This window comes from Pseudomonas sp. SWRI111 (genome assembly GCF_014268555.1).
Lineage (GTDB): Bacteria > Pseudomonadota > Gammaproteobacteria > Pseudomonadales > Pseudomonadaceae > Aquipseudomonas > Aquipseudomonas hamedanensis.
In genome coordinates, this window is sequence record NZ_JABWQQ010000006.1 from 1 (window position 1) to 57,671 (window position 57,671).

Consider the following 57,671-nt stretch of genomic DNA (forward strand, 5'->3'; position numbering starts at 1 on the left):
TCTTTCGTTCATGAAACCTCCAGATTGGCGAAATCATATCGCCCTTAAGAGGTGTCCGGAATTATTAGGCCAGTTCAGGCTCGCTCCCACAGGGTCACGGCGATCAAATGTGGGAGCGAGCCTGCTCGCGAAAGGGCCAGCAGCCTTCACCCAATCAGAGGCTCAACTTTGCGCGTGAGCAGTTCGACAAACGCCTTGGCCATCGGCGATTTCTGATCCTTGCGCTGCACCAGCCATACCGCCGAAATCGCCTCGGGATCGAGCAGCGGGCGATAGACCACGCCGTCGATGCGCATGCGTTGATAAGACGCCGGCAGCACCGACACCCCCAGACCTGCCGCGACCAGACCGATGATGGTCATTGCCTCGCCGGCCTCTTGCGCAAAATGCGGGCTGAAGCCAGCGTCACGGGCCAGGCTCAGCAGTTGCGCGTAAAGACCGCTGCCATAGCTGCGCGGGAAAAACACGAAGGGCTCAAGCGCCAGCGCCGAGAGAAGCAGACCTTCGTCGCTGCCCTGGGCCAACGGATGCTTGGAACTGAGCACCGCCACCAACGGCTCCCGCATCAACTCCACGACGCTTAGCGAATCCGGCAAGCCCAGCGGGCGCATGATGCCGACTTCGATTGACTGATCGACCAAGGCATCGGCAACCATCGTGCTGCTCATCTCGCGCAGGTTCAGATGTACCGCCGGGAAGCGCTGGCGAAAGGAAAAGATCGCCTGAGGAATCGTCGAATTGAACGGCGCCGACGAGGTGAAGCCAATCTTCAACTCCCCCAGTTCGCCCAACTGCGCCCGACGCGCAACATCCGCCGCTTTGTCGACCTGGGCCAGCACTAGCCGCGCCTCTTGCAGAAACAAGCGACCGGCCTCGCTGAGTTCAACCCGACGATTGGTTCTTTCAAACAGACGCGCGCCGACTTCTTGCTCCAGCGCCTGAATCTGCTGGCTCAGCGGTGGCTGGGAAATGCCCAGTACCTGTGCGGCGCGGCCGAAATGCAGTTCTTCGGCCACCGCAATGAAGTAGCGCAAATGACGCAATTCCATGCAAACCTCATTAAGTCGTTAAAGCTATCAAACAGGTCGAACAATATATTGGATAGAAACATTAGCCAGCTATATGATTTTTTCATTGCCTGCCCGGCTGTGCTTTCCGAGGTCTGATGTGAAAACTGCTGTCGCGCCCCTTGCCCACGAAGTCCCACCCGCTGCCGACGACGCAATCGCCGAGCTGCAAGAGATCTACATTGAAAAAGGCACCCCGGCATTTATGCGCACGGTGCTGGCGCTGTTCTGCGGTGGGTTCGCCACCTTCGCGCTGCTCTATTGCGTGCAGCCGATGATGCCGTTGCTGTCCCACGAATACGGGATCAATGCGGCGCAGAGCAGCCTCATTCTGTCAGTGGCAACCGGCATGCTGGCCTTCGGTCTGTTGATCACCGGGCCGATTTCCGATCGCATCGGGCGCAAACCGGTGATGGTGGCGGCACTGTTTGCCGCCGCGCTGTGCACGCTCGCCAGTTCGATGATGCCGAGCTGGCACGGCGTGCTGATCATGCGCGCCCTGATCGGCTTGTCGTTGAGCGGCCTGGCAGCGGTCGCGATGACCTATCTCAGCGAAGAAATTCATCCACAGCACATCGGTCTGGCGATGGGCCTGTACATCGGCGGCAACGCGATTGGCGGGATGAGCGGACGCTTGATCACCGGGGTGCTGATCGATTTCGTCAGCTGGCACACGGCGATGCTGGTGATCGGTGGACTGGCGCTGATCGCTGCGGCGGTGTTCTGGAAGATCCTCCCGGAGTCGCGCAACTTCCGCGCCCGCTCGCTACACCCGCGCAGTCTGCTTGAGGGCTTCACCCTGCACTTTCGCGACGCCGGCCTGCCGTTGCTGTTTCTCGAAGCGTTTGTGTTGATGGGCGCGTTTGTCACGCTGTTCAACTACATCGGCTACCGCTTGCTGACGGCGCCGTACAACCTTGATCAGGTGTATGTCGGCTTGCTCTCGGTGGTGTACCTGTCGGGGATCTACAGCTCGGCGAAAATCGGTTCACTGGCGGATAAACTCGGGCGGCGCAAAGTGCTCTGGGCGACGATTGCGCTGATGTTCGCCGGGCTGGCACTGACGATGTTCACCTCGTTGTTGCTGGTGATCGTCGGCATGCTGGTGTTCACCTTCGGCTTCTTTGCCGCGCACTCGGTGGCGAGCAGCTGGATCGGTCGGCGCGCGCTAACTGCCAAGGGCCAGGCGTCGTCGTTGTACCTGTTCAGTTATTACGCCGGGTCGAGCATTGCCGGGACAGCGGGTGGGGTGTTCTGGCATCTAGGCGGGTGGAACGGGATCGGGCTGTTTATCGGCGCGTTGTTGCTGGTTGCGCTGCTGGTGGCGTTGAGGCTGGCGAAGTTGCCGCCTCTCGGCGGAGTCAAAGCCTGACACGAAACCTTGTGGGAGGGGGCTTGCTCCCGAATGCGATAGGTCAGTCGAGGAAGATGTTGCTGAACCACCGCTTTCGGGAGCAAGCCCCCTCCCACAGGTGATCTATATCCGACGTTGGATCGTGGAAACAAAAACGCCCGGCATTCAGCCGGGCGTTTTTTTATTGGGCTTCGATCACTCGTGATACTGCGCCGACAGCTCATGCACCGCGCGAAGGAATGCGCCGGCGTGTTCCGGATCAACTTCGGGCGTGATGCCATGGCCGAGGTTGAACACATGCCCGCTGCCCTTGCCGTAGCTGGCCAGGATGCGCCCGACTTCGGTGCGGATCGCTTCCGGTTTGGCGTAGAGCACGGTCGGGTCCATGTTGCCTTGCAGCGCGACCTTGTCGCCGACACGGGCGCGGGCGTTGCCGATGTCGCAGGTCCAGTCCAGGCCCAGAGCATCGGCGCCGGCCTCGGCGATGCTTTCCAGCCACAGGCCGCCATTCTTGGTGAAGAGGATCACCGGCACCTTGCGGCCATCGTTCTCGCGGATCAGGCCGCTGACGATTTTCTTCATGTAGGCCAGCGAGAATTCCTGATACGCCGCGGCTGACAGGTTGCCGCCCCAAGTATCGAAAATCTGCACCGCTTGCGCACCGGCCATGATCTGGCCGTTGAGGTACGAGGTCACCGACTGCGCCAGTTTATCCAGCAGCAAATGCATGGCTTGCGGATTGTCGTAGAGCATCGCTTTGGTCTTGCGGAAGTCTTTCGACGAACCGCCTTCGACCATGTACGTAGCCAGAGTCCATGGGCTGCCGGAGAAACCAATCAGCGGCACACGACCGTTGAGTTCGCGACGGATAGTGCTGACTGCGTCCATGACGTAGCCGAGATCCTTGTGCGGATCAGGGATCGGCAGGGCTTCGATGTCGGCCAGGGTGCTGACGACCTTTTTGAAACGCGGACCTTCACCTGTCTCAAAGTACAGACCTTGGCCCATGGCATCGGGAATGGTGAGGATGTCGGAAAACAGGATCGCCGCGTCCAGTTGCGGATAGCGGTCGAGGGGTTGCAGGGTGACTTCGCAGGCGAATTCCGGATTCATGCACAGGCTCATGAAGTCGCCGGCGTGGGCGCGGCTGGCGCGGTATTCCGGCAAGTAGCGACCGGCCTGGCGCATCATCCACACTGGGGTGACGTCAACGGGTTGCTTGAGCAGGGCGCGGAGGAAGCGGTCGTTCTTCAGGGCAGTCATGTCGGCATCCGGAAAAAAAGTGCGGGCATTTTCTCAGAGCGCGAGGCAAAAGGCACGGATGTGGGTCAGCCTTTTGTCTATCGGGTCAATTTGTCGCGCTGTAACACGATTTTCCGCAACGCCCTAAAACAACTGTGGGAGCGAGCCTGCTCGCGAAGAGGTCGGCACACCCAACATCAAAGTTGGCTGACAGACCGCTTTCGCGAGCAGGCTCGCTCCCACAGGGTTATTGCGTTTGCCTCAGGAGCCGGGTTCAGACGCCGAGGTAATCGAGGATCCCTTCAGCCGCATTACGCCCTTCGAAGATCGCCGTCACCACCAGGTCGGAACCGCGCACCATGTCGCCACCGGCGAAGATTTTCGGGTTGCTGGTCTGGTGCTTGTACTGACCTTGCTCAGGCGCAACAACGCGGCCCTGGCTGTCGGTCTGGATCTCGAACTGCTCGAACCACGGCGCCGGGCTCGGGCGGAAACCGAACGCGATGACCACGGCGTCGGCCGGGATGATTTCTTCGGAACCGGGGATCGGCTCGGGGCTGCGACGGCCACGGGCGTCCGGTTCGCCGAGACGGGTCTCGACGACTTTCACGCCTTCGACCTTGTCTTCACCGACGATGGCGATCGGCTGACGGTTGTAGAGGAATTTCACGCCTTCTTCCTTGGCGTTCTTCACCTCTTTGCGCGAACCAGGCATGTTCGCTTCGTCACGACGGTAAGCACAGGTCACCGACTTGGCGCCCTGGCGAATCGAGGTGCGGTTGCAGTCCATCGCCGTGTCGCCGCCACCCAGCACTACAACCTTCTTGCCTTTCATGTCGACGAAATCTTCCGGCGACTTTTCAAAGCCCAGGTTGCGATTGACGTTGGCGATCAGGAAGTCCAGCGCGTCGTAAACGCCCGGCAGATCCTCACCGGCAAAGCCGCCCTTCATGTAGGTGTAAGTCCCCATGCCCATGAACACCGCATCGTACTCGGCGAGCAGTTGTTCCATGGTCACGTCTTTGCCGACTTCGGTGTTGAGACGGAACTCGATGCCCATGCCGGTGAAGACTTCGCGACGATTGCTCAGCACGGTCTTTTCCAGCTTGAACTCGGGGATGCCAAAGGTCAGCAAGCCGCCGATTTCCGGGTTCTTGTCGAACACCACCGGGGTCACGCCGCCGCGCACCAGCACGTCGGCACAACCCAGACCCGCCGGGCCGGCGCCAATGATCGCGACACGCTTGCCGGTCGGTTTGACCTTGGACATGTCCGGACGCCAGCCCATGGCGAACGCGGTGTCGGTGATGTACTTCTCGACCGAACCGATGGTCACCGCGCCGAAGCCGTCGTTGAGGGTGCAGGCACCTTCGCACAGACGATCCTGGGGGCAAACCCTGCCGCAGACTTCCGGCAAGGTGTTGGTCTGGTGCGACAGCTCGGCGGCCTGGAGGATGTTGCCCTCGGCGACCAGTTTCAACCAGTTGGGAATGAAGTTGTGCACCGGGCACTTCCATTCGCAATACGGGTTGCCGCAGCCCAGGCAGCGGTGAGCCTGATCGGCCGACTGCTGGGGTTTGAACGGTTCGTAGATCTCGACGAACTCTTTCTTGCGTTGACGCAACAGTTTCTTCTTCGGATCCTTGCGCCCGACATCGATGAACTGGAAGTCGTTATTCAGACGTTCAGCCATTGTTAAAACCTCATCAAACTCTTCAGGCGCATATCACTGCGGGTTGGCACGAGTGCTGGAAAGCAACGATTTCAAGTTGGCAGCCTTAGGCTTGACCAACCAGAAACGACGCAAGTAATCATCGAGGTTCTCGGCGAGTTCACGACCCCACTCGCTGTCGGTTTCCGCGACGTACTCGTTCAGCACGTTCTGCAGGTGGCTGCGATAGGCTTCCATCGCCTCGCCGCTGATCCGCTGGATTTCCACCAGTTCGTGGTTGACCCGGTCAACGAAGGTGTTGTCCTGATCGAGCACGTAGGCGAAACCACCGGTCATGCCTGAGCCGAAGTTGTAACCGGTCTTGCCCAGCACGCAGACAAAACCACCGGTCATGTATTCGCAGCAGTGATCGCCAGTACCTTCCACGACGGTATGGGCACCGGAGTTACGCACAGCGAAACGCTCGCCAGCGGTGCCAGCGGCGAACAGCTTGCCGCCAGTGGCGCCGTACAGGCAGGTGTTGCCGATGATGGCGCTTTCCTGAGTCTTGTAGACGCTGCCCTTCGGCGGAACGATCACCAGCTTGCCGCCGGTCATGCCCTTGCCGACGTAGTCGTTGGCGTCGCCTTCCAGGTACATGTTCAGACCGCCGGCGTTCCACACGCCGAAGCTCTGCCCGGCGGTGCCTTTGAAGCGGAAAGTGATCGGCGCTTTCGCCATGCCCTGGTTGCCGTGCTTGCGCGCGATTTCGCCGGAGATCCGTGCGCCGACCGAACGGTCGCAGTTGCAGATGTCCAGGTCGAACTCGGCGCCACTCATGTCGTTGATCGCCGACGACGCCATCTCGACCATTTTCTCGGCCAGCAGGCCCTGGTCGAACGGCGGGTTGCGCTCAACACCGCAGAACTGTGGCTTGTCCGCCGGGATGTGATCGCTGCCCAACAGCGGCGTCAGGTCCAGATGGTTTTGCTTGGCGGTCTGGCCCTCGAGGATTTCCAGCAGATCGGTACGACCGATCAGCTCTTCGAGGGAACGCACGCCGAGCTTGGCCAGCCACTCACGGGTTTCTTCGGCGACGTAGGTGAAGAAATTCACCACCATGTCGACGGTGCCGATGTAGTGATCCTTGCGCAGCTTCTCGTTCTGAGTCGCGACGCCGGTGGCGCAGTTGTTCAGGTGGCAGATGCGCAGGTATTTGCAGCCCAGCGCGATCATTGGCGCGGTGCCGAAGCCGAAGCTTTCCGCGCCGAGGATCGCCGCTTTGATCACGTCGAGGCCGGTTTTCAGGCCGCCATCGGTCTGCACCCGGACTTTGCCGCGCAGGTCGTTGCCGCGCAGGGTCTGGTGGGTTTCAGCCAGGCCCAGTTCCCACGGCGCACCGGCGTATTTGATCGAGGTCAGCGGCGACGCACCGGTACCACCGTCATAACCGGAGATGGTGATCAAGTCCGCATAGGCCTTGGCCACACCGGCGGCGATGGTGCCGACGCCCGCCTCCGCAACCAGTTTCACCGAAACCAGTGCCTGCGGGTTGACCTGCTTCAGGTCAAAGATCAGCTGCGACAAGTCTTCGATCGAATAGATGTCGTGGTGCGGTGGTGGCGAAATCAGGGTCACGCCCGGCACTGCATAACGCAGCTTGGCGATCAGACCGTTGACCTTGCCGCCCGGCAGTTGCCCGCCCTCGCCCGGCTTGGCGCCTTGCGCGACCTTGATCTGCAGCACTTCAGCGTTGACCAGGTATTCCGGGGTCACACCAAAACGGCCAGTGGCGACTTGCTTGATTTTCGAGCTCTTGATGGTGCCGTAGCGTGCCGGATCCTCACCACCTTCACCGGAGTTGGAACGCGCACCGAGGCGGTTCATGGCTTCGGCCAGGGCTTCGTGAGCTTCCGGCGACAATGCGCCCAGCGAGATACCGGCGGAGTCAAAGCGCTTGAGCACCGACTCCAGCGGCTCGATCTCGCTCATGTCCAGCGGCGTGTCGAGGGTCTTGACCTTGAACAGGTCGCGAATCATCGACACCGGACGGTTGTCCACCAGCGAGGTGTATTCCTTGAACTTGGCGTAATCGCCCTGCTGCACAGCGGCCTGCAGGGTGTTGACCACGTCCGGGTTGTAGGCGTGATATTCGCCACCGTGGACGAACTTCAGCAGACCGCCCTGCTGGATCGGCTTGCGCGGACTCCAGGCTTCGACGGCCAAGGCTTTCTGCTCGGCTTCGATGTCGACGAAACGTGCGCCCTTGATGCGGCTTGGCACGCCACGGAAGCTCAGGTCGCAGACTTCCTCGGACAGACCAATGGCTTCGAACAACTGCGCACCACGGTACGAGGCGATGGTCGAGATACCCATCTTCGACAGGATCTTGAGCAGGCCTTTGGTGATGCCCTTGCGGTAGTTCTTGAACACCTCATAGAGGTCGCCCAGCACTTCACCGGTACGGATCAGGTCGCCCAGCACTTCGTAGGCCAGGAACGGATAGACCGCCGAGGCGCCGAAACCGATCAATACCGCAAAGTGGTGCGGATCGCGTGCCGTTGCGGTTTCAACGAGGATGTTGGAATCGCAACGCAGGCCTTTTTCGGTCAGGCGGTGGTGCACTGCACCGGTCGCCAGCGAGGCGTGGATCGGCAGCTTGCCCGGGGCGATATGGCGGTCGCTCAGGACGATCTGGGTCCGCCCGGCGCGCACGGCTTCTTCCGCCTGATCGGCGACGTTGCGGATCGCCGCTTCGAGGCCGAGGCTTTCGTCGTAGTTGAGGTCGATGATCGCCCGTTCGAAGCCCGGACGGTCGAGGTTCATCAGCGAGCGCCACTTGGCCGGCGAGATCACTGGCGAGCTGAGAATCACCCGCGAGGCGTGTTCCGGCGACTCCTGGAAAATGTTGCGCTCGGCCCCCAGGCAGATTTCCAGCGACATCACGATCGCTTCACGCAGCGGGTCGATCGGTGGGTTGGTCACCTGCGCGAATTGCTGGCGGAAATAGTCGTACGGTGTGCGCACACGCTGGGACAGCACAGCCATCGGCGTGTCGTCACCCATCGAGCCAACGGCTTCGTAACCTTGCTCGCCGAGCGGACGCAGCACCTGATCGCGTTCCTCGAACGTGACCTGATACATCTTCATGTATTGCTTGAGCTGATCGACGTCGTAGAAAGCCGAACCGTGGTCGTTGTCTTCCATGGTCGCCTGAATGCGCAGGGCATTCTTGCGCAGCCATTGCTTGTACGGATGACGGGACTTCAGACGGTTGTCGATCGCATCGGTGTCGAGGATCTGCCCGGTTTCGGTGTCCACGGCGAAGATCTGGCCAGGGCCGACACGGCCCTTGGCGAGCACGTCTTCCGGCTGGTAGTTCCACACGCCGATTTCCGAGGCCAAGGTGATGAAACCGTTTTTGGTGGTAACCCAGCGCGCCGGGCGCAGACCGTTACGGTCGAGCAGACACACCGCGTAACGACCATCGGTCATCACCACGCCGGCCGGGCCGTCCCACGGCTCCATGTGCATCGAGTTGTACTCGTAGAACGCACGCAGGTCCGGGTCCATGGTTTCGACGTTCTGCCACGCAGGCGGAATGATCATCCGCACACCACGGAACAGGTCGATGCCACCGGTGACCATCAGTTCAAGCATGTTGTCCATGCTGGATGAGTCGGAACCGACACGGTTGACCAGCGGGCCGAGTTCTTCCAGATCCATCAGATCGTTGGTGAACTTGGTCCGACGGGCCTGCGCCCAGTTGCGGTTACCGGTAATGGTGTTGATCTCGCCGTTGTGGGCGAGGAAGCGGAACGGCTGCGCCAGCGGCCATTTCGGCAGGGTGTTGGTGGAGAAGCGCTGGTGGAACACGCAAATTGCGGTTTGCAGGCGCTCATCGCTCAGGTCCGGATAAAACGCGGCCAGGTCGGCCGGCATCATCAGGCCTTTATAAATGATGGTCTTGTGCGAAAAGCTGCAGATGTAGTGGTCGGTGTCAGCGGCATTGGCCACCGACGAACGGCGACGCGCGCTGAACAGCTTGACGGCCATGTCCTGATCGCTCAGGCCTTCACCGCCGATGTAGACCTGCTCGATCTGCGGCAGACGCTCAAGGGCCAGGCGGCCGAGGACGCTGGTGTCGATCGGCACTTTGCGCCAGCCGATCAGTTGCAGGCCTTCGGCGAGGATTTCGCGGTTCATGTTCTCGCGAGCGGCTTCGGCCTTGACCGGATCCTGGTTGAAAAAGACCATGCCCACGGCATATTGCCGGGGCAGCTCGACACTGAAGGTTTCCTGGGCAATGGCTCGCAGGAACGCGTCAGGCTTTTGAATCAGCAGACCGCAACCGTCACCGGTCTTGCCGTCGGCATTAATCCCACCGCGGTGGGTCATGCAGGTCAGGGCCTCAATGGCCGTCGTCAAAAGGGTATGACTGGGTTCGCCCTGCATATGCGCTATCAGGCCGAAACCGCAGTTATCCTTGAATTCATCTGGTTGGTACAGACCTGCTTTCATAGACACTTTCTCACCAGGCTGCCTCTATTCGAGGCAAATTTCTTTTCAATTCAACCACTTGCGATCCGCGCCGAACGTACGCCGGCTTAGCGGGGGCAAAAGGGTGGTCATTGTACACAGCGACACAGAGGCTCACAAATTTGACGACGAACTGTCGCAAATTCATGTCGCATTTGTGAAAGGTTTAAAGCGATATGCTGTGCTAGTCAAAACTTTTTTAAATTCTGACCGCAACGACTCAAAAACTACTGTGACGCAGACACCACAAGGCACGCGGCCTTTTCAGGCGGCGCGCACTCGTGGAGATTTTGAGGTGCCGGGAGAGGCGGCCTGGGTAAGGCCGCCGAATCTTCAGCGAGTTGTTGCCAGTTCCTGTTGGACGCTGGCGACAGTGCGAGGCCAAGGTTTACCAGCCTGAACCTTCGCTGGCAAGGCCTTGATGGCAGAAACGGCCGCATCACGATTGGCAAAGTTGCCGTAGGTGATCACGTAGAGCGGCTTGCCGTTGAGGACTTTCTTGAAATAACGGTATTCGCCGCCCTGCTCTTTGACGAAGTTCTGCGCGGCGGTTTCCGAGCTGGTGCCGAGGATCTGCACCACGTAGTTGCTGGTCGGCTGACCGGCGTACCAGCTGCCACCGGCCGCTTTGGCGACGGTGACCGGTTTCTCGGCAGGCTTGGCAGCGGCAACCGGTTTGGCCGGCGCTGGCGCTGGTTTGGCGGCAGGTGCTGGCGCTACTGGAGCTGGCTTGGCCGTGGCGACTTGCGTCGGAGCCGGCGTCGGGGCCGGTTTTGCCGCAGGTACCGGAACCGGGGTCGGCGCAGGACCGGCCGGAACACCGGCAGGCGGTGCGGAAGTGGTCACGGTCGGCGGCGTATCACTGGAGCCTTCCAGCGGAACACCGTCATCGCCTTCGGTGATGCCACCGGCCTCTTCGGCCAGCGGACCGCGCATGACCGGTTGCGAGTTACCGACCAATGGCAACGGCATTGGCTGGGTATTGCCGGCAAATTCGACGGCTGGCGCGCCACCGATGGCGGCGCCCTGGCCCAGCGGCAGTTGTGCCTGTTCATTGGCCGGAGCACCGGTGGTCGGTGCCTTGCTGCGACCCGGCATCAGCCAGGCGGCGGCGACCGCGACCACAACGACGGCGGAAATCGCCAATACGTGTTTCTTCGGCATGTTGAACCCCATACTTGGACGCTTCACCGCGGAGCGGCTGGCAATCATGACTTCGATCAGAGCATCGCGAGCGACCTGGTTGATATTGCCCGGCCAGCCCTCGGAGCTTTCGTGAATATCAGAGATCTGATCGGCGGTGAAAAGTTCGACACCCCGGCCCGCGCCTTCCAGCCGCTGGTCGAGATATTCGCGGGTCTCTTCTTCGGTGTACGGCTGCAATTCGATGACGTGAAAACGCTCTTCTTCGAGCTGCAAAGCCTCGAGCTGAGCGATCAGCGACGACTCACCGAACAGGAATACATGCGGACGACCTTCCGGCGTGCCCGCGCCCAGCGCCATCAGCGCTTCAAGCGCGGACTCGTCGAGCTGCTCGGCATCATCCACCAGCAGATAGACTTCCTGCCCGGTGAGGGCCAGTTGCACCACCTGCTCCAGAATCGCGCCGACTTCGGCCTGGGCGACATCCAGCGCCTGCGCCACCTGGCGCAGCACGCCCGCCGCATCACCGGCACCACGGGCGGACACCACCACGCTCTGCACTGACTGTTTATTGGTGCTGGCAACCAGCGCCTGACGCAACAGCGTCTTGCCGCTGCCCTGCGGGCCGGTAACCACCAGCAGCAACTGGCTGTAACGCGCCAGATGATGCAGTTGCCCCAGCACCGGTTTGCGCTGGGCCGGGAAAAACTTGAAGCCCGGCACCCGTGGCGCGAAAGGGTCGTGGCTTAACTGGAAATGGCCGAGAAACGCCTCGTCGGCATGCAAACTAGTCATCGGAATCTTATTAACCTTTAAGCTGAGCCAGGGCGCGGTAATCCGCTCCCAGCGTGGCCTGTAGAACCTCTTTCGGATAATCGTCGGTCACTACCGCTTCGCCCATCCGGCGCAGCAGCACCAGCCGCAGACGACCGTCGATCACTTTTTTGTCGATTGCCATGTGTTGCAGAAAATCGGCTTCGCTCATTTCAGTCGGCGGAACCACCGGCAGACCGGCACGCTGGAACAGACGAATGCCGCGGTCGCGCTCTGCATCGCTGATCCAGCCCAGCCGCGCGGACATTTCCAGCGCCATCACGGTACCCGCCGCGACCGCCTCGCCATGCAGCCAGACACCATAGCCCATGTGGGTTTCGATGGCGTGGCCGAAGGTATGGCCAAGGTTGAGCGTGGCGCGCACGCCGGTTTCCTTTTCATCGGCACCGACCACGGCAGCCTTGGCGGCGCAGGAACGCTCGATCGCATAGGTCAGCGCGGTTTGGTCCAGCGCACGCAGGGCGTCGACGTTTTCTTCCAGCCAGGTCAGGAACGGCTCGTCGCAGATCAGGCCGTACTTGATGACTTCTGCCAGCCCCGCCGACAGCTCGCGTTCCGGCAGGGTTTTCAGCGACGCGGTATCGATCAGCACCACGTTCGGCTGATAGAAGGCGCCGACCATGTTCTTGCCCAGCGGATGGTTGATGCCGGTCTTGCCGCCGACCGACGAATCGACCTGGGACAACAAGGTGGTGGGAATCTGGATGAAGTCGACGCCGCGCTGGTAGCAGGCAGCGGCAAAGCCGGCCATGTCGCCAATCACCCCGCCGCCGAGGGCGATCACCGTGGTGCGGCGATCATGCCGGGCGGTCAGCAGACCGTCGAAGATCAATTGCAGGGTTTCCCAGTTCTTGTAGGCCTCGCCGTCCGGCAACACCACCGAGATCACCGAGAACTGCGCCAGGCTGCGGGTCAGACGTTCAAGGTAGAGCGGCGCCACGGTCTCGTTGGAGATGATTGCCACCTGACGCCCGTGGATGTGCGGCGCCAGCAACTCGGGCTGATCCAACAAACCTTCGCCAATATGAATCGGGTAGCTGCGCTCGCCCAGGTCGACCTTGAGTGTCTGCATGTGTCCCCACAGTGAAGATGAAAGCAGGCGTCCTGCCCTGAATTATTGGTGTCCTGCGGCCTGTAGCGGGTATGACGCCGCTCGCCCGCCATCCGCCACACCCTTGGCGGGCTGTGGCAGGACGCCGAGGATAGCGCATTTCGAGCGCTGCTTTAACGGGGAGGAAGCTGCGCCAGACGATCGAGAATGTCCAGCACCACCATGCGCGGCGGCCGTTCGTCGGTTTCCACCACCAGATCGGCAATTTCCCGGTACAGCGGGTCGCGGATGGCGAGCAGATCACGCAGGGTTTTCGCCGGATCGGCGGTGCGCAGCAACGGCCGATTGCGGTCGCGGGCTGTGCGGCCGACCTGCTGTTCGACGGACGCGTGCAGATACACCACGCGCCCGCCCTCATGCAGGGCCTTGCGATTGGCGTCACGCATTACCGCGCCACCGCCGGTCGCCAGCACCACGCCATCGAACGCGCACAGCTCGGCGATCATCGCCTGCTCGCGATCACGAAAGCCGGGCTCGCCTTCCTTGTCGAAGATCCATGGGATATTGGCACCCGTGCGCAGCTCAATTTCCTTGTCGGAATCTTTGAACGGCAGGCGCAGCTCTTTGGCCAGCAATCGGCCGATGGTGCTTTTGCCAGCACCCATCGGTCCTACAAGTATCAAATTTCGCACAGAATCAACGACTCACAGCAATCGCCTGGTTATTCATGATACGCGGAGTGAGAAATACCAGCAGCTCGGATTTTTTCTCCGAAACCACATCACGCCGGAAAAGGCGGCCAAGATACGGCACATCGCCAAGAAATGGCACCTTATCTACAACCTTGCTCTGAGTATTTGAAAAAACACCGCCGATTACGATGGTTTCACCGTCATTGACCAGCACCTTGGCGTTGACCTCGTTTTTCTTGATCGGCGGCACATCCTGCACTTTGTTCAGGTAGTCCGGTTCGTCCTTGGTGACCTTGACCTCCATGATGATGCGGTTATCCGGAGTGATCTGCGGGGTCACTTCCAGCGACAGCGAAGCCTCCTTGAACGATACCGAGGTCGCGCCACTGGAACTGGCTTCCTGATAGGGAATTTCAGTGCCCTTGAGGATTTTTGCGGTCTCCTTGTCGGAAGTCACCACTTTGGGCTGTGACACGATCTCACCGTTGCCGGTCTTCTCCATGGCCGTCAACTCGAGGTCGAGCAGAACGTTGTCGGTAATGAAGGCGATGCCGATACCGGAGGTGTTGTTGACGGTGCCCATGTCGACGAACGGCGAGTTGGTGCTGGTGCTCCCCGGCGTACCGATGGTGGTCGACGAACCGTTGACCCCTGAGGCGTTCCAGTTGCCCTTGTTTTGAATCGAGCCGCCCCAGCGCACGCCGAGGCTTTTGTCGTAATCGACGTTGGCTTCGACGATCCGCGCCTCGATCATCACCTGACGCACCGGAATATCCAGTTGCGCCACGATCCGCCGCAGTTCGTCGAGGCGATCCTGAGTCTGGTAGGCGATGATGTTGTTGGTTCGCTCATCGACGGTGATGGAACCGCGCTCATCGATTTTCGCCTCGGCACTGGTCACAGACTGGAACAGCTTGGCGATGTCCGCCGCCTTGGCGTAGTTCACCTGCAGCAATTCGCGGCGCAGCGGTGCCAGCTCGGCGATCTGCTTCTGCGATTCCAGCTCCTGACGCTCGCGAGCCGCGATTTCATCGGCCGGCGCCACCAGCAACACGTTGCCGATCTTGCGTTTATCCAGGCCTTTGGTTTTCAGCACCAGATCCAGCGCCTGATCCCACGGTACGTTCTGCAGACGCAAGGTGATGCCGCCCTGCACCGTGTCGCTGGCGACCAGATTGAGGTTGGTGAAATCGGCGATCAGTTGCAGCACCGAACGCACGTCGATGTCCTGGAAGTTCAGCGACAGCTTTTCGCCCACATAGCTGTTGCGGTCAGCGTTGCGTTTTTGCAGGTCGTCCACCGTCATCGGACGAATGCTGACCGTGAGTTTGTTGTCGGTCTGGAAAGTGGAATAGTCGAACGTGCCGCTGGGCTCGACGCTGATCACCGTGCGGTCCCCGGTCACCGCGGCGTTGACGAACTGCACGGGGGTGGCGAAGTCCTTGACGTCGAGGCGCACGCGCAGTTTTTCCGGCAATTGCGTGCGGGCGAAGCTGAGAGTGATCTTGCCGTCATGCTCCTGGATGTCCGGGGCGATGGTCGGGTCGGACAGGTCGATCACCACATTGCCCTCGCCCTCCGTCCCCCGCTGGAAGTCGACGCCCCGTATGGCGCGATTACGCGGCACCGACGGTTTGGCAGGCGCTGTCGCCGCCGGGGTGGCACGGGGCGCAACCGCCGCAGTGCGCGGGGCAGCAGCAGGCGCGCCCTGCCCGACCACCACGAACAGATTATTTCCCTCGACTCGAGTACTGTAAGGCGCCAGTTGGGTCAGGCTGACAATCAGGCGCGTGCGGTCTTTGGCTTCCGCCACCGTAGCGGTGCGCGCATTGCCGCTGCCCAGATCAAGCGTCTTGTTCGCCAGCCGACTGGTGACGCCGGGCAGATCAAGGGCGATCCGCGCTGGCGATTCAGTGGTGTAACCCTTGGGCTGCGGTGGCGGGCCGTCGAACGCCAGCTTCAGTTCGACACGGTCCCCTGGCAACGCCGCTACGTCCAGCGTCTTCAGGTTGGCCGCGAGTACCATCGGTGACATCAGCGCTATCCATAGCGAAAAACCGAGGGTGGAGAAAATCCTGTTCATTATTCGACTTCCACTATGAGTGCTCTTTCAAAGGAATGGTGCGCGGGCGCTCCAGCCAGGCGCCCTGGCCGTCGGGGACAATTTCGATGACATCGACCTGGGTGGCACTGATGGCGACGATGCGGCCATCGTTGCGCCCCAGGTAATCGCCGACTTTCAATCGATGCACCCCGCCCGCTCCGCGCAACAGCGCAAAGGAACCGGAGGCATTGGCGATCGTGCCGACCATCTCGAACTGCTCGATATTGAAGCCTTCAAGGTATTGCTTGACCCGGTTGGGGTCGGGTTTGACGTTGCGTGAACCGTGCCGCTGCCCGGCCAGATCGACGCGCACCTGCCGCGAAAACGGGCTGCGCAGATTCGCCGCGCTGTAAGTGAATGTCGGGTAAGACCGGAATGTCGGCGTTGGTTCAATCCGGCCGGCCGGGCGCAGACGCACTTCATTGAGATAAGCATCGAGATCACTGAAGTCATCGCTGCCACCGCAGCCCTGCAAAACCAGCAGAGCCATCGACAAGCCGAAAAAACGCAGCGGGGTCATTTCTGCAGCCCCTTGTCGTTATAACGGTAGGTCTTGGCGAGGATACTCATGCGCAGCTTAGGCCCGCCCTCGGGGTTGGCCGGTGCCAGTTCGAAATCATGCAGGGTGACAATACGCGGCAACCCGGCCACGCCGCTGACGAAGGTCGCGAGATCGTGATAGGCGCCGGTGACGGTGATCCGGATCGGCAGTTCGATGTAGAACGGCTGGGTGACTTCCGGCAGCAGCTTGATCTCCTCGAACTCCAGGCCGCTGCCCAGACCGGTTCGCGTGATGTCTTCCAGCAACCCTGGCACTTCGGTGTCGCTAGGCAATTGCCGCAGTAACACGCCGAAGGTGTTTTCCATCTCCTTCATCTGCTGGGTGTACAGCTCGAGATTGGCCGACAGACGCGCCTTGCTGGCGAACTGCTCCTTGAGGGTGAGCTCTTCTTCACGCTTGAGGTCGAGCTGATTCTCCATGTCGCTGATGAAAAAGTGATAGCCAAGCCCGAGCACCAACACCATCAAAAGCCCTGCGGCAATGACTTTTACCGCGGGCGGCCAGGAGCCGATGTTGCTGGTATCCAGATCGTTGAAGTCGACGCTGCGCAGGCTTTCGAGCCATCCGTTGGGTTTCATCGGTCGTCCTCCCCGGCCTTTGGCTGGGTTTGACGAACGGTCAGCTCGAAGGTGTTGGACTGTTCCAACTGATCGGCCGATGTCGCTTTCACCTCGTTCAGGCTCGGGGCGTCGAACCAGTCGGAGGCGTCGAGGTTGCGCATCAGCTCGGAAACCCGGTTGTTGGATTCCGCCGCGCCACTGATCGACAGGGTCTTGCCGACCATCTTCACGTCGGTGAAGTACACCCCGTCCGGGAGCGTGCGCGCCAATTGATCGAAGATCCGTCCGCTGAGCTGCCGGTTGCCCTGCAAGTCCTGGATGATGCGCATGCGTTCGACCAGTTGCTGGCGGCGCGCCTTGAGTTCGCTGATCTGCTTGATGCGCTCATCGACCTGGGCGATCTGCTTGCCGATGTAGTCGTTGCGCGCCGTTTGCCTTTCAATGGCAGCGCTGATGATCTGATCGGCGATCAGCACCGCGCCGACCGAGCCGACCAGCACGCCGATCAAGGCCAGCAGGAAGCGCTTGCGCCGTTCTTCGCGGCGCTCCTCGCGCCAGGGTAAAAGGTTGATCCGCGCCATCAGTCGAAACTCCTGAGCGCGAGCCCGCAAGCAATCATCAGCGCCGGCGCGTCGCTGGCCAGCGCCCCGGCATTGACCTTACTGCTCAGGGCCATGTCGGCAAACGGATTGGCGACCTGGGTCGGGGTGTTCAGGCGCTGTTCGATCAGGCGATCCAGGCCGGGCACCGAGGCTGTGCCGCCGGCCAGCAGAATATGGTCGACCGCGTTGTACTGGCCGGAAGCGAAGAAGAACTGCAACGAACGAGAGACTTGCTGTACCAGCGCCTCGCGAAACGGTTGCAAGACCTCGCTGATGTAATCGTCGGGCAGCCCGCCCTGCTTTTTCGCCAGCCCCGCCTGCTCGACAGTCAGGCCGTAGCGGCGCTGGATCTCTTCGGTGAGCTGGCGGCCGCCGAACAATTGCTCGCGGGTATAAATGATCTTGCCGTTGTGCAGGACACTGAGCGTGGTCATGGTCGCACCGATGTCCACCACCGCGACCGTGAGGCGTTCCTGGGAGGCGGCCAGTTGGGTCGCCAGCAGGCCGAACGAGCGCTCCAGCGCATAGGCTTCGACGTCCACCACGCGCGCGGTCAGCCCGGCAAGCGCCAGCGCTGCTTCACGCACCTCGACGTTTTCCTTGCGGCAGGCGGCCAACAGCACGCTGACCCGTTCCGGGTTGCGCGGCGACACGCCCTGGACTTCGAAGTCGATCGCGACTTCATCGAGCGGATAGGGAATGTATTGGTCGGCTTCGATCTTCAGCTGGTTTTCCAGCTCGTCGTCGGACAGCCCGGCGTCCATCTCGATGACCTTGGTGATGACCGCCGAACCGGCCACCGCCACCGCCACGCTTTTGAGACCCGTACGCGCCTTGACCAGCACCCGGCTCAGGGCCTGGCCCACGCCCTCGAGTTCGGCGATGTTCTTTTCGACCACGGCGCTGGCCGGCAACGGCTCCACCGCATAGGCCTCGACCCGGTAGCGATTGCCGTGGCGGCTCAGTTCCAGCAGCTTCACCGAGGTGGAACTGATGTCGATGCCCAGTAACGCGTTGGTCTTTTTCTTGAAGAGTCCCAGCACTACCAATTCCCTATGACTTTCCGTGAGTTACGGACTCTGTAATACGCATTGCGTTCCTTCACCCCCGCCTTGACAGAAGCGCCAATGACGCCCCCGGCGGAAAAGTGCTTATAATGCCCAGCGATTTTTTCCGCTTTTTACTGCCAGCGCCGGTCGTTTTGTGTGTAGCGCAACCCCGTCGCCAAATTCATTCTTTGCCCTGGATGTCCAAAAGCCTTGATTCGTCTGCTGAAATTTTTCGGTTGGTCCATCGTCGCCGTTTTCTGCGGACTGCTATTGAGTCTCAGCGGCGCGTTTCTTTACCTTAGTCCGGGTTTGCCGTCTGTGGAGGCGCTGAGAAGCATTCAGTTGCAGATTCCCCTGCGGGTCTACAGCAGCGACGACAAGTTGATCGCAGAGTTTGGCGAAATGCGCCGCACGCCGATCCGTTTCGCCGACATTCCGCCCAATTTCATTAATGCGTTACTAAGTGCTGAAGACGACAATTTCGCCAACCATTACGGCGTCGATCCAAGCAGCCTGATGCGCGCGGCGACCCAGTTGATCAAGAGCGGGCACATTCAGTCCGGCGGCAGCACCATCACCATGCAGGTGGCGAAAAACTTCTTCCTCACCAGCGAGCGCAGCTTCTCGCGCAAAACCACCGAAATTCTTCTGGCCCTGCAGATCGAGCGACAGCTGACCAAGGACGAGATCCTTGAGCTGTACGTCAACAAGATCTATCTGGGCAACCGCGCCTACGGCATCGAAGCGGCGGCGCAGGTGTATTACGGCAAGTCGATCCGTGACGTCAGCCTGGCGCAGATGGCAATGATTGCCGGCCTGCCGAAGGCACCGTCGCGCTTCAACCCCCTGGCCAACCCGGCACGCAGCAAAGAGCGCCGCGACTGGATCCTCGGGCGCATGTACAAACTGGGGAAAATCAGCGAAGCCGACTACACCGCCGCGATCAACGAGCCGCTGAACGCCAGCTACCACGTGCCGACTCCGGAAGTGAACGCGCCGTATATCGCTGAGATGGCCCGCGCCGAAATGGTCGGGCGCTATGGCAGCGACGCTTACACCGAAGGCTTCCGCGTCACCACCACGGTGCCGAGCAACCTGCAGGAAATGGCCAACACCGCGCTGCACGAAGGCTTGATGACTTACGACCAGCGTCACGGCTACCGTGGCCCCGAGTCGCGCCTGCCGGGCAAGACCCGCGAGGCCTGGGCCAGCGAATTGACCAAACAGCGCACCATCAGCAGCCTGGAACCGGCCATTGTCACTCAGGTCGACAAGGCCGGCCTGCAAGTGCTGACGCGTACCGGTGAAGAACACGTGGCTTGGGACACCATGAAATGGGCGCGACCCTTCCTCAACACCAACAGCATGGGTCCCAACCCGCGCCAGCCAGCCGATGTCGCGCAGGTCGGTGACCTGATTCGGGTGCAGCGCCAGAAGGACAACTCGCTCAAATTCAGCCAGATTCCGCAGGCCCAGGGAGCGCTGGTGTCGCTGGATCCGCAGAACGGCGCGATCCGCTCGCTGGTCGGCGGTTTCGCGTTCGAGCAGAGCAACTACAACCGCGCCATGCAGGCCAAGCGTCAGCCGGGCTCGAGCTTCAAGCCGTTCGTCTACAGCGCCGCGCTGGACAACGGCTACACCGCTGCCAGCCTGGTGAACGATGCGCCGATCGTGTTCGTCGACGAGTATCTGGACAAGGTCTGGCGGCCGAAGAACGACACCAACACCTTCCTCGGCCCGATCCGTCTGCGCGAGGCGCTGTACAAGTCGCGCAACCTGGTGTCGATCCGCTTGCTGCAAGCGATGGGCGTGGGCAAGACCATCGACTACATCACCCGCTTCGGCTTCAACAAGCAGGACTTGCCGCCGAACCTGTCGCTGGCACTGGGCACCGCGACGCTGACACCGATGGAAATCGCCACTGGCTGGAGTACGTTTGCCAACGGCGGCTACAAGATCACCCCGTACATCATCGACAAGATCGAAAGCCGCAACGGCGACACGCTGTTTGTCGCCAACCCGCCGACCGTACCGCAGGGCGGCTCGGCGACCGACGGCATCGCCGCACCGAACACCGAATCGTTCACGGTCAACGCCGCTCCGGTTGCGGGTGAAGCCGCGGACAGTCCAGCGGTGCCGCAAGCGCCAGCAGTGGCTGAACGCATCGTCGATGCGCGCACTACCTACATTCTCAACAGCATGTTGCAGGACGTGATCAAGCTCGGCACCGGCCGGCGCGCGCTGGCCATGGGCCGTAGCGATATCGCCGGCAAAACCGGTACGACCAACGAGTCGAAAGACGCCTGGTTCTCCGGTTACAACGCCGATTACGTGACCACGGTCTGGACCGGTTTCGACCAGCCGGAAAGCCTCGGTCGTCGTGAGTTCGGCGGCACCGTGGCGCTGCCGATCTGGATGAATTACATGTCCGCCGCGCTGAAAGACAAGCCGCCGCATGTGCAGCCTGAGCCGGAAGGTTTGCTCAGCCTGCGGGTGGATCCGGTCAGTGGCCGTGCAGCATCGCCGAGCACACCGGGCGCGTACTTCGAGCTGTTCAAGGCTGAAGACACGCCGCCATCGGTGAACGAGCTGGGCAATGGCGTAGTGCCGGGCAGTCCGTTGCCGGCGGATGAACAGGCGCCGATCGATTTGTTCTGATCCTGAACGACTGAAAAGCCCCGCCTTCGTGAGAAGTGCGGGGCTTTTTTATACCTGCCAGTTCATGTGCTGACTGATCTGGCGCCTTCGCGAGCAGGCTCGCTCCCACAGTGGAATGCGTTTCAAGGGGGGAGCGAGCCTGCTCGCGAAGAGGCCCTGAGGAGCACCACAAAACCCTCAGGCATAAAAAAGCCCCGACTCTCACAAGCCGGGGCTTTCGCTTGAAGCGTTACAACGGCTTAGCCGTTGAACACGTCATCCACGCTTTTCAGCGGGTAGTTCTTCGGATACGGCAGAGTAGCCACACCAGTCTCGATCGCGGCTTTGGCCACGGCGTCGGAGATCAGGGTGATCAGGCGCTTGTCCATTGGCTTCGGAATGATGTACTCACGGCCGAATTCCAGCGGTGCACCACCGTAGGCGTCGCACACGTCCTGTGGCACTGGCAGTTTGGCCAGTTCGCGCAGGGCGTTGGCCGCCGCCACTTTCATTTCTTCATTGATGCGCTTGGCGCGAACGTCCAGGGCACCGCGGAAAATGAACGGGAAGCCGAGCACGTTGTTGACCTGGTTCGGGTAGTCCGAACGGCCGGTGGCCATGATCACGTCGCTACGGGTTGCGTGCGCCAGTTCCGGGGAGATTTCAGGATCCGGGTTGGAGCAGGCGAACACGATCGGGTTCGCTGCCATCGACAGCAGGCCTTCGGCGCTCAGCAGGTTAGGGCCGGACAGACCGACGAACACGTCAGCGCCTGCCAGTGCGTCAGCCAGGGTGCGCTTTTCGGTAGCGTGGGCGAACACGGCTTTGTACTGGTTCAGGTCGTCACGGCCGGAGTGGATCACGCCGGTACGGTCAACCATGAAGATGTTTTCGATGCGAGCGCCCATGCTCACCAGCAACTTCATGCAGGAGATGGCGGCAGCACCGGCACCCAGGCAGACGATTTTCGCGTCTTGCAGGGTTTTGCCAGCGATTTCCAGGGCGTTGATCATGCCGGCAGCGGTCACGATCGCGGTGCCGTGCTGGTCGTCGTGGAATACCGGAATGTCGCACTGCTCGATCAGAGCACGTTCGATTTCAAAGCACTCAGGTGCCTTGATGTCTTCCAGGTTGATGCCGCCAAAGGTGATGGAGATGCGCTTGACGGTGTCGATGAAGGCTTGCGGGCTCTCCGAGTCGACTTCGATGTCGAACACGTCGATGCCAGCGAAGCGCTTGAACAGCACGCCTTTACCTTCCATCACAGGCTTGGAGGCCAATGGGCCGAGGTTGCCCAGGCCGAGAATCGCGGTGCCATCGGAAATGACTGCCACCAGGTTGCCCTTGCCGGTGTACTTGTAGGCCAGTTCAGGATCGCGGGCGATCTCACGCACTGGTTCAGCTACGCCGGGGCTGTAGGCCAGCGACAGGTCGCGGGCGGTAGCAGTGGCCTTGGTGAGCTCGACACTCAGCTTCCCCGGACGAGGATGGGCGTGATATTCGAGAGCGGCAGTTTTCAGATCAGACATTTTGGCATTCCGCTTTTTACTGTTGGACAGACTGGTCAGCGAGGATACGCGCCTCGCAAAGTCCCCACAAGACTGAGCGGTCACCCCTGTCAAGCGCCCGGCCCTACGACTTTGGGCCAAGAGCCACGGCGCACAAGGGCTTGACTGTTCACAATCGACTTAAAAAATGTCTACAATTTTTTCGTCAGCGCAAAACCTGCAACATTGCCGGATCGGTCAGCGGAAGCAGCCAGCGCGGCTGTCCCGTTTGTAATCCACCGCGCCGCGAACGATCGACCACCCAGCCGCGCGCCTCGATCTGCTTGCCTTTGAGGGCCTGAAGCCGGGCATTGTTGAATTGTCCGACCAGATTGGGTGCAACGCGCAATACAAGCGCATCGTGCATTTCGATCCAGATTCCGCCGCGATTGCGCTGGACCTTGCTCACACGACCACTGACCACGGCAAAACCCGAGCGCTGAATCTGCTGCGCTTTCAGTACAGGCGACTGGCGCCAGAGACCCAGACCGGCTTGCCGCGCACTGCGCTCAGCGGTCTGCTGGCAGGCAACCAGATCGACATTCGGCGCCACCGCGACCTGAAACCCAAGGCCATCGGCGAGCATTTGCGCCTCGAGGTTGGCGCCTTGCGCACTGTAAACATGCGCCAGGGTACGCCCGTAGTGATCTTTCGCCTGCTTGCCGGGCAGTAAACCGACGCGGCCGCCGCTGTCATCCACCAAGGCTTGCAGACGTTTGCGCGCCGCCATCGCGAATGGCTCGTCACTGCGGCCCTGCTTGCCCAGTTCCGGCGTGTTGAGGCCGATCATCCGCACGCTGCGACCATCGCTCAGGCGCAGCGTGTCGCCATCAACCACGCGCTGCACGCTGACACTGGTCAGCCCTGAGGGCGCTGGACAGAAGGCGTGCGCGCCGGACAGCCAAATCGCAGACACAAAAAAGGCGCCCGCAAGGGACGCCTTTTTCATCAGTCCGGAGAAGTCGAGACGACTTTCCAAAATGATCAGCCTCAGGCTTTTTTGCCGACGCCGAAAGTAGCGAAACGGTCTGCGAACTTCTGCACACGACCGCCGGTGTCCAGAGTCTTCTGCTTACCGGTGTAGAACGGGTGGCATTCGTTGCAAACGTCGATCGACAGGGCTTTGCCGAAGGTCGAACGAGTTTCGAACTTGTTACCGCAGCTGCAGGTAACAGCAATTTCCGGGTAGTTCGGATGGATATCGGCTTTCATGGTGTCTTCCTCAGGCTAGCGTGCCGCCACCCAACACTATTGTTGAATACCGCACGTAATTAGGCCGCGGATTCTACCAGACCTTTTCAATCACGCAAGCTGTCACCGAGACCGACCGTCTGCTAGGCTCCCGGCCTTGAACGTTCCCTTGTGGAAGCGGGCTTGCTCGCGAATGCAGTGTGTCAGACGCTGAAATGCTGACTGATACACCGCATTCGCGAGCAAGCCCGCTCCCACAGGAGATCTGCGCTCAGCCTTCCTTTTTATGTGTGTGAATGAGATCCCCCCGCGTGCCCGACGCCATTTTGCGCCTCGCCCTGCCTTCGCCCCTGCGCCGCCTGTTCGATTACCGGGCGCCGGCCGGCGTGCGGCGCGAGCAATTGCAGCCAGGCATGCGCCTGCGGGTGCCGTTCGGGCGGCGCGAGATGATCGGGATTCTGGTCGAGGTCACCGACACCAGCGAAGTGCCGGTGGAAAAACTCAAGCCGGCCCTGGCCCTGCTCGACGCGACGTCACCGCTGCCGTCGGCGCTGTTCAAGCTGTGCCTGTGGACCTCGCAGTATTACCAGCACAGCCTCGGCGACACCTTGAACTGGGCGCTGCCGGTGCTGCTGCGTCAGGGCGAGCTGGCCGAGGCCCGGCAGGAACGTTTCTGGTCGATTGCCCCCGGCGCCAGCGTCGACGACCCGCGAGTCGCCCGTGCGCCGCGCCAGCGTGAAGCCCTGACCACGCTGGCCCAGCACCCTCACGGTGTGGCTCATCAATTGCTGAGCAAACTGATGTTGAGCAAGGACAGCCTCGATCTGCTGCTGGACAAGGGGCTGGTGCAGGTAGAAATTCGCCGTCACGCCCCCGGCACGCGCCATGAACATTGGCTGGCGCAACCGGAACTGCCGCTCAACAGTGAACAACGTGCGGCGTATGAAGCTATTCGCGCCGGCTTCGACAGCTATCACGCGTTTCTGCTGGCTGGGGTCACCGGCAGCGGCAAGACCGAAGTCTATTTGCAGCTGATCCGCGAAACCCTCGAGGCCGGCAAGCAGGCGCTGGTGCTGATCCCGGAGATCAACCTCGGCCCGCAGACCCTGGCGCGCTTCGAGCAGCGTTTCAATGCGCGCATCGCCCTGCTGCACTCGGCGGTCAATGATCGCGAACGCCTTGAAGCCTGGCTTGCCGCCCGCGATGGCGAGGCCGACATTATTATCGGCACCCGCTCGGCACTGTTCACGCCGATGAAAAATCCCGGGCTGATCATCATCGACGAAGAGCACGATGGCTCCTATAAACAGCAGGAAGGTTTGCGCTACCACGCCCGCGATCTGGCGTTGGTGCGCGCACGCCAGGAAAACATCCCGATCGTGCTCGGTTCGGCGACGCCGTCGCTGGAAAGCCTGCACAACGCCTACACCGGTCGCTACGGCCTGCTGCGCCTGAACGAGCGCGCTGGCGGCGCCAAGCAACCGCGCTTCCTGCGTCTGGATGTGAAAAGCCGGCCGCTGGACAGCGGCATTTCCGGGCCGATGCAGCAAGCCATCGGCCAGACCCTCGCCAATGGCCAGCAAGTGCTGGTGTTTCTCAACCGACGCGGATTTGCCCCGACGTTGCTCTGCCACGATTGCGGCTGGATGTCCGAGTGCTCGCGTTGCGATGCGCGCATGACCGTGCATCAGCGCTACGGCGAACTGCGCTGCCACCACTGCGGCTATGTCGAGCGCACGCCGCGCCAGTGTCCGAAGTGCAACAAGGTCGATCTGCGGCCGGTGGGCGCCGGCACTGAACGCGCCGAGGAACGCCTGGCGATTCTGTTTCCCGATTACCCGGTGCTGCGCGTCGATCGCGACAGCACCTCGCGCAAAGACGCGATGAATCAGCTGTTCGCGACCATCCAGAAAGGCCAGCCATGCATTCTGGTCGGCACGCAGATGCTGGCCAAGGGGCACCACTTTCCACGGGTGACGCTGGTATCGATTCTGGATGCTGACGGCGGCCTGTTTTCCGGCGACTTCCGCGCCAGCGAGCGCATGGCGCAGTTGATCGTGCAGGTCGCCGGGCGCGCCGGACGGGCGGAAGAGCCGGGCAAAGTCATCATCCAGACGCATCTGGCCGATCACCCTTTATTGGTGCAACTGACCGAGCAGGGCTATTTCGCCTTTGCCGAGCAAGCGCTGAGCGAGCGCCGTGCCGCCGGGCTGCCGCCGTTTGCGCATCTGGCGCTGCTGCGCGCCGAAGCACACAAGCCGGGGCAGGCGGAGGGCTTTCTCGATGAAGCGTGCAGCGCGGCCGAGCGTTTGCTGGCCGAGCTGAATCTGAGCGCGATCGAGTTGCTCGGACCGGTGCCGGCGCCGATGGAGCGCCGCGCCGGGCGCTATCGTGCGCAGCTATTGTTGCAGGCGTCGGCGCGAGCACCGCTGCACCGGTTGCTGGCGAGTTGGTTGCTGCTACTCGAACAAATGCCGAGCGGGCGGGCGGTGCGCTGGTCGCTGGATGTCGATCCGGTGGATTTGTATTGAGCTGAAGATCGCCTTCGCGAGCAGGCTCGCTCCCACAATGGATCAACGCTGTACATCAGTTGTGTGTCGGGCACAAAACCCTGTGGGAGCGAGCCTGCTCGCGAAAGCGGACTTTTTGTCACCACATATCCACATCGTGCCTGCTAAGGTTGGCAAGCCCGTCTTCGCAACGGATAATGCCCAGTTTTTCCACCCGCGCACCGATGCGCCCGCCGCGCTTGCGGTCGAAAGAGAAGACCATGAAAGACACCATTCGCCAGCTGATCCAGCAAGCCCTCACCCAACTCGTCAACGAAGGTGTGTTGCCTGAAGGCCTGTCGCCGGCGATTCAGGTGGAGAACGCCCGCGACAAGACCCACGGCGACTTCGCCAGCAACATCGCAATGATGCTGGCCAAACCTGCGGGCATGAAGCCACGTGATCTGGCGGAAAAAATCATCGCCGCGCTGCCGGCTGACGAAAACGTCACCAAGGCCGAGATCGCCGGCCCGGGCTTCATCAACTTCTTCCAGAATACCCAGGCCCTGGCCGCGCGCCTCGACGCCGCCCTCGCCGATGCCCATGTCGGCGTGCGCAAGGCCGGCCCGGCGCAGCGCACCGTGGTCGACCTGTCGGCACCGAACCTGGCGAAAGAGATGCACGTTGGCCACTTGCGCTCGACCATCATCGGCGACGGTGTGGCGCGCGTACTCGAATTTCTCGGCGACGACGTGATCCGCCAGAACCACGTTGGCGACTGGGGCACCCAGTTCGGCATGTTGATGGCGTACCTGCAGGAAAACCCGATCACCAGCGACGAGCTGTCCGATCTGGAAAACTTTTACCGCGCCGCCAAGCAGCGTTTCGACGAGTCCGCAGAATTCGCCGACCGCGCCCGTGGCCTGGTGGTCAAGCTGCAGGCTGGCGATGCCGAATGCCTGGCGCTGTGGACCCGGTTCAAGGACATCTCGCTGTCGCACTGCCAGAAGATCTACGAACTGCTCAACGTCAAACTGACCATGGCCGACGTCATGGGCGAAAGCGCCTACAACGACGACCTGATCAACGTGGTCAACGACCTCAAGGCCGCGGGCATGCTGGTTGAAAGCAACGGTGCCCAGTGCGTGTTCCTCGACGAGTTCAAGAATGCCGATGGCGACCCGCTGCCAGTGATCATCGTCAAGGCCGATGGCGGTTACCTGTACGCCACCACAGACCTCGCGGCGGTGCGCTACCGCAGCGGCAAGCTGAAGGCCGATCGTGCGCTGTATTTCGTCGACCAGCGTCAGGCCCTGCACTTCCAGCAAGTGTTCGCCGTGGCGCGCAAGGCCGGTTTCGTCACCCATCCGATGGAAATGGAACACATGGGTTTCGGCACCATGAACGGCGCCGATGGCCGTCCGTTCAAGACGCGTGACGGCGGCACCGTGAAGCTGATCGACCTGCTGACCGAAGCGCAGGAGCGCGCCTACAGCCTGGTGAAAGAGAAAAACCCGACCCTGGCCGAAGACGAATTGCGCAACATCGCTAAGGTCGTCGGCATCGGCGCGGTGAAATACGCCGACCTGTCCAAGCATCGCACCAGCGACTACAGCTTCAACTTCGACCTGATGCTCAACTTCGAAGGCAACACCGCACCGTATCTGCTCTACGCCTACACCCGGGTGGCCGGCGTGTTCCGCAAACTGGGCAAGGATTTCAGCGAAGTCGAGGGACAGATCGTCCTCGAAGCAGAACACGAACACGAACTGGCGGCGAAACTGGCGCAGTTCGGCGAAGTGCTCAACAGCGTTGCCGAAAAAGGCACGCCGCACATTCTCTGCACCTACCTGTACGACGTTGCCGGCCTGTTCTCCAGCTTCTACGAGAACTGCCCGATCCTCGCCGCCGAGACCCCGGCGCAAATGCAGAGCCGCCTGCGCCTGGCCGCACTGACCGGTCGCACCCTCAAGCAAGGCCTGGAGCTGTTGGGTCTGGAAACTCTGGAGCGTATGTAAGTTGGCCGCCAAGAAAAAACCTGCACCCAAACGCGGCGCCAGCCGCTATCAGGCACCTGCGAAACAACCGATTCCGGGCTGGCTGTGGATGGCCATCGGCCTGACGGTCGGCGCGTTCATCGTGTTTCTGATGAAACTGGAACCGGGCAAGGGCAGCGATACCGTCAAGCGCGAGAAGGTCGAGCAGCAGCAGAAAGCGTCGAAGATCGCCGAGGCCAACAAGACCCCGCCGAGCCCGACGCAACCGGTCAAGCCGAAGTATGACTTCTACACCTTGCTGCCGGAGTCGGAAGTGATCGTGCCGCCGGACGCCGTGCCGGAGAAAACCCTGCCGACGCCTCAAGTGCCGGCGATCCCGACCACGCCAGTGACCCCGGCCGAAGCAGCGAAGATCGATACTGCACGGGCTCAGGCAGCCCTGGCCGGGATTACCCCGCCACCCGCGCCGCCGGTGAGCAAAGCGGCGCCGGTGACCAAGTTCTTCCTTCAGGCCGGTTCGTTCCGCAAGGAGACGGATGCTGACAAGGTCCGTGCGCAGATCATTCTGCTCGGCCAAACGGTGGCGGTAGAGTCCGGCACCGTCAAGGACGAGACCTGGTATCGCGTTCTGGTCGGGCCTTTCAGCAACCGTGAACAACTGACCACGGCGCAGAAACAACTGGCCGGTGCTGGCTTCAGCAACCTGTTGTTACAACAACGCCAGAGCCGCTGACTGTGGCGAGGGAGCTTGCTCCCGCTGGGGTGCGAAGCGCCCCTAAACCCTGTGAATTCGGGCATCAGACAGACCGCATCCGCTGAATTTGCGACTGCTGCGCAGCCGAGCGGGAGCAAGCTCCCTCGCCACAGGGACTTGCATCCCCTCACCACACCGCTCGTCCCCTCTGCCGCGCCATGGTTGAAATCCCTGTCACCACCCCCATATGAATGGGCATAAGGCACTTTCGCCCAGCTGTGTGGAGACTCTTCCCTTGACCACCATCGTTTCAGTCCGCCGCCACGGCAAAGTCGTCATGGGCGGCGACGGCCAGGTTTCTCTCGGCAACACCGTGATGAAAGGCAACGCGAAAAAAGTCCGTCGCCTGTACCACGGCCAGGTCATCGCCGGTTTCGCCGGGGCCACTGCCGACGCCTTCACCCTGTTCGAGCGTTTCGAAGGCCAGCTTGAAAAACATCAGGGCCACCTGGTCCGCGCCGCTGTCGAACTCGCCAAAGAATGGCGCACCGACCGCTCCCTGAGCCGCCTCGAAGCCATGCTCGCGGTCGCCAATAAAGACGCCTCGCTGATCATCACCGGCAACGGTGACGTGGTCGAACCCGAAGATGGCCTGATCGCCATGGGCTCCGGCGGCGCCTACGCACAGGCGGCGGCCAGCGCGCTGTTGAAAAAGACCGACCTGTCGGCTCGCGAAATCGTCGAAACCGCCCTCGGCATCGCCGGCGACATCTGCGTATTCACCAACCACACCCAGACCATTGAGGAGCAGGATCTCGCTGAATAAGCCTGTTGCGACCAATGTGCCACGGCTTGTTTCTGCTTGAGGACCGCCAATTATTATGTCCATGACTCCCCGCGAAATCGTCCACGAACTCAACCGCCACATCATCGGCCAGGACGATGCCAAGCGCGCCGTCGCGATTGCCCTGCGCAACCGCTGGCGCCGCATGCAACTGCCTGAAGAGCTGCGCGTTGAGGTGACCCCGAAAAACATCCTGATGATCGGCCCGACCGGTGTCGGTAAAACCGAGATCGCCCGGCGCCTGGCGAAACTGGCCAACGCACCGTTCATCAAGGTCGAAGCGACCAAGTTCACCGAAGTCGGTTACGTCGGCCGCGACGTCGAATCGATCATTCGTGATTTGGCTGACGCTGCGATCAAGATGCTTCGCGAGCAGGAAATGACCCGCGTGCGCCACCGCGCCGAAGACGCCGCCGAAGACCGCATCCTCGACGCGCTGCTGCCGCCGGCACGCATGGGCTTCAGTAATGAAGAAGCGCCGAGTTCCGATTCCAACACCCGTCAGCTGTTCCGCAAGCGCCTGCGCGAAGGTCAGCTGGATGACAAGGAAATCGAAATCGAAGTCGCTGAAGTGTCCGGCATCGAAATCGCCACGCCGCCGGGCATGGAAGAAATGACCAACCAGCTGCAGTCGCTGTTTGCCAACATGGGCAAGGGCAAGAAGAAGTCGCGCAAGCTCAAGGTCAAGGAAGCGCTGAAGCTGGTCCGCGACGAAGAGGCCGGGCGCCTGGTCAACGAAGAAGAGCTCAAAGCCAAGGCGCTGGAAGCCGTCGAGCAGCACGGCATCGTGTTCATCGACGAGATCGACAAGGTCGCCAAGCGCGGCAACGTCGGCGGTGCCGATGTCTCCCGTGAGGGCGTACAGCGCGATTTGCTGCCGCTGATCGAAGGCTGCACCGTCAATACCAAACTGGGCATGGTCAAGACCGACCACATCCTGTTCATCGCCTCCGGTGCGTTCCACCTGAGCAAGCCGAGCGATCTGGTGCCGGAGCTGCAAGGTCGTCTGCCGATTCGCGTCGAACTCAAGGCGCTGAGCCCGGAAGACTTCGAACGCATCCTCAGCGAACCGCACGCCTCGCTCACCGAGCAATACTGTGCGCTGTTGAAAACCGAGGGCCTGAACATCCAGTTCCAGCCCGAGGGCATCAAGCGTCTGGCGGAGATCGCCTGGCAGGTCAACGAGAAGACCGAGAACATCGGTGCCCGTCGCTTGCACACATTGCTTGAGCGTCTGCTCGAAGAGGTGTCGTTCAGTGCCGGCGATCTGGCCAGCGCCCATGACGACACGCCGATCCTGATCGACGCCGAGTACGTCAACAGCCACCTCGGCGAATTGGCGCAGAACGAAGACCTGTCCCGTTATATCCTGTAAGCCATACTTACAGCGGTAGCGGACCCTGTGGGAGCGAGCCTGCTCGCGAAGAGGTCGTGTCAGGCGGTATCAATGCCGTCTGACCCACCGTTTTCGCGAGCAGGCTCGCTCCCACATTTGAATCAGGGTCGCCCACACATCGGACGCCAGCCCATGAATCGAATCCCCACCGACATCAAACTGCACAAAGCCTCGAAAACCCTGACGCTCACCTACGCGTCCGGCGAGGAATTCACCCTGCCCGCCGAATTTCTGCGCGTGCATTCTCCCTCCGCCGAGGTCCAGGGCCACGGCAAACCGATCCTGCAATTCGGCAAGCTCAACGTGGGTTTGAGCAAGCTGGAACCGGCCGGCAACTACGCACTGAAACTGACCTTCGATGACGGGCATGACAGTGGCCTGTTCACTTGGGAATACCTCTACGAACTCGGCAAACGCCAGAACGAACTCTGGGACGATTATCTGGCCGAGCTGCGCGCCGCCGGAAAGTCCCGCGACCCGAACGAGTCATTCGTCAAGCTGATGCTCTAGGCCGTGGCTCTTGCTCTTTAGAGGGCATTTTCTAATTTCATCTGTTTGAATGCTGCGCTCATACGGCCCAGGATGGGCCGCTTGCGAAAAAAATTAAACTCGGGTAACCAATGGAGCTGGCAAGTTCCCTGCAGTGCTCTAAGCCTGTAAAGCAGCTATGCAGAATCAACGGTCACCCGAGCAGCAGTACCCGGCATTGGCTGTGGAACCGACAGCGCACACCGGGTACTCGTCTCAGGACAATGGAGCGTCGTAGATGAGTAACAAGAATAACGATGACCTGAAGTACCAAGCCTCGGAAAACACCCTGGGGCTTAATCCCGTCGTCGGGCTGCGCGGAAAGGATCTGCTGGCCTCTGCTCGCATGGTGCTCAAACAGGCCATCAGACAACCGATCCATAGCGTCAGGCACGTGACCCATTTCGGCCTCGAGCTGAAGAATGTGCTGCTCGGCAAATCCGCTCTGCAACCGGCCAGTGATGACCGCCGCTTTGCCGATCCGGCATGGAGCCAGAACCCGCTCTATAAACGTTATCTGCAAACCTATCTGGCCTGGCGCAAGGAACTCCACGCCTGGATCGATGACAGCAGCCTGTCACCGAAAGACATTGCTCGCGGGCACTTTGTCATCAACCTGATGACCGAAGCCATGGCCCCGACCAACACCGCCGCCAACCCGGCAGCCGTGAAACGCTTCTTCGAAACCGGCGGCAAGAGCCTGCTCGACGGCCTCTCGCATCTGGCCAAGGATCTGGTGCATAACGGCGGCATGCCGAGCCAGGTCAACATGGGCGCGTTCGAGGTCGGCAAGAGCCTGGGCGTGACCGAAGGCGCGGTGGTGTTTCGCAACGACGTGCTGGAACTGATCCAGTACCGACCGATCACCGAGCAGGTCCACGAGCGACCGCTGCTCGTGGTGCCGCCGCAGATCAACAAGTTCTACGTTTTCGACTTGAGCCCGGACAAGAGCCTGGCGCGCTTCTGCTTGCGCAACAACGTGCCGACGTTCATCGTCAGTTGGCGCAATCCGACCAAGGCCCAGCGCGAGTGGGGCCTGTCGACCTATATCGAGGCACTGAAAGAAGCCGTCGACGTGGTCAGCGCAATTACCGGCAGCAAAGACGTGAACATGCTCGGTGCCTGCTCCGGCGGCATTACCTGCACCGCCCTGCTCGGCCACTACGCGGCGCTGGGCGAGAACAAGGTCAATGCCCTTACGTTGCTGGTCAGTGTGCTCGACACGACGCTGGACAGCGACGTCGCGCTGTTTGTCGATGAGCAAACCCTGGAGACCGCCAAGCGCCACTCCTATCAGGCCGGCGTGCTCGAAGGCAAGGACATGGCCAAGGTCTTCGCCTGGATGCGCCCCAACGACCTGATCTGGAATTACTGGGTCAACAACTACCTGCTCGGCAACGAGCCGCCGGTCTTCGACATTCTGTTCTGGAACAACGACACCACGCGCCTGCCGGCGGCATTCCACGGCGACCTGATCGAGATGTTCAAAAACAACCCACTGATTCGCCCCAACGCACTGGAAGTGTGCGGCACGCCGATCGACCTCAAGCAGGTCACTGCCGACATCTTCTCGCTGGCCGGCACCAACGATCACATCACACCGTGGAAGTCCTGCTACAAGTCGGCGCAGCTGTTTGGCGGAAAAGTTGAATTTGTGCTGTCGAGCAGCGGCCATATCCAGAGCATTCTCAACCCGCCGGGCAATCCGAAATCGCGCTACATGACCGGCGAAGAAATGGCCGCGACGGCCGATGACTGGCAGGAGAACTCGACCAAACACACCGACTCCTGGTGGCTGCACTGGCAAGCCTGGCTGGCCGAACGCTCGGGCAACCTGAAAAAGGCCCCGACGAAACTGGGCAACAAGGCGTACCCGGCGGGCGAGGCTGCGCCGGGCACTTATGTACATGAGCGGTAACTGACACACCGCGTCCCCCCTTGTGGGAGCGGGCTTGCTCGCGAATACGGTGCATCAGTCGCCTTTGACAGCGACTGACACAACGCCTTCGCGAGCAAGCCCGCTCCCACAGGGGCCTGCGGTGAATTGAGATTGATACAGGGCCTGACGCATGCCGCAACCGTTCATATTCCGCACCGTCGATCTGGATGGCCAGACCCTCCGCACGGCGGTACGCCCGGGCAAGCCGCACTTGACGCCCTTGCTGATTTTCAACGGCATCGGCGCCAACCTGGAGCTGGTGTTTCCGTTTGTCGCGGCGCTGGACCCGGATCTGGAAGTGATCGCCTTCGACGTGCCCGGTGTCGGCGGATCGTCGACACCGAATCGGCCGTATCGTTTTCCCGGGCTGGCCAAGCTGACGGCACGCATGCTCGACTACCTCGATTATGGCCAGGTCAACGTGATCGGTGTGTCGTGGGGCGGCGCGCTGGCGCAGCAGTTTGCCTACGACTACCCCGAGCGCTGCAAGAAACTGGTGTTGGCCGCGACTGCCGCCGGTGCGGTGATGGTGCCGGGCAAGCCGAAGGTGCTGTGGATGATGGCCAGTCCGCGGCGCTATATCCAACCGTCCCACGTGATCCGCATCGCGCCGTTGATCTACGGCGGTTCGTTCCGCCGCGATCCGACCCTGGCGGCCAGCCACGCGGCAAAAGTGCGCTCGGCGGGCAAGCTCGGTTACTACTGGCAACTGTTCGCAGGCCTGGGCTGGACCAGCATCCACTGGCTGCACAAGATCCATCAGCCGACGCTGGTGCTGGCCGGCGATGACGATCCGCTGATTCCGCTGATCAACATGCGCTTGCTTGCCTGGCGCATTCCCAATGCGCAATTGCACGTCATCGACGACGGTCACTTGTTCCTGATCACCCGCGCCGAAGCCGTGGCGCCGATCATCATGAAATTTCTCCAGGAGGAGCGGCAGCGCGCCGTGATGCACCCGCATCCGACATCGCTGGGCGGGTAACCGCTGCGGCAGGCTTTATGCAGGACGTTTTACACGCCAGCGCGGCAGGACGCCGCGCAGGCAGCAACCCGCAACAGCGTCTATGGTGTTCTGGTTCGGCGCGTTTGTTTTTGGCCTGAAGACGAAGGAGTGTTGAGTCATGCGTGACAAACCAGCGACGGGCGTGGTGCCCAGCCCCGCCGTGTTCATCAACGCCCAAAGTGCGATCGCCGGCCTGCGCGGTCGGGATCTGCTCTCGACTTTGCGCAGTGTTGCTGCCCATGGCCTGCGCAACCCGGTCCACAGCGCCAGGCATGCGCTGAAACTTGGCGGCCAGCTGGGCCGCGTGCTGCTCGGCGAAACCCTGCACCCGACCAACCCGAACGACAGCCGCTTTGCCGATCCGGCCTGGAGCCTGAACCCGTTTTACCGGCGCAGCCTGCAAGCGTATCTGGCCTGGCAGAAGCAAGTGAAAAGCTGGATCGACGACAGCGACATGAACCCTGACGACCGTGCCCGCGCGCACTTCGCCTTCACTCTGCTCAACGATGCCGTCGCGCCGTCCAACACACTGCTCAACCCATTGGCGGTCAAGGAGCTGTTCAATTCAGGCGGCCACAGCCTGGTCCGTGGCCTCAGCCATCTGTTCGATGACTTGCTGCACAATGATGGTCTGCCGAGGCAGGTGACGCGACAGGCTTTCGAGGTCGGCAAAACGGTCGCGACCACCCCCGGGGCCGTGGTGTTTCGCAACGAACTGCTCGAGCTGATCCAGTACCGGCCGATGAGCGAAAAGCAGTACGCCAAGCCGCTGCTGGTGGTGCCGCCGCAAATCAACAAGTACTACATTTTTGACCTGAGCCCGCACAACAGCTTCGTCCAGTACGCCCTGAAAAACGGTCTGCAGACATTCATGATCAGTTGGCGCAATCCCGATGTGCGACACCGTGAGTGGGGCCTGTCGAGCTACGTCGAAGCGGTGGAAGAAGCGATGAACATCTGCCGGGCGATTACCGGCGCGCGCGAGGTCAACCTGATGGGCGCCTGTGCCGGAGGCCTGACCATCGCCGCCCTGCAAGGGCATCTGCAGGCCAAGCGGCAACTGCGTCGCGTCGCCAGTGCCACTTATCTGGTCAGCCTGCTCGACAGCCAGATCGAAACGCCGGCCACGCTGTTTGCCGACGAGCAAACCCTCGAAGCCGCCAAGCGTCGCTCTTACCAGAAGGGCGTGCTCGACGGTCGCGACATGGCCAAGGTCTTTGCCTGGATGCGCCCCAACGACCTGATCTGGAGCTATTTCGTCAACAACTACCTGCTGGGCAAAGAGCCGCCGGCCTTCGACATTCTCTACTGGAACAATGACAACACCCGCCTGCCCGCGGCGTTTCATGGCGATCTGCTGGACTTCTTCAAGCACAACCCACTGACCCATCCGGGCGGCCTGGAGGTCTGCGGCACCCCGATCGATCTGCAGAAGGTCACTGTCGACAGCTTCAGCGTCGCCGGCATGAACGACCACATCACGCCGTGGGACGCGGTGTACCGCTCGACCCTGCTGCTCGGCGGCGACCGCCGCTTTGTGCTGTCCAACAGCGGCCACGTGCAGAGCATCCTCAATCCGCCGAGCAATGCAAAAGCCGCGTACGTCGAGAACGGCAAGCTGAGCAGCGATCCGCGGGCCTGGTACTACGATGCCCGACACGTCGACGGCAGCTGGTGGCCGCAGTGGCTGGAATGGGTGCAGCAACGCGCAGGCAGCCAGCACGAAACCCGGACGACCCTCGGCAACCCGAACTATCCACCGATGGAGGCTGCGCCCGGCACTTACGTGCATGTGCGTTGATGCTCAAGCGAACTTTTCTAAGAAGACTGGATGAAAACCCGCGACCGGATTCTCGAATGTGCTTTGCAATTGTTCAACGAAAAGGGCGAGCCGAACGTTTCCACCATGGAAGTGGCCAACGAAATGGGCATCAGCCCGGGCAACCTCTACTACCACTTCCACGGCAAGGAGCCGCTGATTCTCGGTCTGTTCGAACGCTTTCAGCTGGAACTGACGCCGTTGCTCGACCCGCCGCCGGAGGTCGAACTGGCGCCGGAGGATTACTGGCTGTTTCTGCATTTGATCGTCGAGCGGCTGGCGCAGTACCGCTTCCTGTTTCAGGACCTGTCAAACCTCGCCGGACGCTTGCCTAAACTGGCCAAGGGCATCCGCCATTTGCTCAATGCGTTGAAGAGGACGCTGGCGTCGTTGCTGGCAAGGTTGAAGGCTTCCGGGCAGTTGGTCAGCGATACTCAGGCATTGGGGCAACTGGTGGAGCAGATCACGTTGACGCTGCTGTTCTCCCTGGACTACCAGCGAATTCTCGACCGTGCGGGGGAAGTCAGGCTGGTGGTGTACCAGATCATGATGCTGGTGGCGCCGCATCTATTGCCGCCGGTCAAGGTAGCGACTGAGCGGATGGCGCTGCAATACCTTGAGGATCACGACTGAACGGTACTACGTTGCGATGATTATCCAATGTGGGAGCGAGCTTGCTCGCGAATGCGGTATGTCATCCGGCAACTCAATTGCCTGAACGGACGCCTTCGCGAGCAAGCTCGCTCCCACAGGGATTTGCGGTGATAGTGAGATGCACGAAAAACGCCCGACCTTCACAGGCCGGGCGTTTTGTTTTGCTCTGAAGCGTCAGGACTGACTGGTTGGCGTCGACGGTGTCGAAGTTGCAGTCGGGGTAGCCGCCGGGGTCGGAGCCGAAACGGAGTTCGACGCGCTGGCCGCCGCTGTCGGAGCAGCCGATGGCGTGGCGGTCGGTTTCGGCGCAGCGGTTTTCGGCGCGGCCGGTTTTTTCACAGCAGGTTTTTTCGCCGCAGCCGGTTTCGCTGCAGGCTTCGCAGCAGGCTTGGCGGCCGCGGTTTTCACTGCTGGCTTGGCCGCTGGTTTCGCTGCAGTTTTAGCCGCAGTTTTAGCCGCAGGTTTAGCGGCCGGTTTCGCAGCGGTTTTGGCCGCGGCCGGTTTGGCTGCTGCCTTGACCGCAGGCTTGGCAGCGGCAGTTTTGGACGCCGGCTTGGCCGCCACTTTCACAGCAGGTTTAGCCACCGCTTTGGCCAACGGCTTGACTGCGGTTTTCACCGCAGGTTTGACCGCTGCCGTTTTAGTGGCCGGTTTTGCCGCAGCGGTTTTCGCCGCCACAGGCTGCGCTTTCAGACCGGTGAGTTTTTCGATCTGTCTGGTCAGCGTGTCGACCTTGGCATTGAGTGCCTTGACCTCGTTGCGGCTCGGTACGCCAAGGCGCGAGATCGCGCTGTTCAGGCGCTTGTCGAAAGCCCCCTCCAGCTCGTCCCACTTGCCCAGGGCGCGGTCTTTCACGCCGCTGATGCGCGACTTGGCCGACGTCGTCGAGTCCTCGACTTTCTTGCCGACGGCGGACTTGGTGAGCTTCTCGGCTTTCTCGCCGTCTTTGACCAATGCATCGAAGAGCTTGGTGCCGTCAGAGTCGATCTTCGAGTACACGCCTAAACCCGCCAGCCAGATTTTTCGGGAGTAGTCTTCGACCTTCCCGATCCACGAGCTGCCTTCTTTATCGGTGTTCTTTTTACCAGCCATCCCGTTCTCCTTAAGATTTACGCGCGACGCGTTCGAGCAATGCCGTCAGCTCATCGAGCTTAGCAGAGAGTGTCTCAACGTCATGTTTAGACGGAATGCCGATACGATTCAAGGCGCTTGCCACACGGTTGTCGAAGGCCTTCTCGACCTTGTCCAGTTGCACCTCGACGCGACCTTTGAACGAACTGACCTGAGTGGCGGCTTCATCGATCTCGGCATTGGCTGCGACGAGTTTTTCGGTAACGGCTTTTTTGCCTTTCTTTTCAACCGCTTGACCGGCCTTGATCAGCTCCTGGAAGTACTCGCTGCCCTCTTGCCCGACCTTGGCGTAGGCCCCCAGGCCTGCCAGCCAGATCTTGCGGGCATAGGATTTGACGTCGCTTACAGTGGAGGTCGGAGCGTCGATTTTTTTCTTCAGAATAACTTTGGCCATGGTGCACCTCACGCGCAGAAGGATTGAGGAACTGCCCGCGAACGTGTCGGGCTGAGGCACAAAGTAGGTCGAAAAATTAGAAAGGGCACCCTAACCAGCGGGATGACCCTAAAACCAATAATGTAGGAGTGAGCCTGCTCGCGATGGCGGTGTGTCAGTCGACATCATTCTTGACTGATACATCGCCATCGCGAGCAGGCTCACTCCTACAGGGGATCGCGTTTCACAAGAGGATCAGGCCAGGGCTTTATCCAGCGCTTTCTCGATCTCGGCTTTGATCATGCCGCTCATGGCCGACATCATCAGGCCCAGCTCGACGTCGACCTTGATCGAATCGTCCGCCACGTGCACTTCACCTTTCACGCCCGAACGTTTGAGGTTGAGGGTGTCGCCCGACCACTGCGGCTCCAGGCCGTACTGATCTTTCAGCTTTGCGGCGAGTTTTTCGGCTTTCTCGCGGGCGGCTTCCTTGCCCAGGCTGTGCGCACGCTCAACACTGATTTTGGCCATTGGATGACTCCTGATTGATGAGTATCTGTCGGTAAATCTTGACCGCGGCTGCGGCAAATCGTCCCGAAGGTCGACCATCTTACCTTTAGCCACTCCAAGACAAAGCATGGCTTGGGGATTAGAATGTCGCGCATTCTCTTTTGGTGACAGCGATATGACTGATCAGCGCAAAGGCAGCGATGCCGAACCCACCACGCACTTCGGTTTCAAAAACGTTCCGGAAAGCCAGAAAGCGGAAAAAGTCGCTGAGGTTTTCCATTCGGTAGCCGCCAAATACGACCTGATGAACGACCTTCTGTCGGGCGGCATGCACCGTTTGTGGAAGCGTTTCGCGATCGAACTGTCGGGCGTGCGCAGCGGTAACCGCGTGCTCGACATCGCCGGCGGCACCGGCGACCTGACTCGCAAGTTCTCCCACCTCGTTGGCCCGACCGGCCAGGTGGTACTCGCCGACATCAACGAATCGATGCTCAAGGTCGGCCGTGATCGCCTGCTCGATCTGGGTGTCGCCGGCAATGTCGAATTCGTCCAGGCCGACGCGGAAAAACTGCCATTCCCGGACAACCATTTCGATTGCGTGACCATCGCCTTCGGCCTGCGCAACGTGACGCACAAGGAAGACGCCCTGCGTTCGATGCTGCGCGTACTCAAACCCGGCGGACGTCTGCTGGTGCTGGAATTCTCCAAGCCGACCAACGCGCTGATGTCGAAGGCCTACGACGCCTACTCGTTTGCCTTCATGCCGCTGATGGGCAAGCTGATCACCAATGACTCGGAAAGCTATCGCTACCTGGCCGAATCGATCCGCATGCACCCCAATCAGGAAACCCTGAAGTCGATGATGGTCGACGCTGGTTTCGACCGCGTGACCTATCACAACATGACCGCAGGCATTGTCGCCCTGCACCGCGGCATCAAGCCCTGATGTGGCTTACCGGGCTGCTCGCCAGCGTTGAACTCGGCCTCAACCGGGTGCTGCGTCTCGACAGCACGGCGCTGCCGCGGCTGGCGCACTTGACTGGCAAAGTGATTGCCGTCGATTGCCGCAGCCCGGCGCTGCAACTGTATATTTTGCCGAGTGACGAAGGTCTGATGCTCGCTTCACAGTGGGCAGCGGACGTCGATTGCACCCTGCGGGCGCCCGCCTCCAGCCTGCTGAAACTGGCCTTGAGCAAAGACAAGACCGCGGTGCTGCATGCCCCGGAAGTCGAGCTCGATGGCGACAGCGGCGTGTTGCTGGAGCTGGCCGGCGTACTGCAGGACCTTGAGCTGGACTGGGAGTACGAACTCTCGCGCTGGCTCGGCCCGGTCGCCACGCCATTGCTCGGCGGTCATCTGCGCAGCCGCGCACGCTGGTATCGACAAGGATTTGCCAGCCTCAACCAGAACCTCGCCGAATACCTCGCCGAAGAGTCGCGCACCCTGGTCGGGCAGCGCGAAGCCGAAGCGCGGTTCAGCGAACTGGACCGGATCAAACTCGATCTGGAACGTCTCGAGGCGCGTTTCGAGCGCCTTTCCCGAACCCTCGACCCAAGCGATAACGCATGAAGCTGCTCGCCGTCCGCCGTCTGTTGCGCATCCAGCGCGTCGTGATCCGCTACCGCCTCGATGACTTGCTGTTCGATCTGCCGCTGCCCTGGTTCCTGCTGGCCGTGCGCTTTTTGCTGCCGTGGCGCTGGCTGCCGCGCAAGCCGCTGGAGCTCAACCGTGGCGCGCGCTTGCGTCTGGCGTTGCAGGATCTGGGGCCGATCTTCATCAAGTTCGGGCAGATTCTCTCGACCCGCCGCGACCTGCTGCCGGAAGACATCGCCGATGAGCTGATGCTGCTGCAGGACCGCGTGCCGCCCTTCGACTCTCAGCTGTCGATCAAACTGATCGAAGAGCAACTGGGCAAAAAAATCAGCGAAGTGTTCAGCCGTTTCGACGTTGAACCGTTGGCCTCGGCCTCGGTGGCGCAAGTGCACGCGGCGCAGCTGAAAAGCGGCGAAGAAGTCGTAGTGAAAGTAATTCGTCCGGGACTGAAGCCGATCATCGCCCAGGATCTGGCGTGGCTGTTCATCCTCGCCCGCGCCGCCGAAAAATTTTCCGCCGACGCACGTCTGCTGCACCCGGTCGATGTGGTGCAGGACTATGAAAAAACCATCTACGACGAACTCGATCTGCTGCGCGAGGCGGCCAACGCCAGCCAGTTGCGCCGCAACTTCGAAGGTTCGCAGCTGCTGTACGTGCCGCAAGTCTATTGGGACTGGTGCCGGCCGAAAGTGCTGGTGATGGAGCGCATCTACGGGATCCAGGTCACTGATCTGGCGACCCTCGCCGACCAGCGCACCGACATGAAAATGCTCGCCGAGCGCGGCGTCGAAATCTTCTTCACCCAAGTCTTTCGCGACAGTTTCTTCCACGCCGACATGCACCCGGGCAACATCTTCGTCAGCACCGTCAATCCGTGGAGCCCGCAATACATTGCGATCGACTGCGGCATCGTCGGCAGCCTGACGCCAGAGGATCAGGACTATCTGGCGCGCAACCTGTTTGCCTTCTTCAAGCGTGACTACCGCCGTGTGGCGCAGTTGCACATCGATTCGGGCTGGGTGCCGGCGGAAACCAAGCTCAACGAATTCGAAGCGGCAATCCGGACTGTCTGCGAACCGATCTTCGAAAAACCGTTAAAAGATATTTCATTTGGCCAGGTGCTGATGCGCCTGTTCCAGACCGCCCGGCGCTTCAATATGGAAGTGCAGCCGCAGTTGGTGCTGCTGCAAAAGACCCTGCTGAACATCGAAGGCCTCGGCCGCCAGTTGTATCCGGATCTGGATCTGTGGAACACCGCACAGCCGTTTCTGGAGCGCTGGATGCGCGAGCGCGTCAGCCCGAAAGCCTTGATCGGCAACGTGCAGAGCCAGTTCGAACAATTGCCGCACCTGGCCAACATGGCCCGCGACCTGCTCGAACGCATGTCGCAACCCCACGCCAAAGACCCGCCGCCACCGTGGCACAAACGCAAGGACGACTGGTTCTTGCGCTTGCTCGGCTGCGCCCATCTGGCCGGGGGCGCGATCCTCGCCGCGGGTGGTCCGTTGACCGATTGGGCGCATTGGCCTGCGGGTATCATGGTGGCGGTCGGCTTGTATCTGGTCGTTCGCCGATAGCACGATCGAGCTGCAAGTTATAAGCTGCGAGCTTCAAGCTTGACGCTACAGGCACACCGCAACCTGCTTTTACTTGCAGCTTGAAGCTCAGGGCTTGCTGCTGCTTTTCGAGATTTGAAGATGAAAAACTGGCTGGACGAGATCAAGTGGGATGCTGACGGCCTGGTGCCGGCGATTGCCCAGGATCACAAGACCGGGCGCGTGTTGATGATGGCCTGGATGAACCGCGAAGCGCTGGAACTGACAGCCGCAGAGGATCGTGCAATCTACTGGTCACGTTCGCGTGGCAAGCTGTGGCGCAAGGGCGAAGAGTCCGGTCATGTGCAGACCCTGCATGAGATGCGTCTGGACTGTGATGCCGACGTGATCATCCTGATGGTTGAACAGATCGGCGACATCGCTTGCCATACCGGCCGTCAAAGCTGCTTTTACCGTGTCTTCGAAAACGGCGACTGGAAAACGGTCGACCCGGTACTGAAAGACCCGCACGCCATCTATAGCGCAGGACACAAGCATGAGTGACACGCTCACCCGTCTGGCCGAAGTGCTCGAGGAGCGCAAAGGCGCAGCCGCCGACAGTTCGTATGTCGCCAGCCTGTACCACAAGGGGCTGAACAAGATTCTGGAGAAAGTTGGCGAAGAGTCGGTCGAAACCATCATTGCCGCCAAGGACGCCGCCATCAGCGGCGACTGCAGCGACGTGATCTACGAGACCGCTGACCTGTGGTTCCACAGCATGGTCATGCTCGCCCAACTGGGGCAGCATCCGCAGGCCGTGCTGGATGAACTGGACCGTCGCTTCGGCCTGTCCGGACACGTCGAGAAAGCCTCGCGTCCGTCCGCCTGAACAACTATTTGAGAGGAACCGCCACATGGGCATTTTTGACTGGAAACACTGGGTCGTCATTCTGGTAGTCGTGGTGCTGGTGTTCGGCACCAAGAAACTGAAAAACCTCGGCACCGACGTGGGCGAGTCGATCAAGGGCTTTCGCAAAGCCATGAACGATGACGAAAAACCGGCCGAGCCGAGCGTGACCCCTCCGGCGCAACCTGTGCCACCGGTGCAGCCGCAAACCACCGCTCAGGCCAACCCGCCGCACACCATCGACGTGCAGGCGCAGAAAGTCGAAGAGCCGATCCGCAAAGACGTGTGAGCACTGACTAATGTTTGGTATCAGCTTCTCTGAACTGCTGCTCGTCGGCCTCGTCGCCCTGCTGGTGCTGGGCCCCGAGCGTCTGCCGGGCGCTGCGCGCACCGCCGGGCTGTGGGTCGGCCGGTTGAAGCGCAGCTTCAACGCGATCAAACAGGAAGTTGAGCGTGAAATCGGTGCCGACGAAATTCGTCGGCAACTGCACAACGAGCACATTCTGTCGCTGGAACAGGAGGCACGGAAGATTTTCACCCCGGTTCACCAGGAGCCAACGCCTGTGCAGCCAGTGGCAGAGCCGACGATTCATGCGCCGACGACGCCTGCCGCAGCGGCTCCCGTTGTTGCGGCGACCGACGCAACTCCCGCAGAAACCTCGGCTGAACATGTAGCCCAAACCGCCGCGCCGACTACACCAGCGCCTCAAGACCCTACACTGCCGCCGCGAGCCCCATGAGCGATCTCCCCGAAAACGACCAGCACATGCCGCTGGTTTCGCACCTCACCGAGTTGCGCACCCGCCTGCTGCGTTGCGTGGCGGCGATCTTCATCATTTTTGCCGGGTTGTTCGCCTTCACCCAGCAGATCTACACCTTCGTCTCGACGCCGCTGCGCCAGTACCTGCCGGTCGGCGCGACGATGATCGCCACCGATGTGTCGTCGCCGTTCCTGACGCCGCTGAAGCTGACGATGATGGTTTCGCTGTTTCTCGCGATCCCGGTGATCCTGCATCAGATCTGGGGCTTCATCGCGCCGGGCCTGTACAAGCATGAAAAGCGCATCGCGGTGCCGCTGCTGGTGTCCAGCATCCTGCTGTTCTACACCGGCATGGCGTTCGCCTATTACTTCGTATTCCCGCTGATCTTCAAGTTCTTCGCCGCCGCCACCCCGGCCGGCGTGGAAATGATGACCGACATCGCCAGCTACCTCGATTTCGTCATGACGCTGTTCTTCGCCTTCGGCGTGGCGTTTGAAATCCCGGTGGCCGTGGTACTGCTGGTGTGGATCGGCGTGGTCGATGTCGCCTACCTGAAGAAGATCCGTCCGTACGTGATCATCGGCTGCTTCGTGGTCGGCATGATCCTCACCCCGCCGGACATCTTCTCGCAGACCCTGCTGGCGGTACCGATGTGGATGCTGTTTGAAATCGGCATTTTGTTCGGCGGCTTGATCAGCAAACGCGAACGCCCGGACGAAGACCCGGCCGACGATCACAACGACCAGCCACCAGCGACCCAGGCATGAACCTGCTGTTGCTCGAAGAGGCCGACTTCATTGCGGCCGACCGGGTGGTGCTGCGTGATCGCCGCCTGACCCATATGCAAGAGGTTCACCGTTCGCAGGTCGGTGACAGCCTGCGCGTCGGGCGCATCAACGGCCTGATGGGCTCGGCTGAATTATTGCGCCTTGATGCCGGCGAAGCCGAGCTGCGCGTCAGCCTCGATCAACCGCCTCCGGCCAAGCTGCCGCTGACCCTGGTGCTGGCCCTGCCGCGGCCGAAAATGCTCCGCCGGGTATTCCAGACCGTGGCGACCATGGGCGTGGCAAAGGTGATTCTGGTCAACAGCTATCGCGTCGAGAAAAGCTTTTGGCAGACGCCGTTCCTGGAGCCGGAAGCGATTCGTGAGCAGTTGATCCTCGGTCTCGAACAGGCTCGCGACACCGTGCTGCCGCAGATCATCATCGAGAAGCGCTTCAAGCCGTTCGTTGAGGATCGCTTGCCGGCCATCACTGAGGGCACACTCGGCCTGGTCGGCCATCCCGGCAACTTCCCGGCCTGTCCGCGCGCGCTGAGCGAACCGGTGACCCTGGCCATCGGCCCCGAAGGTGGCTGGATTCCCTACGAGATCGATTTGCTGGCCAAATCCGGCCTGCAACCGGTGCAACTGGGCGAACGCATCCTGCGCGTCGAAACCGCCGTCACCGCCCTGCTCGCTCGACTCTTCTAACCCACCAACCTTTTGTGGCGAGGGAGCTTGCTCCCGCTTGGGCGCGAAGCGGCCATCGTTTTTTCTCCAACAAGCAACGCAACTGTTGGTGTTACGACGGCTGCGCCGCCGAGCGGGAGCAAGCTCCCTCGCCACAGGATCACGAGCGATGGCGGAAAAGAGGCGTTACAGATTGCCATTATTCAGCCGATACAGTCCCCATAAGTCCAATTAGTGGTCCGAAGGGAGTGGTCGCATGTACCGATGGTTAGCCGAAAGTCTTGGAAACGTCAGCGTCAAACTTAAGCTGGGCATCGGTTTTGGCCTGGTGCTGTTGCTGACGCTGTTGATCACCTTCACCGGCTGGACCGGCATGAGCGGCATCATCAGCCGCGGCGACAAGCTCGGCTTCATCTCCAGCCTCAACGAGCTGACCCGAGACCTGCGCCTGGCGCGCATGGACTACGACATGCGCCGTGGCGAACAAGGCCCGGGCGCGGTTAATGAGTTCCTCAACAAACTCGAAAGCGGCCTGCAATCGGCACGCGGCATGATCGAGCAGCCGTCCGATGTGGCGATGGTCGATCAGCAACTGGCCGCCGTGGCGCAATACAAACGCGCCTTCGGCGAAATGACCCAGGCCACCGTGCAGCGCGAAGACGCGCGCAGCAAGCTCGGCGCCAATGCCGATAATGCCGTGGCCAAGGTCGGCGACGTCGAGAGCGCGCTGCTGCAAGGCGACAGCGTCGCGCAATACAACGCGGTGATCGAGCTGAGCAAATTGCTGCAGCAGGCGCGCTATCAGGTACGTGGTTATACCTACAGCGGCAAGGCTGAAGCCGAACAACCGGCGCTGACCGCCATCGACAATGCCCTGAAAAATCTCGAGAGCCTGCCGTCCCGCGTGCCGGAACAGCACATCGCTAACCTGCAGCAAGCCACCGACTCGCTCAAGGCCTACCGCGCCGCCGTTGCCCAATTCCGTGATTCGCAGATTAAGAACACCGCTGCACTGGCGAACATGTCCGCGCAGGGTGACATCCTGATGGCGCTCAGCAAGAAGCTCACCGAATCGCAAACCGTCGTGCGCGATACCGACGCGGCGCGTGCCAAGAACCTGCTGCTGATCGCCACCGCGCTGGCATTGGCCTTCGGCTTGATTGCCGCCTGGGCGATCACCCGCCAGATCATCATTCCGCTGACCCAGACCCTGAAAGTCGCCGAACGCGTCGCGGCGGGCGATCTGACTCACAACCTGGTGTCCCTGCGCCGCGACGAACTGGGCCAGCTGCAGCGCTCGATGCAAACCATGACCCAGGGCCTGCGCGAATTGATCGGCGGCATCAGCGACGGCGTGACACAGATCGCCAGCGCGGCCGAAGAACTGTCCGCGGTGACCGAGCAGACCAGCGCCGGGGTCAACAATCAGAAAATCGAGACCGATCAGGTTGCCACCGCCATGAACGAAATGGCCGCCACCGTGCAGGAAGTCGCGCGCAACGCCGAGGAAGCCTCCGAAGCCGCTGTCGCCGCTGACCAACAGGCCCGCGAAGGCGACAAGGTTGTCGGCGAAGCCATCGCCCAGATCGAGCGTCTGGCCGTTGAGGTCGGGCATTCCACCGAAGCCATGAGCGAGCTCAAGCGCGAAAGCGACAAGATCGGCAGCGTCCTCGACGTGATCAAGTCGGTGGCTCAGCAAACCAACCTGCTGGCGCTCAACGCCGCCATCGAAGCGGCCCGTGCCGGTGAGGCCGGGCGTGGTTTCGCCGTGGTCGCCGATGAGGTGCGCAGCCTCGCGCAACGCACGCAGAAGTCCACCGAAGAGATCGAAGAACTGATCGTCGGCCTGCAAAACGGCACCCAGCAAGTGGCAACGATCATGGACAACAGCCGCAGCCTCACCGACAGCAGCGTCGAGCTGACCCGTCGTGCCGGCGGCTCGCTGGAAAGCATCACCCGCACCGTGTCGGCGATTCAGGCGATGAACCAGCAAATCGCCGCTGCTGCCGAGCAGCAAAGCGCGGTAGCCGAAGAGATCAACCGTAGCGTGCTGAATGTGCGGGATGTCTCGGACCAGACTTCGGCGGCGAGTGAAGAGACCGCGGCTTCCAGCGTGGAGCTGGCGCGGCTGGGGACGCATCTGCAGATGCTGGTGGGGCGCTTCAAGGTTTAAGTGAGACCGAGGTGAGGCCATTCGCGAGCAGGCTCGCTCCCACAGGAAAAATGCATTCCAAGTGTGGGAGCGAGCCTGCTCGCGAAGGCGGTAGATCCGGCGCTGAAATTACAGCACTTGGCGCAAAAAGGCCTGCGCTCGCGGATCCTTCGGCGCCGCGAAGAACTCCGCCGGCGCGGCATCTTCCAGCAGTTTGCCGTGATCGAAAAACAACACCCGATCCGCCACTTCCCGGGCAAAACCCATCTCGTGGGTGACGCAGACCATAGTCATGCCTTCCACGGCCAGGTTCTTCATCACATCCAGCACTTCGCCGACCATTTCCGGGTCCAGCGCCGAGGTCGGCTCGTCGAACAGCATGACTTTCGGCTCCATCGCCAGCGCCCGGGCAATCGCCACGCGCTGCTGCTGGCCGCCGGACAAGCGTGAGGGAAACTCGTTGGCCTTCTGTGCAATGCCAACCTTTTCCAGCAGCGCCATGGCCTTGGCCTCGCGCTCTTTCTTGCCGCGCTTGCGCACGACTTTCTGCGCCAGGCAAAGGTTCTCCAGCACGGTCATATGCGGGAACAGGTTGAAATGCTGGAAGACCATGCCGACTTCGCGGCGGTAGGCGTTGACGTCGGTTTTCGCGTCGGCCAGTTGCAGACCGTCGATGCTCACCGAGCCGGAATCGAATTCTTCCAATCCATTGAGGCAGCGCAGAAAGGTCGACTTGCCGGAACCGGACGGGCCGATCACCACCAGCACTTCGCCCTTGGCGACCATGGTGCTGACGTTATCCACGGCACGCACCACCTGGCCCCGGGTGTCGAAGACTTTTACCAGATCGCGGACTTCAATCACTTTGCGCGAGCCTCCGCTCAAGCCGGCTGGCGATTTTCGACAGCGGCAGGTTGATCAACAGGTACAGGCCGGCCACGCAGAACAGGATTTCAAACGGCGAGAACGACGTGGTGATGACTTCCCGGCCGCTTTTCAGCAGTTCGGTGATAGCGATGACCGACACCAGTGAGGTGTCCTTGACCAGACTGATGAACTGACCGGCCAGTGGCGGCAGCACGCGCTTGAATGCTTGAGGCAAAACCACGTGACGCATCGACTGGCCGGCACTCAGACCGAGCGAACGCGCCGCCTCGTTCTGCCCGCGGGCAATCGACTGCACACCGGAACGGATGATTTCCGCCACATAGGCACCGGTGAACAGCGACAACGCGGCGATCCCGGCGAATTCGCGGGACAGGTTCATTACTGTGCCAATGAAGAAGTAGAAAATGAAGATCTGCACCAACAGCGGCGTGCCACGCACCAGTTCAACGTAAATCGTTGAAAGGTCACGCAGGGTCGGGTTGCTGGAGAGGCGGCACAGACCGGTGACCAGGCCGATCAGCAACCCGAGCACGCCGGAGACCACCGACAACCAAAGCGTGGTCCAAAGGCCCCACAACAGCGGTCCTGCTGCCCAGTGTCGGGTTACACCCACGACGTCGCCTTCAGCGACATCGTCGCCCTGAGCGAATTGCAGGCTGTTCTCGTCGACGGTCAGGTGCTGTTCGTCACCCGCGTCGTTGCGCAGCGTGACCTGAGCGCTGCTGCCCTTGCGCACCAGTTCCGTGACGGTGGAAATGTCCGCAGCGCGCTGGGTCTCTTCGGCCTGATAGGCGAAGTACTGCGGCACGCGGTTCCAGCGCCATTCGTAGGACATCAGCGACGTCGCGTAATACAACGCGCCCGCCAGGCCGACCAGCACCAGCACGGTGAGGACGTGCCAGGGCCATTGGGCTTTTTTCTGTTTCATTGCAGGTTCCGGGATTTGTGTTGCTCTGGAGGGCCTCTTCGCGAGCAGGCTCGCTCCCACAGGGAAATGCATTCCAAAGTGGGAGCGAGCCTGCTCGCGAAGGCGGCGGCGCGGTCTGTGAGACCTGCGTTATTCCATGTCCTTGAGCCACTCGGTGCTCTTGAACCACTTGTCATGGATGCGATCGTAGGTGCCGTCTTCGTGGATCTGGTGCAGGAAGTTGTTGATGAAGTTGAGGCTGTCGAAATCGCCCTTCTTCAGGCCGAAGGCCAGCGGCTCGTAGGTGAACGGCTTGTCGAGGAACACCAGTTTGCCGGCGCCAACCTTGTTCACCGCGACGACGTTGTACGGCGCGTCGTAAATGAATGCATCGGCCTTGCCATTGACCACGTCGAGCACCGCTTCCTGCTCGTTGTCGTAGCCGTGGTATTTGGCTTTCGAGATCAGTTTTTTCGCGACCATTTCGCCGGTGGTGCCGAGCTTGGAGGTGATGCGATAGTCGGCGGTGTTCAGGTCTTTGTAGGACTTGACGGTGCCTTCCAGCTCCTTGCGGATCAGCAGGGTCTGGCCGACGACGATGAACGGATCGCTGAAGTTCAGGCGCAGGTTGCGTTCCTGGGTCAGGGTCATGCCGCTGCCGATCATGTCGAACTTGTCGGTCATCAGCGCCGGAATGATGCCGTCGTAACCGGTGGAAACCAGCTCCAGCTTGACGCCCATAGCCTTGGTCATGGCCTTGAGGATGTCGACTTCGAAACCGATGATTTCGCCACGCTTGTTGGTCATCTCGAACGGCATGTAGGTCGGATCCATGCCGACTTTCAAGGTGCCGCGCTTGACCGCCTCATCGATCGCGCCGGCCTGCGCCGCATTGACTGCAACCAGTGCCGTGACGCCGACCAGCAGCATCGACAGATACTTCTTCATCTTCAAGTCCCCAAAACCATTGCGTGTGCGGCGCGAAAACCGAGAGAGGCAGGCAAAAAAGCCCAGGCGCGCCAATTCGGGGACGGATGCTAACGCACTCGTTCGTTTGCACAAGGTTTTTTGCCGGGAATTGTTGTTACTGGTCAGGCCGTAAAAGCTTTAAAAAAAAGCCCCGCGTGTGCGGGGCTTCTCTATTTACGCCGGCTGAGCCTGCAGGCTCACCGGTCGCAACGGCAGCAACGGTGCATGCGGATCGGCTTTCACCGAAGCGCGCCAGGCGTCCAGCCACTCGGCGTGACCTTCGGCCCAGACTTGCTCGTGCAGACGCGCCAACGCCACCGGGTCGCTGAGCAATTGCAGGCGATCGTGGTTGTTCAGCCCGGCCGGGCCGACCTTGATCGCGTGCCGCACACGCTCCTGACGCAGCCACTCGATCGGCTCGGCCTGACCGTGACGGGAGGTCGCCAGCGAGCACGCCAAGGCGTTCTGCTGCGGATCGACCACTGCGCGGACGAAGCCGTCGTTCAGTGCGTGCCAACGGTTTTCGTGGGTGTACTGATCGGTTGCCAGCAAGGCTTGCGGCGGATTGTATTCCTCGGGAATGAGGAACAGGCTCTCGTCGCGGGTCTTGAGGCCCAGGCCGACACGGCTGGAAATCACCGACACCGGGATCGACAGCATCAGCGAACCGACAATCGGCACCAGCCACCACAGGAAGCTCGGGTTCAGCCAGATCACCAGCAGCGCCCAGAAGAAGCCCAGCAGGGTCTGCGGGCCGTGACGCTTGACCGCTTCGCTCCACGGCGTCGAGTCGTCGTCACGCTGCGGCGAATTCCAGGTTGCCGCCCAGCCGAGGAACGCGGCCAGAACGAAACGGGTATGGAAAATCATCCGCACCGGCGCCAGCAGCATGGAGAACAGCATCTCCAGCAGCATCGACAGGGTCACCTTGAACTTGCCACCGAACTCTTTCGCGCCCTTGGCCCAGATCAGGATGATGCTCATCAGCTTCGGCAGAAACAGCAGCACGATGGTCGTCGAAAACAGCGCGATCGCCTTGTCCGGATGCCATTGTGGCCACAACGGATAGAGCTGACGCGGTTCGAGGAAGTACTGCGGTTCCATCAGCGTGTTCACCGCCAGCAGCGCCGTCGACAACACCAGGAAGAAGAACCACAACGGCGCCGACAGGTAGGACATCACGCCGGTCAGGAACACCGCGCGGTGCACCGGGTGCATGCCCTTGACCAGGAACAGGCGAAAGTTCATCAGGTTGCCGTGGCACCAGCGACGGTCACGCTTGAGTTCGTCGAGCAGGTTCGGCGGCAGCTCTTCGTAACTGCCCGGCAGGTCGTAGGCAATCCACACGCCCCAGCCGGCACGGCGCATCAGCGCCGCTTCAACGAAGTCGTGGGAGAGGATTGCACCGGAGAACGCACCTTTGCCCGGCAACGGCGCCAGGGCGCAGTGGTCGATGAACGGCTTCATGCGGATGATCGCGTTGTGACCCCAGTAGTGGGATTCACCCAACTGCCAGAAGTGCAGACCGGCGGTGAACAGCGGGCCGTACACACGGGTCGCAAACTGCTGCATGCGCGCATACAGAGTGTCCATGCCCGACGCCCGCGGCGCGGTCTGGATGATCCCGGCGTCCGGGGTGGCCTCCATCAGGCGCACCAGGCTGGTCAGGCATTCGCCGCTCATCACCGAGTCGGCGTCGAGTACGACCATGTACTTGTAGTCACCGCCCCAACGACGGCAGAAGTCGTCAAGGTTGCCGCTCTTGCGTTTGACCCGGCGACGGCGACGGCGATAGAAGATCTTGCCGAAGCCCTTGGCTTCGCGGCAGACGTCCAGCCACGCCTGTTGCTCGGCGACGCAGATGTCGGTGTCGTTACTGTCGCTGAGGACGAAAAAGTCGAAGCGATCCAGGTCACCGGTGGCCGCAACCGATTCGAACGTCGCACGCAGACCGGCGAACACACGCGGCACGTCTTCGTTGCAGATCGGCATTACCAGCGCGGTGCGTGCGTCTTTCGGGATCGGCTCGTTGCCGGCGCTTTTGCCGGAGATACGATATTTATCGTGACCGGTGAGCAACTCGAGGAAGCCCATCAACGCGGTCCAGAAACCGGCCGAGACCCAGCAGAACAGAATCCCGAAGAGAATCAGGATGCTGGTTTGCAGCGCATACGGCAGCACTTGCGTGGCGGTTTGCAGCAGCGGTTGATGCAGGACTTCTTCCAGATCGACGAACGACCAGCCCTGGTACGGCATGATGCCTTTCATGTACCAGCCGGCGACGATGGTCTGGCCGAGCATCAGCAGCAACAGAATGTAGCGACGGATCGAGCCGACCGTGCGCCAGCGCGCGGCCGGCAACACGTTGGCGTCTTTCGGCGGCTGCGGCGGATTGGTCCGGCCGGTCAGGCGGCGCCAGCCGCGCACCAGAATATTGGTGCGCCATGGCTCCGGCACAACCTTGGTCCGACGGATCGGCGGCGTAGCCTTCATGCTGACCCGGCCGCTGGCGTCGAGCACCAACATTTCTGCGTCGGCAAGTTCTTCGGCGGTGCTCAGGGTCAGGCGCTTGCCCACCGAAGCCTGGGCGGCTTCGGCAGGATCGTCGAACGTCGAGGATGACAGGCGTTCATGCAACTCGCTGAACGACTGGCAGCCGGCGAGTTCCGCGCGCTGCTCGTCGGTCATCGGCAGATGCGCCAGATACTCGGACAGAGTCTCTGGCTGTACTTGAGAGTTACTCATCGGCAGGCAACTGATAGCTCCAGGTCTCGGTCAGGACTTCTTCAGTCGGTGCCGATTCCGGTGTGGCTGGGGCCGCGTCGGCAGCGACTGGCTGCTTGGCGTCTTTGTTGGCCTTTTCCTTGGCATCTGCGGCTGGCTTGGCTTCGGCCTGTTTGGCTTCGGCGGCCTTGGCTTCCTTGTCGAGTTTTTCCTGTTGCTTGGCGGCGACCTTGTCAGCCTTGGCGACCGACGAGTTGGAGGCCGGCAGCGACGATTTGGTCAGATCAGCGGTGACGATCGGCTGAACCAGCGCGGCGCGCATCTCGGTCGCCTTGCTCGCGTCCTTGATCTTCATCCGCAGGGTCAGGCGCCAGCCCTTGGTTTCCGGGTTGTAGCGCACGCTGTTTTCGACCAGTTCGGCGTTGTCGCCGACGCTGACTTGACTGCGCACGTCGGCATCCGGTGCCAGCGCGGCCAGCGATGGACCTTCGAAGTCGACCAGGTAGGCCACGCTGCCATCGGGTTGACGGATCAGGTTCGACTGTTTGACGTCTCCGGTCGAACGCAGGGTCTGTGCCACCCAGGCGCTGTCCGGTGCGTGCAGCGCGGCTTCGTCCATGGTCCAGTGCATGCGGTAGGCGAAGTCCAGCGGCTGGCCCGGCTCCGGCATTTTTTCCGGGCTCCAGAACGCAACGATGTTGTCGTTGGTTTCGTCAGCGGTCGGAATTTCTACCAGATCGACGGTGCCCTTGCCCCAATCGCCTTTCGGCTCGATCCAGGCGCTTGGGCGCTTGTCGTAGCGGTCGTCGAGGTCTTCGTAGTGGCTGAAGTCGCGGCCACGTTGCAGCAGACCGAAACCACGCGGGTTTTCGACGCTGAAGTTGCTCACGGCCAAGTGTTTCGGGTTGTTCAGTGGACGCCAGATCCACTCGCCGTTGCCGGCATGGATCGACAGACCGCTGGAGTCGTGCAGCTCACGGCGGTAGTTAAGGACTTTCGACGGCTGGTTGGCGCCGAACAGGAACATGCTGGTCAGCGGCGCGATGCCCAGTTTGCCGACCTTGTCACGCAGGAACATTTGCGCCTTGACGTCGACAATGGTGTCGCTGCCCGGACGCAGAGTCAGTCGGTAGGCACCCGTGGCGCGCGGCGAATCGAGCAGGGCGAAGATCACCAGGTGCTTGTCGCCCGGCCTCGGCTGCTGGATCCAGAACTCGCGGAAACGCGGGAATTCCTCGCCCGACGGCAGCGCGGTATCGATTGCCAGACCACGGGCCGACAGCCCGTAGGTGTGGCCCTTGCCGACAACGCGGAAATAACTCGCGCCGAGCATGGTCATGATTTCGTCTTGCTTGTCGGCCTTGTTGATCGGGTACAGCACACGGAAACCGGCATAACCCAGTTGCTCGGTGGCTTTCGGATCGAATTTCAGGTCGCCGAAATCAAAGCGGGTCGGATCGTATTTAATCTCTTCGACGGTGTTCGTCGTGATTTCATTGATTTTCACCGGTGTATCGAAGTGCATACCCTGGTGATAGAAAGACAGTTTGAACGGCGTCTTCTTGTCCGCCCACTCGGCTTTCTCGGTGAGGAAGCGAATTTTCTGATAGTCCGCAAACTTCATTTCGCGGAATTCGTTCGGCAGGTTGCTGCGCGGGGCTTCGAACTTCTGCCCGGCCAGCTCTTTAGCCTTGGCCGATACGTCGTCAAGATTGAACGCCCAAAGCTGACCGGCGCTGAGCAGGCACAGGAGCGCCGAACCCGCTACCAGAGCACTTCGCATGCGTTTGGCAGACATTTTTGCTGCATTACAGGGACTAACAATCACGAGCAACCCTCGCCGAAAACAGATCAATAAACCAACGGCCAGATGAAGTGCCTGTGGGGTTTTCGGCTGTGAACAACCGACCTTCCAGCGCACCCTTGCCAAGTTGGCGAGCAATGTTCCGACTCCGCCGGGGCAAAATGATTCCCCAATCGGATCCAGACAAGTCTCTACCTAAGCCAAAACGGATCAACGAATGTCGATCCCCGCAGCGCGCGATTATCTAGTAGCCCGGATGACAACGCATCAGGGGTAACAAAGTATTTATCGCGAAAACAGCCTGAAAACGTCGAAATTTCCGAAAAAGGTGTTTCAGCCACTGTCAGGTCTGTAACAAAAACGTAACGGGACCATCGTTGACCAGATGCACCTGCATATCGGCGCCGAATCTACCTGATGCCACAGTGCCATGCATCTGTTTCGCCTGGCTCAATAGATAGTCGAACAATTCTTCGCCCAAGGCCGGTGGCGCCGCTGTCGAAAAGCTTGGCCGCAAGCCGCTTTTGGTGTCAGCGGCGAGGGTGAACTGAGAGACCAGCAGCAATCCGCCGCTCACATCCGTCAGCGACAGGTTCATCTTGCCTTCGGCGTCACCGAATACCCGATAGTTAAGCAGTTTATGCAGAAGTTTGTCGGCGCTGGTACGCGTGTCGTCGGGTTCGACCGCCACCAGCACCAGCAACCCCTGATCGACCGCGCCAACCACTTCGCCGGCCACTTCGACCCGCGCACCGCGTACGCGCTGTAACAGCGCCTTCATGCTTCTTCGAGTGGCAGGTCGAGCAGGCGCTGAGCCATTTTGCTCGCGGCGCGCACCAACGCATCGGTGATGCCCGGTTCGGATGCCGCGTGCCCGGCGTCGCGAATCACCTGCAATTCGCTGTTGGGCCAGGCCTGATGCAATTCCCAGGCGTTGTCGAGCGGGCAGATCACGTCGTAGCGACCATGAATGATCACGCCGGGCAAGTGAGCGATCTTGCCCATGTCGCGGATCAACTGGTTCGGCTCAAGGAAAGCATTGTTGGTGAAATAGTGACATTCGATCCGCGCGATCGACAGCGCGCGCTGCGGCTCGGAGAAACGATCGACCACCAGCGGATTCGGCCGCAAGGTCGCGGTACGCCCTTCCCAGGTCGACCAGGCTTTGGCCGCGTGCATCTGGGCGATCTGGTCATTACCGGTCAGGCGTTTATGGAAAGCGTTGAGCAGGTCGTCGCGCTCGTCCAGCGGGATCGGCGCGATGTAGTCCTGCCAGTAGTCGGGAAACAGGCGGCTGGCGCCGGCCTGGTAGAACCACTCGATTTCCTGCGGACGGCAGAGAAAGATCCCACGCAGGATCAGGCCATGGACGCGTTCCGGATGGGTCTGCGCGTAGGCCAGCGCCAGGGTCGAACCCCACGAGCCGCCGAACAGCACCCATTTTTCAATGCCCAAGTGCTTGCGGATGCGCTCAAGATCTTCAACCAGATCCCAAGTGGTGTTGTTTTCCAGGCTGGCATGCGGGGTGGAGCGACCGCAACCGCGCTGGTCGAAGGTGACAATGCGATACAGGTTCGGATCGAAATAGCGCCGGCTCTGCGCGTCGCAGCCAGCACCGGGGCCACCGTGGATGAACACCACCGGCAGACCCTCCGGCGAGCCGCTTTCATCGACATACAGTGTATGGGTGTCATCGACAGCCAGATCGTGCCGGGCGTGAGGTTTGATCTGCGGAAACAAAGTCTGCATTGCGCGCTCCGTAAGGGGTCGAGGTCATCCCTGAGGGGACTTCTATTATTCTGCCGTTGGGCATCATAAACCCGATTTGCGTCAATGAGCATGCCTGTGCGCTATCGCCGTTTGTCAGCCATTAGCCTCACCGGTCGAACGCGATCCTGTGGGAGCGAGCCTGCTCGCGAAAGCGGTGTGTCATTCGGCATGGATGCTGGCTGAACGAACGCCTTCGCGAGCAAGCCCGCTCCCACAAGGGGGGTTATGCGCTGTAGTGAGATTTTGCCCAGGCCAGATAACCCTGCAGCAACTCCCTGAGCACCACCCGCGTCGGTTCGGCCAGGTCGGCGCGATAGCGGAACGGTTCGAACTCTTCCATGTAAGTGGATTGACACAGTTCCAGTTGCACGGCGTGGATGTTCTGCGCCGGGTTGCCGTATTGCCGGGTGATGTGGCCGCCCTTGAAGCGACCGTTCAGCACATGACTGAACTGATCATGGCGGGCGCAGATTGTTTCCAGTTGCGAGGCCAACTGCGGATCGCAACTGGCGCCATTGAACGTGCCGAGGTTGAAGTCCGGCAGTTTGCCGTCGAACAGGTGCGGGATGATCGAACGGATCGAGTGCGCGTCGAACAGCAGCGCGTAGCCGAACTCGGCTTTCAGCCGCGCCAGCTCCTCCTGCAAGGTGCGGTGGTACGGCGTCCAGATTTGTTGCAGATACCTCGCCCGCTCTTCATCAGACGGCTCCAGACCTTGCTGGAACAACGGAATGCCGTCGAACAACGTCGCCGGATACAGACCGGTGGTCGCCCCGGCGTACAACGGCTTGTCGTCGGACGGCCGGTTCAGATCGATGACGAAGCGCGAATATTCGGCAGCCAGGGTGCTGGCGCCCAGTTCTTCCGCAAAATCGTAGAGCTGCGGAATGTGCCAGTCAGTGTCCGGCAGGCTTTTGGCCGCCGGGATCAACCCGGACTCGACCGCCGGGGTCAGACGCACGCCTGCGTGCGGCATGCTGATCAGCAGCGGCACGCGGCCTTGTTT

Annotated in this window: 49 protein-coding genes (1 of these 49 running past the window's edge); 22 read left to right on the forward strand and 27 right to left on the reverse strand. The window is 61.1% G+C overall.

The window, feature by feature from the left end:
* Window positions 1–146 precede the first annotated feature (146 nt).
* Window positions 147–1,049 (reverse strand): LysR family transcriptional regulator, encoded by a 903-nt coding sequence (locus HU755_RS09460; RefSeq protein ID WP_186631877.1) that lies wholly within the window; start codon window positions 1,047–1,049, stop codon window positions 147–149.
* A 118-nt stretch (window positions 1,050–1,167) separates the two neighbouring features.
* On the opposite strand from HU755_RS09460, the gene HU755_RS09465 reads away from it, so the two are divergent.
* Complete coding sequence (locus HU755_RS09465) at window positions 1,168–2,439, forward strand: MFS transporter (protein ID WP_186631880.1); 1,272 nt, start codon at window positions 1,168–1,170, stop codon at window positions 2,437–2,439.
* A 177-nt stretch (window positions 2,440–2,616) separates the two neighbouring features.
* Here the strand turns inward: HU755_RS09465 and hemE are convergent, their stop codons facing one another.
* The 11 genes from hemE to HU755_RS09520 form a co-directional block, all read right to left on the reverse strand.
* Window positions 2,617–3,684, reverse strand: a complete 1,068-nt coding sequence (gene hemE, locus HU755_RS09470) for a uroporphyrinogen decarboxylase (protein WP_016772044.1) — start codon at window positions 3,682–3,684, stop codon at window positions 2,617–2,619.
* A gap of 253 nt (window positions 3,685–3,937) precedes the next feature.
* On the reverse strand, window positions 3,938–5,356 hold the full coding sequence (locus HU755_RS09475; RefSeq protein ID WP_007909438.1) for an FAD-dependent oxidoreductase: 1,419 nt from the start codon (window positions 5,354–5,356) through the stop codon (window positions 3,938–3,940).
* 33 nt (window positions 5,357–5,389) lie between these two features.
* Window positions 5,390–9,835 (reverse strand): glutamate synthase large subunit, encoded by a 4,446-nt coding sequence (gene gltB / locus HU755_RS09480; RefSeq protein ID WP_186631883.1) that lies wholly within the window; start codon window positions 9,833–9,835, stop codon window positions 5,390–5,392.
* 351 nt (window positions 9,836–10,186) lie between these two features.
* A complete protein-coding gene (locus tag HU755_RS09485) occupies window positions 10,187–11,791 on the reverse strand; it encodes an AAA family ATPase (protein ID WP_186631886.1) in 1,605 nt (534 codons plus the stop codon).
* A 10-nt stretch (window positions 11,792–11,801) separates the two neighbouring features.
* On the reverse strand, window positions 11,802–12,902 hold the full coding sequence (gene aroB / locus HU755_RS09490) for a 3-dehydroquinate synthase (RefSeq protein WP_186549526.1): 1,101 nt from the start codon (window positions 12,900–12,902) through the stop codon (window positions 11,802–11,804).
* Window positions 12,903–13,054: 152 nt separating this feature from the next.
* A complete protein-coding gene (gene aroK / locus HU755_RS09495) occupies window positions 13,055–13,573 on the reverse strand; it encodes a shikimate kinase AroK (RefSeq protein ID WP_186549533.1) in 519 nt (172 codons plus the stop codon).
* Window positions 13,574–13,577: 4 nt separating this feature from the next.
* Window positions 13,578–15,656: a type IV pilus secretin PilQ gene (gene pilQ, locus HU755_RS09500; protein WP_186631889.1), complete on the reverse strand. Its 2,079-nt coding sequence runs from the start codon at window positions 15,654–15,656 to the stop codon at window positions 13,578–13,580.
* 13 nt (window positions 15,657–15,669) lie between these two features.
* Window positions 15,670–16,197, reverse strand: coding sequence for a pilus assembly protein PilP (locus tag HU755_RS09505; RefSeq protein WP_186631892.1), 528 nt, complete (start codon window positions 16,195–16,197; stop codon window positions 15,670–15,672).
* Entirely contained in the window at window positions 16,194–16,817 is a 624-nt protein-coding gene (gene pilO, locus HU755_RS09510; protein WP_186631894.1) for a type 4a pilus biogenesis protein PilO, read from the reverse strand. Before pilO ends, HU755_RS09505 begins: the two co-directional genes overlap by 4 nt.
* Window positions 16,814–17,380 carry a PilN domain-containing protein gene (locus tag HU755_RS09515; protein ID WP_186631897.1) on the reverse strand — a complete coding sequence of 189 codons (567 nt, stop codon included), beginning with the start codon at window positions 17,378–17,380 and terminating at the stop codon, window positions 16,814–16,816. The genes pilO and HU755_RS09515 overlap by 4 nt, the downstream gene beginning before the upstream one ends.
* A complete protein-coding gene (locus HU755_RS09520; RefSeq protein ID WP_186549543.1) occupies window positions 17,380–18,444 on the reverse strand; it encodes a pilus assembly protein PilM in 1,065 nt (354 codons plus the stop codon). The genes HU755_RS09515 and HU755_RS09520 overlap by 1 nt, the downstream gene beginning before the upstream one ends.
* Window positions 18,445–18,660: 216 nt before the next feature.
* Here HU755_RS09520 and HU755_RS09525 point away from each other — a divergent pair, with 216 nt between their 5' ends.
* The gene (locus tag HU755_RS09525) at window positions 18,661–21,108 is read left to right on the forward strand and encodes a penicillin-binding protein 1A (protein WP_186631899.1); all 2,448 of its coding nucleotides are present in this window, start codon (window positions 18,661–18,663) and stop codon (window positions 21,106–21,108) included.
* Between the two features lie 239 nt (window positions 21,109–21,347).
* Here the strand turns inward: HU755_RS09525 and HU755_RS09530 are convergent, their stop codons facing one another.
* The 3 genes from HU755_RS09530 to rpmE all read right to left on the reverse strand — a co-directional run bounded on the left by HU755_RS09530 (window position 21,348) and on the right by rpmE (window position 23,846).
* Entirely contained in the window at window positions 21,348–22,616 is a 1,269-nt protein-coding gene (locus HU755_RS09530) for a malic enzyme-like NAD(P)-binding protein (RefSeq protein ID WP_186552136.1), read from the reverse strand.
* Window positions 22,617–22,800: 184 nt separating this feature from the next.
* A complete protein-coding gene (locus tag HU755_RS09535) occupies window positions 22,801–23,583 on the reverse strand; it encodes a thermonuclease family protein (RefSeq protein ID WP_186632257.1) in 783 nt (260 codons plus the stop codon).
* Window positions 23,584–23,624: 41 nt separating this feature from the next.
* On the reverse strand, window positions 23,625–23,846 hold the full coding sequence (gene rpmE / locus HU755_RS09540) for a 50S ribosomal protein L31 (RefSeq protein WP_186619635.1): 222 nt from the start codon (window positions 23,844–23,846) through the stop codon (window positions 23,625–23,627).
* A gap of 290 nt (window positions 23,847–24,136) precedes the next feature.
* On the opposite strand from rpmE, the gene HU755_RS09545 reads away from it, so the two are divergent.
* Window positions 24,137–26,356: a primosomal protein N' gene (locus HU755_RS09545; protein WP_186631902.1), complete on the forward strand. Its 2,220-nt coding sequence runs from the start codon at window positions 24,137–24,139 to the stop codon at window positions 26,354–26,356.
* A gap of 118 nt (window positions 26,357–26,474) precedes the next feature.
* Here HU755_RS09545 and HU755_RS27680 read toward each other — a convergent pair whose 3' ends face one another.
* Window positions 26,475–26,597, reverse strand: a complete 123-nt coding sequence (locus HU755_RS27680) for a hypothetical protein (RefSeq protein ID WP_272977625.1) — start codon at window positions 26,595–26,597, stop codon at window positions 26,475–26,477.
* Between HU755_RS27680 and argS the strand changes: the two genes are divergently transcribed.
* The 9 genes from argS to HU755_RS09590 all read left to right on the forward strand — a co-directional run bounded on the left by argS (window position 26,596) and on the right by HU755_RS09590 (window position 37,170).
* Complete coding sequence (gene argS / locus HU755_RS09550; protein ID WP_186552139.1) at window positions 26,596–28,332, forward strand: arginine--tRNA ligase; 1,737 nt, start codon at window positions 26,596–26,598, stop codon at window positions 28,330–28,332. The genes HU755_RS27680 and argS overlap by 2 nt on opposite strands.
* 1 nt (window position 28,333) lies before the next feature.
* Window positions 28,334–29,044, forward strand: a complete 711-nt coding sequence (locus HU755_RS09555; RefSeq protein WP_186619638.1) for an SPOR domain-containing protein — start codon at window positions 28,334–28,336, stop codon at window positions 29,042–29,044.
* A 256-nt stretch (window positions 29,045–29,300) separates the two neighbouring features.
* On the forward strand, window positions 29,301–29,831 hold the full coding sequence (gene hslV, locus HU755_RS09560; protein WP_003186641.1) for an ATP-dependent protease subunit HslV: 531 nt from the start codon (window positions 29,301–29,303) through the stop codon (window positions 29,829–29,831).
* 55 nt (window positions 29,832–29,886) lie between these two features.
* Window positions 29,887–31,224: an ATP-dependent protease ATPase subunit HslU gene (gene hslU / locus HU755_RS09565; protein ID WP_186552141.1), complete on the forward strand. Its 1,338-nt coding sequence runs from the start codon at window positions 29,887–29,889 to the stop codon at window positions 31,222–31,224.
* Window positions 31,225–31,377: 153 nt separating this feature from the next.
* Entirely contained in the window at window positions 31,378–31,755 is a 378-nt protein-coding gene (locus HU755_RS09570; RefSeq protein WP_133337328.1) for a gamma-butyrobetaine hydroxylase-like domain-containing protein, read from the forward strand.
* A 256-nt stretch (window positions 31,756–32,011) separates the two neighbouring features.
* The gene (gene phaC, locus HU755_RS09575; protein ID WP_186631905.1) at window positions 32,012–33,691 is read left to right on the forward strand and encodes a class II poly(R)-hydroxyalkanoic acid synthase; all 1,680 of its coding nucleotides are present in this window, start codon (window positions 32,012–32,014) and stop codon (window positions 33,689–33,691) included.
* Window positions 33,692–33,842: 151 nt separating this feature from the next.
* Window positions 33,843–34,697 carry a poly(3-hydroxyalkanoate) depolymerase gene (gene phaZ, locus HU755_RS09580; RefSeq protein ID WP_186552143.1) on the forward strand — a complete coding sequence of 285 codons (855 nt, stop codon included), beginning with the start codon at window positions 33,843–33,845 and terminating at the stop codon, window positions 34,695–34,697.
* 139 nt (window positions 34,698–34,836) lie between these two features.
* On the forward strand, window positions 34,837–36,519 hold the full coding sequence (gene phaC / locus HU755_RS09585; protein WP_186631908.1) for a class II poly(R)-hydroxyalkanoic acid synthase: 1,683 nt from the start codon (window positions 34,837–34,839) through the stop codon (window positions 36,517–36,519).
* 30 nt (window positions 36,520–36,549) lie between these two features.
* On the forward strand, window positions 36,550–37,170 hold the full coding sequence (locus HU755_RS09590; RefSeq protein WP_186552145.1) for a TetR/AcrR family transcriptional regulator: 621 nt from the start codon (window positions 36,550–36,552) through the stop codon (window positions 37,168–37,170).
* A gap of 195 nt (window positions 37,171–37,365) precedes the next feature.
* Here HU755_RS09590 and HU755_RS09595 read toward each other — a convergent pair whose 3' ends face one another.
* The 3 genes from HU755_RS09595 to HU755_RS09605 all read right to left on the reverse strand — a co-directional run bounded on the left by HU755_RS09595 (window position 37,366) and on the right by HU755_RS09605 (window position 39,226).
* Window positions 37,366–38,283, reverse strand: a complete 918-nt coding sequence (locus HU755_RS09595) for a phasin family protein (protein WP_186631911.1) — start codon at window positions 38,281–38,283, stop codon at window positions 37,366–37,368.
* 10 nt (window positions 38,284–38,293) lie between these two features.
* The gene (locus tag HU755_RS09600; protein ID WP_186552147.1) at window positions 38,294–38,716 is read right to left on the reverse strand and encodes a phasin family protein; all 423 of its coding nucleotides are present in this window, start codon (window positions 38,714–38,716) and stop codon (window positions 38,294–38,296) included.
* Window positions 38,717–38,950: 234 nt separating this feature from the next.
* Window positions 38,951–39,226, reverse strand: a complete 276-nt coding sequence (locus tag HU755_RS09605; protein WP_186552148.1) for a polyhydroxyalkanoic acid system family protein — start codon at window positions 39,224–39,226, stop codon at window positions 38,951–38,953.
* Window positions 39,227–39,380: 154 nt separating this feature from the next.
* On the opposite strand from HU755_RS09605, the gene ubiE reads away from it, so the two are divergent.
* The 10 genes from ubiE to HU755_RS09655 all read left to right on the forward strand — a co-directional run bounded on the left by ubiE (window position 39,381) and on the right by HU755_RS09655 (window position 47,624).
* Window positions 39,381–40,151, forward strand: a complete 771-nt coding sequence (gene ubiE, locus HU755_RS09610) for a bifunctional demethylmenaquinone methyltransferase/2-methoxy-6-polyprenyl-1,4-benzoquinol methylase UbiE (protein WP_186531921.1) — start codon at window positions 39,381–39,383, stop codon at window positions 40,149–40,151.
* Window positions 40,151–40,774 (forward strand): SCP2 domain-containing protein, encoded by a 624-nt coding sequence (locus tag HU755_RS09615; protein ID WP_186631914.1) that lies wholly within the window; start codon window positions 40,151–40,153, stop codon window positions 40,772–40,774. The genes ubiE and HU755_RS09615 overlap by 1 nt, the downstream gene beginning before the upstream one ends.
* Window positions 40,771–42,375, forward strand: coding sequence for a ubiquinone biosynthesis regulatory protein kinase UbiB (gene ubiB, locus HU755_RS09620; protein WP_186631917.1), 1,605 nt, complete (start codon window positions 40,771–40,773; stop codon window positions 42,373–42,375). The genes HU755_RS09615 and ubiB overlap by 4 nt, the downstream gene beginning before the upstream one ends.
* A gap of 120 nt (window positions 42,376–42,495) precedes the next feature.
* Window positions 42,496–42,897 (forward strand): phosphoribosyl-AMP cyclohydrolase, encoded by a 402-nt coding sequence (gene hisI, locus HU755_RS09625; RefSeq protein WP_186631920.1) that lies wholly within the window; start codon window positions 42,496–42,498, stop codon window positions 42,895–42,897.
* Window positions 42,890–43,222, forward strand: a complete 333-nt coding sequence (locus HU755_RS09630; RefSeq protein WP_007909355.1) for a phosphoribosyl-ATP diphosphatase — start codon at window positions 42,890–42,892, stop codon at window positions 43,220–43,222. The genes hisI and HU755_RS09630 overlap by 8 nt, the downstream gene beginning before the upstream one ends.
* A gap of 25 nt (window positions 43,223–43,247) precedes the next feature.
* Complete coding sequence (locus HU755_RS09635; protein ID WP_186552151.1) at window positions 43,248–43,529, forward strand: twin-arginine translocase TatA/TatE family subunit; 282 nt, start codon at window positions 43,248–43,250, stop codon at window positions 43,527–43,529.
* A gap of 10 nt (window positions 43,530–43,539) precedes the next feature.
* A complete protein-coding gene (gene tatB, locus HU755_RS09640; protein ID WP_186631923.1) occupies window positions 43,540–43,980 on the forward strand; it encodes a Sec-independent protein translocase protein TatB in 441 nt (146 codons plus the stop codon).
* On the forward strand, window positions 43,977–44,768 hold the full coding sequence (gene tatC / locus HU755_RS09645) for a twin-arginine translocase subunit TatC (protein ID WP_186552153.1): 792 nt from the start codon (window positions 43,977–43,979) through the stop codon (window positions 44,766–44,768). Before tatB ends, tatC begins: the two co-directional genes overlap by 4 nt.
* On the forward strand, window positions 44,765–45,472 hold the full coding sequence (locus tag HU755_RS09650) for a 16S rRNA (uracil(1498)-N(3))-methyltransferase (RefSeq protein WP_186552154.1): 708 nt from the start codon (window positions 44,765–44,767) through the stop codon (window positions 45,470–45,472). Before tatC ends, HU755_RS09650 begins: the two co-directional genes overlap by 4 nt.
* A 235-nt stretch (window positions 45,473–45,707) precedes the next feature.
* The gene (locus HU755_RS09655; protein ID WP_186631925.1) at window positions 45,708–47,624 is read left to right on the forward strand and encodes a methyl-accepting chemotaxis protein; all 1,917 of its coding nucleotides are present in this window, start codon (window positions 45,708–45,710) and stop codon (window positions 47,622–47,624) included.
* Between the two features lie 108 nt (window positions 47,625–47,732).
* On the opposite strand, the gene HU755_RS09660 is transcribed toward HU755_RS09655, so the two are convergent.
* The 8 genes from HU755_RS09660 to hutG all read right to left on the reverse strand — a co-directional run.
* On the reverse strand, window positions 47,733–48,467 hold the full coding sequence (locus tag HU755_RS09660; protein ID WP_186619647.1) for an ATP-binding cassette domain-containing protein: 735 nt from the start codon (window positions 48,465–48,467) through the stop codon (window positions 47,733–47,735).
* The gene (locus HU755_RS09665) at window positions 48,460–49,419 is read right to left on the reverse strand and encodes an amino acid ABC transporter permease (protein WP_186619648.1); all 960 of its coding nucleotides are present in this window, start codon (window positions 49,417–49,419) and stop codon (window positions 48,460–48,462) included. The genes HU755_RS09660 and HU755_RS09665 overlap by 8 nt, the downstream gene beginning before the upstream one ends.
* A gap of 129 nt (window positions 49,420–49,548) precedes the next feature.
* Window positions 49,549–50,346: a transporter substrate-binding domain-containing protein gene (locus tag HU755_RS09670; RefSeq protein ID WP_186631928.1), complete on the reverse strand. Its 798-nt coding sequence runs from the start codon at window positions 50,344–50,346 to the stop codon at window positions 49,549–49,551.
* Between the two features lie 195 nt (window positions 50,347–50,541).
* Window positions 50,542–53,112: a glucans biosynthesis glucosyltransferase MdoH gene (mdoH, locus tag HU755_RS09675; RefSeq protein WP_186631931.1), complete on the reverse strand. Its 2,571-nt coding sequence runs from the start codon at window positions 53,110–53,112 to the stop codon at window positions 50,542–50,544.
* The gene (locus tag HU755_RS09680; RefSeq protein WP_186619650.1) at window positions 53,105–54,889 is read right to left on the reverse strand and encodes a glucan biosynthesis protein G; all 1,785 of its coding nucleotides are present in this window, start codon (window positions 54,887–54,889) and stop codon (window positions 53,105–53,107) included. The genes mdoH and HU755_RS09680 overlap by 8 nt, the downstream gene beginning before the upstream one ends.
* A gap of 349 nt (window positions 54,890–55,238) precedes the next feature.
* Entirely contained in the window at window positions 55,239–55,676 is a 438-nt protein-coding gene (gene dtd / locus HU755_RS09685; protein ID WP_186631935.1) for a D-aminoacyl-tRNA deacylase, read from the reverse strand.
* Entirely contained in the window at window positions 55,673–56,644 is a 972-nt protein-coding gene (gene pip / locus HU755_RS09690) for a prolyl aminopeptidase (protein ID WP_073471584.1), read from the reverse strand. The genes dtd and pip overlap by 4 nt, the downstream gene beginning before the upstream one ends.
* 244 nt (window positions 56,645–56,888) lie before the next feature.
* Window positions 56,889–57,671, reverse strand: partial view of an N-formylglutamate deformylase gene (hutG, locus tag HU755_RS09695; protein WP_186631938.1) — the 3' portion only. 21 nt of this gene lie beyond the right edge of the window; only the last 783 of its 804 coding nucleotides appear in the window; its start codon lies beyond the right edge, outside the window; it ends in the stop codon at window positions 56,889–56,891.

What these genes read in the sequence shown, in the direction of transcription:
- HU755_RS09460 (WP_186631877.1), bottom strand. Translation starts at nt 1,049, where the DNA reads ATGGAATTGCGTCATTTGCGCTACTTCATTGCGGTGGCCGAAGAACTG.
- hemE (WP_016772044.1), bottom strand. Translation starts at nt 3,684, where the DNA reads ATGACTGCCCTGAAGAACGACCGCTTCCTCCGCGCCCTGCTCAAGCAA.
- HU755_RS09475 (WP_007909438.1), bottom strand. Translation starts at nt 5,356, where the DNA reads ATGGCTGAACGTCTGAATAACGACTTCCAGTTCATCGATGTCGGGCGC.
- gltB (WP_186631883.1), bottom strand. Translation starts at nt 9,835, where the DNA reads ATGAAAGCAGGTCTGTACCAACCAGATGAATTCAAGGATAACTGCGGT.
- HU755_RS09485 (WP_186631886.1), bottom strand. Translation starts at nt 11,791, where the DNA reads ATGACTAGTTTGCATGCCGACGAGGCGTTTCTCGGCCATTTCCAGTTA.
- aroB (WP_186549526.1), bottom strand. Translation starts at nt 12,902, where the DNA reads ATGCAGACACTCAAGGTCGACCTGGGCGAGCGCAGCTACCCGATTCAT.
- pilQ (WP_186631889.1), bottom strand. Translation starts at nt 15,656, where the DNA reads ATGAACAGGATTTTCTCCACCCTCGGTTTTTCGCTATGGATAGCGCTG.
- HU755_RS09505 (WP_186631892.1), bottom strand. Translation starts at nt 16,197, where the DNA reads ATGACCCCGCTGCGTTTTTTCGGCTTGTCGATGGCTCTGCTGGTTTTG.
- pilO (WP_186631894.1), bottom strand. Translation starts at nt 16,817, where the DNA reads ATGAAACCCAACGGATGGCTCGAAAGCCTGCGCAGCGTCGACTTCAAC.
- HU755_RS09515 (WP_186631897.1), bottom strand. Translation starts at nt 17,380, where the DNA reads ATGGCGCGGATCAACCTTTTACCCTGGCGCGAGGAGCGCCGCGAAGAA.
- HU755_RS09530 (WP_186552136.1), bottom strand. Translation starts at nt 22,616, where the DNA reads ATGTCTGATCTGAAAACTGCCGCTCTCGAATATCACGCCCATCCTCGT.
- HU755_RS09535 (WP_186632257.1), bottom strand. Translation starts at nt 23,583, where the DNA reads ATGAAAAAGGCGTCCCTTGCGGGCGCCTTTTTTGTGTCTGCGATTTGG.
- rpmE (WP_186619635.1), bottom strand. Translation starts at nt 23,846, where the DNA reads ATGAAAGCCGATATCCATCCGAACTACCCGGAAATTGCTGTTACCTGC.
- argS (WP_186552139.1), top strand. Translation starts at nt 26,596, where the DNA reads ATGAAAGACACCATTCGCCAGCTGATCCAGCAAGCCCTCACCCAACTC.
- HU755_RS27680 (WP_272977625.1), bottom strand. Translation starts at nt 26,597, where the DNA reads ATGGTCTTCTCTTTCGACCGCAAGCGCGGCGGGCGCATCGGTGCGCGG.
- hslU (WP_186552141.1), top strand. Translation starts at nt 29,887, where the DNA reads ATGTCCATGACTCCCCGCGAAATCGTCCACGAACTCAACCGCCACATC.
- HU755_RS09570 (WP_133337328.1), top strand. Translation starts at nt 31,378, where the DNA reads ATGAATCGAATCCCCACCGACATCAAACTGCACAAAGCCTCGAAAACC.
- phaC (WP_186631905.1), top strand. Translation starts at nt 32,012, where the DNA reads ATGAGTAACAAGAATAACGATGACCTGAAGTACCAAGCCTCGGAAAAC.
- phaZ (WP_186552143.1), top strand. Translation starts at nt 33,843, where the DNA reads ATGCCGCAACCGTTCATATTCCGCACCGTCGATCTGGATGGCCAGACC.
- phaC (WP_186631908.1), top strand. Translation starts at nt 34,837, where the DNA reads ATGCGTGACAAACCAGCGACGGGCGTGGTGCCCAGCCCCGCCGTGTTC.
- HU755_RS09590 (WP_186552145.1), top strand. Translation starts at nt 36,550, where the DNA reads ATGAAAACCCGCGACCGGATTCTCGAATGTGCTTTGCAATTGTTCAAC.
- HU755_RS09595 (WP_186631911.1), bottom strand. Translation starts at nt 38,283, where the DNA reads ATGGCTGGTAAAAAGAACACCGATAAAGAAGGCAGCTCGTGGATCGGG.
- HU755_RS09600 (WP_186552147.1), bottom strand. Translation starts at nt 38,716, where the DNA reads ATGGCCAAAGTTATTCTGAAGAAAAAAATCGACGCTCCGACCTCCACT.
- HU755_RS09605 (WP_186552148.1), bottom strand. Translation starts at nt 39,226, where the DNA reads ATGGCCAAAATCAGTGTTGAGCGTGCGCACAGCCTGGGCAAGGAAGCC.
- ubiE (WP_186531921.1), top strand. Translation starts at nt 39,381, where the DNA reads ATGACTGATCAGCGCAAAGGCAGCGATGCCGAACCCACCACGCACTTC.
- HU755_RS09615 (WP_186631914.1), top strand. Translation starts at nt 40,151, where the DNA reads ATGTGGCTTACCGGGCTGCTCGCCAGCGTTGAACTCGGCCTCAACCGG.
- ubiB (WP_186631917.1), top strand. Translation starts at nt 40,771, where the DNA reads ATGAAGCTGCTCGCCGTCCGCCGTCTGTTGCGCATCCAGCGCGTCGTG.
- hisI (WP_186631920.1), top strand. Translation starts at nt 42,496, where the DNA reads ATGAAAAACTGGCTGGACGAGATCAAGTGGGATGCTGACGGCCTGGTG.
- HU755_RS09630 (WP_007909355.1), top strand. Translation starts at nt 42,890, where the DNA reads ATGAGTGACACGCTCACCCGTCTGGCCGAAGTGCTCGAGGAGCGCAAA.
- HU755_RS09635 (WP_186552151.1), top strand. Translation starts at nt 43,248, where the DNA reads ATGGGCATTTTTGACTGGAAACACTGGGTCGTCATTCTGGTAGTCGTG.
- tatB (WP_186631923.1), top strand. Translation starts at nt 43,540, where the DNA reads ATGTTTGGTATCAGCTTCTCTGAACTGCTGCTCGTCGGCCTCGTCGCC.
- tatC (WP_186552153.1), top strand. Translation starts at nt 43,977, where the DNA reads ATGAGCGATCTCCCCGAAAACGACCAGCACATGCCGCTGGTTTCGCAC.
- HU755_RS09650 (WP_186552154.1), top strand. Translation starts at nt 44,765, where the DNA reads ATGAACCTGCTGTTGCTCGAAGAGGCCGACTTCATTGCGGCCGACCGG.
- HU755_RS09655 (WP_186631925.1), top strand. Translation starts at nt 45,708, where the DNA reads ATGTACCGATGGTTAGCCGAAAGTCTTGGAAACGTCAGCGTCAAACTT.
- HU755_RS09665 (WP_186619648.1), bottom strand. Translation starts at nt 49,419, where the DNA reads ATGAAACAGAAAAAAGCCCAATGGCCCTGGCACGTCCTCACCGTGCTG.
- HU755_RS09670 (WP_186631928.1), bottom strand. Translation starts at nt 50,346, where the DNA reads ATGAAGAAGTATCTGTCGATGCTGCTGGTCGGCGTCACGGCACTGGTT.
- mdoH (WP_186631931.1), bottom strand. Translation starts at nt 53,112, where the DNA reads ATGAGTAACTCTCAAGTACAGCCAGAGACTCTGTCCGAGTATCTGGCG.
- HU755_RS09680 (WP_186619650.1), bottom strand. Translation starts at nt 54,889, where the DNA reads ATGTCTGCCAAACGCATGCGAAGTGCTCTGGTAGCGGGTTCGGCGCTC.
- dtd (WP_186631935.1), bottom strand. Translation starts at nt 55,676, where the DNA reads ATGAAGGCGCTGTTACAGCGCGTACGCGGTGCGCGGGTCGAAGTGGCC.
- pip (WP_073471584.1), bottom strand. Translation starts at nt 56,644, where the DNA reads ATGCAGACTTTGTTTCCGCAGATCAAACCTCACGCCCGGCACGATCTG.